Here is a 56324-nt window from a genome sequence, read left to right as displayed (position 1 = left end):
TGCCGTGGTGGTCGCGAGGAGTCGCAAGGCGCGGATCGGGGCGCGCCGCCGCAAGCGGATGGCCGCGGTCACCCACGACCTGACCGACGAGCAGTGGGCGGCCCTGCGCGCGGCCTGGGGCGGGTGCGCGTACTGCGGCGCCGAGGACGGCTCGCCGCAGCGCGACTGCGTCCTGCCCGTCTCGCGCGGGGGCCGCTACACCGTGGACAACGTGGTGCCGGCGTGCCGGTCGTGCAACGCCAGCAAGTGCAATGCCGAGGTCACCGGGTGGCTGCGGCGCAAGCGGCTCGACGAGCGGGCGTTCCTGGAGCGCCACGGGCAGATCCTGGCCGGGTTCGCCGAGCGGTAGCGGCGGTCAGTCGTCGGGGTCGTCCATGTCCCGGAGCTGCGCCTTGAGGGCTTCCAGGTCCCAGCGCATGTGCCCGGAGGGCAGTCGCAGCGTCGGCCTCAGCTTGCCGTCGCTGACGTACTTGCTGAGGGTCTTCGGGTGGATCCCCAGCGCGCGTGCCGCCTCCGAGGTCGTCATCAACGGGGTCGGGCGCGGCATGTCGATCACGTTAGTACCTGGTCACACCCGCAATGACCTGCAACAAGGTGCTCATTGCTAACCCCTGCGAACTACGTATGTACGCTGCGAATCACCCAAATCCGCTCAGATTGACTACCGTCTGTCCGTTTTCTCGGCTACGCTAGGTACCCGCAGGAACACGGCGGGCTCGACCGGTGCGGGAACACCGGCCGAGCCCTTGATCCCGCCCTGAACTGGAGGGCAAGACCCATGACCGAACCTACCGAACCGTCCCGGCCGGACTCCGGAGCGATCTTCCGAGCGTTCGCGGCGCTGCTCTCCGGGGACCCGCCGACCTGGCGCAGGCTCATCCAGGAGCACGTCCCGACCGAGTCCGGCCACTGCGCCGCACCGCTGTGCGGGCGCCCCGGCTACGGAACCCCCGACTACGTCCCGCACCCGTGCGGGGCCCGGGCCGTCGCCGACGCGGCCCGCGAGCTGCACCGGTGACGCCGGACTGACGGGGCGGCGTGCGCCCTCAGTCGGTGGACCGGCCCGGCTGGAACACCGGCATCGTCGGCACGGGTGGCACCGCGCGCCGCTGCACCGCGGGCTCGGGGTCGGCGAAGCGGAGCGCCTCCGGCAGCGCGGGCACCGCGGGCGCCTGCTGGTCGGGGGAGGGCGTGGGGGCCGGGATCACGGCAGTCGGCAGCGGCGCCGCGGCCGGCACGGCGACCGGTGGAGTCGCAGCCGGGGGAGCGGCCGGGGGTACGGCGGGCGGGGCGACCGCGCGTGCGCCGGGGATGCGGCACTGGTCGGTGAGGTCGTAGAGCCGGCCGGTGGCCAGGACCTCGAACCTCATCGCGTGCAGGCGGGCGGCGATGTGCGGCGGGGCCTCGACGACCAGGCCGTCGTGCTCACCCCCGCTGAAGCGCACGATCTCGACACGGTCGTTCACGGTCACCCCCCGACCGTAGGACGTCGGAGCGCCGAGCGGGACGGACATACGGCAGCCGTCGGCGAACCGGGCATGAGTGCCTCGTCACATCGGAGGCACCGGGGGAAACGCCGGCGCCCTCAGCCGCGACGCAGCACGCGCAGCGAGCCGGTCACCGAGGTCTCGGTGAAGCCGCCCTCGTCGAGGGCGGCGCGGTAGATGCGGTAGGGGGCCTGGCCGCCGTCGGCCGGGTCGGGGAACACGTCGTGGATGACCAGCGTGCCGCCGGCGCGGACCAGCGGCGCCCACCCGCGGTAGTCGGCCTGGGCGGCCTCGTCGGTGTGGCCGCCGTCGACGAACAGGAAGTCGATCGGGTGGCGCCACCACCGGGCGACCGTGGCCGACCGGCCCACCACCGGGGTCACGACGTCCTCCAGCTCCGCGTCGGCCAGCGTCCGGCGCAGCACGGGCAGCGTGTCCAGCCGACCGGTGCCGTCGACCAGCTCGGGGTCGTGGTACTCCCAGCCGACCTGGTGCTCCTCGGAGCCGCGGTGGTGGTCGACGGTGATCACGTGGCCGCCGGTGGCCGCGGCGGCGTGGCCCAGGTAGACCGTCGACTTGCCGCAGTAGGTCCCGATCTCGACGGCCAGCCCGCCACCGGCCGCGGCCAGCGCGTCGACGGCGGCCGCGTGCAGGGCCAGGCCCTCCTCGACCGGCATGAAGCCGCGCACGCCCTCGGCGACGGCGGCGAGCCGCGCCGGGAACTCGCGGGTCAGCGGGATGTCGGGCACCGGCACGTCCCTTCCAGCGTCGGGCTCATCGTGCCCGGTGGCAGCCCCTCGCCGCGGAACAGGCCGTTGCCCGCGGTGGTGCGCGACAGCGCGTCCGCCGCGAGCACGACCGTGGCCGCGGTCCAGGTGCTGCGCTCCACCGGCCAGCGGGCGCGGTCGGGGTAGACCAGGCCGGTCCAGTAGGAGCCGTCCGGGTCGCGCAGGTGCTGCATCGCGGCGAACTGCGCGTGCGCCTCGGCGGTGAGCCCGGCGGCGTCGAGGGCGAGCACGTACTCGCAGGTCTCCGCGCCGGTCACCCAGGGCCGGTCGGCGACGCAGCGGATGCCCAGCCCGTCGACGACGAACTCGGCGCGGTGCGCGGCCAGCCGGGCCCGGGCGACCGGGACGGGCAGCGCCCCGCCGAGGACCGGGTAGTACCAGTCCATGGAGTAGCGCGACTTGTCGGCGTAGCGCTCGGGGTGCCCGTCGAGGGAGTGGCGGACCCCGTCGGCGGCCAGCTCCAGCTCCGGCACGGCCTCGCCGACGACCTCGGCGAGCCCGATCGCGCAGCGCAGGCTGAGGTGGATGCTGGCGTTGCCGGTGAGCAGGGCCTCGCGGCGGATGCTGCCGTCGACGTCGCGGGCCCACCAGACCTGCCCGCCCGGGGCCCGCAGGCCGAGCACGACGTCGATGCCGCGGCGCACGGTCGGCCACATCCGCTCCACGAAGCCGCGGTCGCCGAAGACCCGCCAGTGGTGCCAGACGCCGGTGGCCGGGTAGGCGCAGAAGTTGGCGTCGGTGTACTCGTCGACGACCGCGTCGCCGCGGTACTCGGCCGCCCACGAGCCGTCCGGGCGCTGCGCGGTGCGCGTCCACTCGAACGCCGCGTCGGCCTGCTCGCGCAGCCCCGTCGCGCTGAGGGCCATGGCGGCCTGCACGTGGTCCCACGGGTCGGTGCGCCCGCCGGTGAACCACGGCAGCGCCCCCGACGGCTGCTGGACCGCCGCGATCGCGGCCGCGGTCCGCCGGCACCGCTGCTCGCTGAACACCCCGCCGACGCTGGGCAACCGGCTCACGGGGCCGCCGCCGGGAGGACCGGCTTGACGAAGTACAGCGCCACGCTCTTGCCGATCACCGGGTCGAGCGCGCGTTCCAGGCCACGGGTGAGCGCCGGGGCCTTCATCATGTCCCAGACCAGCAGCTTGTGGTACGCCTCGACGAGCGGGTGCGACTCCCGCTCGGTGCCCACCGCGCACTTGAGCCACCAGTACGGGGAGTGCAGGGCGTGCGCGTGGTGGCGGTGGGTCAGCCGCACGCCCGCCGCCTGCACCTTCCCGACGAGCTCGCGTGCCCGGTAGATGCGGACGTGGCCGCCCTCGTTGGCGTGGTAGGAGTCCGACAGCGCCCAGCAGATCCGCTCGGGCAGCCAGCGCGGCACCGTGACGCCGAGGGTGCCGCCCGGGGCGAGCACCCGCACCAGCTCCGCGATGGCCCGCTCGTCCTGCGGGACGTGCTCGAGGATCTCCGAGGCCAGCACGCAGTCGAACCAGTCGTCGGGGTAGGGCAGGGCGAGGGCGTCGCCGACCTGCACGCGGCCCTCGCCGCCGGGCGGGACCTCGCCCGCGGCCTCCAGCGCGGCGAACCACTCGGCGACCTGGTCGAGCTCGGCGGCGTCCTGGTCGAACGCCACGACATCGGCGCCGCGGCGCAGCGCCTCGAACGAGTGCCGCCCGGCGCCGGCGCCGACGTCGATGAAGCGGGTGCGCCGTCCGACGCGCAGGCGGTCGAAGTCGACGGTCAGCACGGACGCCGCCCCGTCGCGGCGATGGCCTCGCGGTAGGCGGCCTCGGTGGCCCGGGCCACGGCGGTCCAGCTGAAGCGCTCGGTCGCCCGGGCCCGCCCGGCCGCGCCGAGGCGCTCGCGCTCGGCGGTCGAGCCGAGCACCCGCGACAGCGCCGCGGTCAGCGCCTCGATGTCGCCCGGGGGCACGAGCAGCCCGGCGCCGCCGTCGGGGCCGACGACCTCGGGCAGCGCCCCGGTCCGGCTGGCGACCACCGGCGTGCCGCAGGCCATCGCCTCCACCGTGGGCAGCGAGAACCCCTCGTACCGCGAGGGCACGCACATGACCTCGGCCGAGGCCAGCAGGGCGGCCAGCTCGGCGTCGGTGACGCCGCTGCGCACGTGCACGCAGTCGCCCAGGCCGAGCGCGGCGATCCGGCGCTCGGTCGGGCCGTCCGGGGTCAGGGTGCTGACCAGCTGCAGCTCGACGTCGCGGTCGGCGCGCAGCTTGGCCACCGCGTCGAGCAGGTGGTCGACGCCCTTGAGCGGGTGGTCGGCGCTGGCCACCGCCACGATCCGGCCCGGGACCCGCGGCCCGGCCGGGCGGAACAGCTCGACGTCCACGCCCAGCGGGACGACCCGGATCCGGGCGGGGTCGACCCGGAAGTCGTGGACGGTGTCGGCGGCCGCGGCCTCGGACACGCCGACGATCACCGGCAGCCTGCGGGCCACGCGCGCCTGCATCGGCACGAACCCGTACCACCGCCGCAGCGGCAGCTTCTTGCGCCGGGGCGCGGCGGCCACCGCGATCCGGCGGTCGCGGCTGATCGGGTGGTGGATGGTGGCCGCGACCGGGATGCCGCGCCGGTGCAGGGCCAGCAGCCCGTAGCCGAGGGACTGGTTGTCGTGCACGACGTCGAAGTCGCCCGCCCGCTCGCGCATCAGCCGGGCCATGCGCGCGCTGAAGGCCAGCGGCTCGGCGAAGCAGCCCGTCGCCGTGGTGAGGTACTCCAGCACGTCGGCCGCCGAGCCCAGCTCGCGCAGCGGGGGCAGGCGGGGGGCGTCGGGCCGGCCGAAGACGTCCAGGCTCGGCACGCGCGTCAACCGGACGCGGGGATCGAGGCCGTCGGGGTAGGGCGGGCCGGAGAACACCTCGACCTCGTGGCCGAGCTCGGCCAGGCCGCGGCTGAGCTGCCGCACGTACACGCCTTGGCCGCCGGAGTGGTTCTTGCTGCGGTAGGACAGCAACGCGATGCGCACGAAGGTCGGACTCCCGCCAGCGGCCGTGATACTGAAATTCAGTTCTAGTACCACCGCAGAACCTACCAGCAGGTAATCGGCTGTCAAGATCCTCGGCGGTGACGTGCGACCCTGGTCCGGCGGATCCGGTGCACGCGCGGTGACCGTGGCGCGAGCCGTGCCGACTACGTCGCCGCGGCGGCGCGGACGGCGTCGTCGAGCCGCGTCCACGCCTCGCCGAGCGCGCCGTCGGGCAGGTGGGAGTGCTCCCGCTCGTGGAGCAGGCCGAAGGTGAAGCCGTTGGCGCCCTCGCCGTGGGCCTGGGCGCCCAGCTCGCGCAGCACCGGCAGCGCGACGATCGCGTCCTGGTGGTCGCCGAGCAGCTCCTGGACGTCCTTGGTGCGGCTGATCAGGGTGCGGGCCCGCTTGCCGAGGACGGGTTCGGCGGCCTCGGTGGCGTAGCGCAGGCGCTTGGCGGCCTTGCGGGCCTCGTGCAGCTCGACGTCGCGCTCCGGGCCGAGGGGGAGCCCCTCCGCGGTCCGGACGTGGTCGGCGACGCGGCGGTGGTTGCGCCGGATGAGCCTGCCGAGGTGCTCACGCGCGGGCTCGGCCGCGGCGCGGGTCAGCGGTGGGTCGGCCAGCAGGGTGTCGACGGCCGCGAGCAGGGCCAGGTAGCGCTCGCCGTCCAGGGCGGCGACCAGCTCGTCGTGGGCGGCGGCGCGGCGGCCGGTGAAGTAGCGCGTCAGGTGGGCGCGCACCGGGCCGAGGACGAGCTCGTCGGGCACCCCGTCGAGCGCGTCGGTGATCCGCGCCTCGAGGACCTCCAGGTCGCGGGCCGCACCGAGCACGGCGGCCAGCCACTTGAGCTCCCCGGCCAGCTCGCGCGTCCGGTCGCGGTCGACGACCCGGCCGTAGGCATGCAGGACGCTGCGCATGCGCCGGGTGGCCACGCGCATCTGGTGCACGGCGTCGGGCAGCTCGCGGCGCACGGCCGGGTCGCGGGTGCGGATCGCGGTGCCCTGCTCGTGCAGGTAGGCCAGGGCGACCTCGCCCAGGGTCGACCGGCCGCGCAGGCGGGGCGGGCGCGCGGCGGCCGGGATGCGCCCGCCCAGCACGCGGGCGAGCTTGGACGGGGCCTTCGAGCGGCGCACCCCCGCCTCGCGCAGCCGCCGTTCGAGCTGGTCGAGCAGCGCCGCGTCGCCGTGCTCGGCCAGCTCGACCTCGGCCTCGCGCCACGTGGACGACTCGATGGTGTCGCCGAGCGCGCGGGCGGTGACCCGGTCGTCGACGACCTCGACCAGGTCGCGGCCCTCGTCGTCGGTGAGCCGCCACTGCCGGCGGACCGTGGTGAGCTCGGCGACGGCCAGCAGCTCCCGGCCGCGGGTGAAGGCCCGGGCCAGCGCGACGAGCTGGGCGGGGGGGGTCGGGTTGGTCCGGCGGGCCTCGCCGCGGGTGAAGCCGACCCGGATCTCGTCGCGGCTGTCGGGGCCGGCGGGGAGCTTGAGGTGCCAGCCGCGGTCGGCGCCCCCGCGGCGGCGGCGCAGCGTGATCCCGGCGGCGGCCAGGTCGAGCCCGGCGGTGTCGAAGTAGACCGCCTCCAGGAGGTGTTCCTCAGGCTCGGTGGTGCGGTGCACGCCGGGGACGTCGGACCAGTCGGGGAGCTGGGCGCCCTCGTCGAGCTCGTACTTCCGTTCGGTCTCGCGCATAGTGGTCACCACCGGTCCTGCGTACCCGATCCCGCCCGGTGTCCGCCAGGTCGACGGCGGACGAACACGCCCGCCGCGCGCGGGTGGGCGCCGGCCCGCCAGGTGGGACGGCCCGTTGCCGGGGCCGCCCGCGGCGGGCACGGTGCGCTCACGGGATCGGGCGGGCCGGCGGCGTCGCCGGGGCGGGGGTGGTCGGGTGGGCGACGAGCTGCGGCACCTGGTCGACGAGGCGGCGATCAAGCGGGTGCACGTCCGGTACTGCCGGGCCGTCGACCGGATGGACTGGGACCTGCTGCGGTCCTGCTACCACCCCGGCGCCGTGGACGACCACGGCTCGTTCCGGGGCGGGGTGGAGGAGTTCGTCGGCCGGCTCGCCGAGCTGCTGCCCCTGCTCGCCTCGACCACGCACTTCATCGGCAACCAACTGGTGGAGATCGACGGCGACCGGGCCTGGATGGAGTCCTACACCCGCGCCTACCACCGGATCCCGGCCTCGGCGGGCGCACCGGCCGGCGACTACGTCCTCAACCTGCGCTACGTCGACCGGCTGGAGAGGCGCGGGGGCGAGTGGCGCATCGTCGACCGGGTCGTGGTGCACGACTCCGAGCGGACCGACCCGGTGGCGGGCGGGCGGGACGGCGTCGCCGAGGGCTGGCAGGTGGGGGCCCGGGACCGCACCGACCCGTCGTACCGGCGGGCGTCGCCGTGAGCTGACCCGCCGCGGCCGTCGACACCGGCCGGGTCGCCGCGTACGCTCGTTATTGGGCGGGTGCCCAAGGCGAACGACCAGGAGTGTGGGATGGCGACGACGGCGGAGAAGGGCGAGCAGGTGCGCCACCGGTTGCGCCGCGCGGCGGTCGAGTTGATCGCCGAACGCGGCTGGCGGGCGGTGACGACCCGCGCGGTGGCCGAGCGGGCGGGCGTGGGGCAGGGTCTGGTGCACTACCACTTCACCTCCGTCGAGGCGCTGCTGCGGGAGGCGGCGCTGGGCCTGATGCGCGCCGTCGTCGAGCAGGCCGCCGAGCCGATGGACCGGGCCGCCGGCGCCGACGAGGGGATGCGGCTGCTGCTCGGGGCGCTGGACGCGCACACCGGCACCGACCCGGCGTCGCTGGTGTTCCTGGAGACCTACCTCGCCGCCGGGCGGGACGCCGCGCTCGGCGGCGAGGTCAGGGGCATCGTCGTCGCGTTCCGGGAGCGGACGACCCGGTGGCTCGAGCGGTGCGGCACGGCCGAGCCCGAGCGCACGGCGGCCGTGCTGGCCGCCGCGGTCGACGGGCTGCTGCTGCACCGGGGGCTGGACCCGTCGCTGACCGGCGGGTCCGCCCGCCCCGTGCTGGAGCGCCTGCTGGGAGGACGGCGATGAAGGTCGTGGTGTGCGGGGCCGGGATCGCGGGGTTGGCCGCCGCCGGTCGGTTCGCCGCCCGCGGCGACGAGGTGGTCGTGCTGGAGCGTGCCCCCGGCCCGCGGCCGCAGGGATATATGATCGACTTCTTCGGGCCGGGCCACCAGGCCGCCGCGGCGACGGGCCTGCTGCCGCTGCTGCGGGAGCGCGGCTACCAGGTCCGGGAGGTGGCCTACCTCGACGCCGCGGGACGGCGTCGCGCCGGGCTGCCGTTCGCCCGGTTCGCCGCCTCCCGGGGCGGCGACCTGATCAGCATCATGCGCCCCGACCTGGAGGCCGCCCTCGCCGAGCACCTGCCCGACCGGGTCGACCTGCGCTACGGCGCCACCGTCGTCACCGTCGACGACGACGAGGACGGCGCCCGCGTCGTGCTCGACGACGGCGCGGCCGTCGAGGCCGACCTGGTCGTCGGCGCCGACGGCACCCGCTCGGTCGTGCGCCGTCAGGTCGTCGGACCCGACCGGGGGGTCGTGCGCCGCCTCGGGTTCCACACCGCGGCCTTCACCGTCGACGAGCCGCGGGTCCACGCCGCGCTGCGCGGGCGGTTCTGCGTCACCGACACCGCGAACCGCATGGTGGGGGCCTACGGCCTGCGCGACGGCCGGGTGGCGGTCTTCACCGTGCACCGCAGCACCGACGGGCAACCGGCCGACCCGCGCGCCGCGCTCCGCGCCGAGTACGGCGGGCTGGGCTGGGTCGTCCCGCGGGTGCTCGAGCTCTGCCCGCCGGGGGAGCGGGTGTACTACGACGAGGTCGTCCAGGTCGAGGCGGCGCGCTGGCGGGGTCGGCGGGTCGTCCTGGTCGGCGACGCGGCGCACGCCGTCTCGCTGCTGGCCGGCCAGGGCGCCTCGCTGGCCGTGGCCGGCGCCTCCGTGCTGGCGGACCGGCTCGACGCGACGCGGTCGGTGGCCGACGGGCTGGCCGAGTACGAGGCCAGGTGGCGCCCGGTGGTGACCGCGGTCCAGCGGTCCGCGCGGCGCGGGATGCGCTGGTTCCTGCCGGAGACTCCCGGGCAGCTGCTGGTCCGGCGGATGGCGCTGCGACTGGCCGTGCTGCCCGTGGTGAACCGCGTGGTGGTCGGCGTCGCCGCGGGCTCCCCGGTCGACCTCGACGCGGTACTGGCCGATCGGACGGCGAGCGCGACGGGGGTCCGCACGTAGGCTCGGGCGGTGATGCGGCGCCGCACCCGCCCCGAGGTCGTGCTCGAGTCCACCGCGGCGTGGGTCAGCGTCGGCGCCGCCTTCGTCTCCATGGCCGCGGTGTTCGGGGTGGCCTACAGCTTCGGGGCGTTCTTCGCGCCGATGGCCGAGGAGTTCGGCACCGGCAGCGGGGCCACCTCGCTCGTCTTCTCGATCACCGCCTGCTGCTGGTTCCTGCTCGGCTCGGTCAGCGGCCGGGCGGTCGACCGGTTCGGGCCGCGTCCGGTGCTGCTCGTCGGGGCCGCCGCCATGGCGGTCGGGCTGCTGGTGACCTCCGCGGCCCAGCAGCTGTGGGTCGGCTACCTGGCCTACGGCCTCGGCGTCGGGATCGCCGTCGCCTGCGGCTACGTGCCGATGGTCGCGGTCGTCAGCGCGTGGTTCGACCGGCGCAGGGCGCTGGCCGTCGGCATCGCCGTGGCCGGCATCGGGGTGGGCACGCTGGCCGGGGCGCCGCTCGCGGCCGCCCTGATCGCCGAGCACGGGTGGCGGTGGGCCCACGTCGTGCTCGGCGTCGGTGGGGCGTCGCTGCTGGTGGTCGTGGCGTTCGTGGTGCGCAGGCCGCCGGAGCCGGTGGGGGAGCAGCCGCGGGCGCTGCGCGAGGTGGTGCGCACCGCGGAGTTCCGCTCGATGTACGCCGCCACGCTGCTGGGCTCGGTCGCGCTGTTCATCGCCCTGGTCTTCCTGCCGGCGTCGGCGATGGCGGCCGGGATCGCGCCGGTCGCGGCGGCCGCGCTGATCGGCGTGGTCGGGGTGGCGAGCGTGGTGGGGCGCCTGGTCATCGGGGCGCTGGCCGACCGGGCCGGGCGCGTGCGCACCTTCCAGGCCTGCTTCGCCGTCCTGGGGGCCAGCTTCGCGATCTGGCTGGCCGGCGCGTCCTGGCCGGGACTGCTGGCGTTCGCGATCGTGCTGGGCTCGGGCTACGGCGGCTGGATCGCGCTGCAGCCGACGGTGCTCGCGGAGCTGTTCGGCGTGCGGGGCCTGGGCGGGCTGGTGGGCCTGGTCTACACCGGCGCCGGGATCGGCGCGTTCATCGGACCGCCGCTGGCCGGCGTGCTGGTGGACGCCACCGGCGGGTACCGGTGGGCGATCGCGGCCGCGGGCGCGTGCGGGCTGGCCGCGTTCCTGGCGCTGCTGCCGCTGCCGTCCCCGCGGAAGGGCATGACGCCCCCGACGGGCTGACGACCGCCACGCGTGCGGGATCCTGGTGGCGTGGAGGGGGACGAGCGGGAGATCGCGGCACGCTCCGCCGAGGTCCGGGCCGACGTGGGGTCGTGGCCGACCGGTCGGCTCCTGTCGGTGGCGGCGCGGGTCCTGGAGCGCCGGTTCGACGAGGCGCTGGCCGGGCACGGGCTGACCCACGCAGGCCTGATCGCCCTGCACCACCTCGTGGCGGGCCCGCTGGCCCAGCGCCCGCTGGCCGCGCAGTGCCGGGTCGCCGAGCAGACGATGAGCCGCACGATCGACCGCCTGGCCCGCGCAGGCTACGTCAGCAGGCGACCCGACGAGCTGGACCGCAGGCGGGTCGTCATCGAGCTCACCGAGCCCGGTGCGGGCGTGCTCGCCGCGCTGCGGCGCGCGGAGCGCGAGTCCGAGGCGCTGCTGGGGTCGCTGGCCGACTACGAGCACTTCCGCGAGCAGCTGATCGGGCTGGTCGTCGCGCTGGAGCGGGCGGAACCGGAGCAAATTGCTCAGCAGGCTGAGTAAAAGTACCCTGCGCGCGTGCCGAACCGACGTGCCGCGCCCCCCGTCCTCGTGTGGGGCGTGCTGCTCTGCGCCCTGCTGACCGGGGCGGTGTGGTGGGCGGGCCAGGCGCTGTCCGTGGCGCTGCTCCCCGACCAGGGCGCGTCCTGGTACTACTGGCAGCTGCCCGAGCCGACCGCGTGGACGCGGGCCTCGGCGTGGCTGGGCTACGCCGCCCACCAGGTGGTGTCCTGGGGTCTCATCCACTACGCCCAGACCCGCGTGCGCCGCTACACCGACGGCCTGCACCCGGTGAACGTGGTCGCGCTGGCCGCCAACGCCGGCTTCGTGCTCCTGCACGGGGTGCAGACCCAGGTGTTCTACGACGGCCTCGCCCAGGACGTGTCGATCTTCAGCTCGCAGGGCTCGGTGGTGCTGCTGCTGGTGGTCGTGCTGCTGATGGAGAACCGCAGGCGGGGCCTGATCCTGGGGCGCCCGGCCCCGCTGGGGGCGCAGGTCGTGTCCTTCGCCCGGCGCTACCACGGGTACCTGTTCAGCTGGGCGGTCGTCTACACGTTCTGGTACCACCCCATGGAGGCCACCTCCGGGCACCTCATCGGCTTCTTCTACACGTTCCTGCTGCTCCTGCAGGGCAGCCTGTTCATGACCCGCGCGCACACGAACCGCTGGTGGACGGTGAGCCTGGAGCTGCTGGTCGCCGTGCACGGCACGCTGGTGGCGGTGATGAACTCCGGCCCGGGCGGGCAGTGGCCGATGTTCCTGTTCGGCTTCCTCGGCGTCTTCGCGCTCTCCCAGATGCACGGCCTCGGGCTCGGCCGCCCGACCCGCTGGATCTTCGCGGCGGTCTACCTCGGCGCGGTGCTGGCGGTGTACTCCGTCCGCGGGCTCACCCGCCTCGACGAGGTGGTCCGCATCCCGGCGATCGAGTACTTGCTGGTGGGCGTGGTGGCGCTGCTGATCTGGCTCGGGCTGCACCTCGCCCGCCTGCGCCGGACGACGGCGGCCCCGTCCGCCGCGGCGCCGCGAACCGGCCCGCTCGAGCCGGACGAGAGCCCCTCCCGTCCGTCGTAGCGGGACCCGGGGACCGCGCGCACCGCGTGGCCACCGCGCACACGTCAGGGCGTGTGCGCGGTGGGGGCTGGGTGTGCGCGGTCGTCGGCCGGGCAGCCGGCGCGGGCGTGCCGCGCGGTGTCGCCGACAAGCGTTACTTGCCAAAGCTAATACTGATACTTGACGATCGGTGGTCGAGGGCGCACACTCGGTGAGTACGCATCAGACGTACGAGCGGGGGATCGGTCATCCGATCCCAGGCCATCGCCGCGCGACGAATCCCGTCGGCGGCCCGCCCGCCGAATCGACACACCGCGCGTCCCGCGAAACCCGAGCTGGAGTCACCCCGGTTCGCCTTGACGTGTCGCGGTGTGCGCGGCGCCCCGCTACGCGGGGTGACCGGTCCGCAGGGCTCGCACCGACACCCGATCGGCTCCCCGCCTCTGCTCTCCGCCACGACACGGCAATGCCACGTGCTGACACGGGTCAGCGAAGAAGGAACCCCATGTATGGAAGAACGGCGACCACTGCTGCAGTGGCCAGCCTGATCTTCGGCTACGTCAGCACCGCGGCGTGGTCGTCCGAACCCCCACCCGAGGCGTCGGCCCCCTCGGCCGTGTCGGTGCACGCCGAGCCCGCCACCGAGCGAGGAACCGATCCGTTCGCCCTGATGGTCGCGGTCGCGCCCATCGAGGTATCGACGGCGCAGACCGGTGGCCCGGTCTCCGGAGACGCCCTGGGCCTCTACGGCGGCACGAACCAGGACACCTGCGACCGGGCGGCGATGGTGGCGTTCCTGCAGGGGAACGCCGAACTCGCCACCGCGTTCGCCGGCGTCGAGGGCATCGCGACGGCCGACATCGCGACCTACGTCGCCGACCTGACCCCGGTCACGCTCCGCACCGACACCGCGGTGACCAACCACGGTTTCGCCGGCGGACGCGCCACGTCGTTCCAGGCCGTGCTGCAGGCGGGCACCGCCGTGATGGTGGACCGGTTCGGTGTGCCCCAGGTGCGCTGCTACTGCGGCAACCCGCTGGCATCACCGGCCGACCCGGGTGCGGCGATCACCTACTCGGGCAAGGTGTGGTCAGGCCTCTCGGCCGACCACGTCACCGTCATCACCCCGGCGCACGCGCCGGTCGACGAGTTCACCATCGTGACCCCGACGGACGACGCGCTGGACCGGCCGGCCGGTTCCGGCGGCGAGAAGGACACGGACTCCGACAGCGGCTACGACGGCAGCGGCCACGGCGATGGCGATGGCGATGGCGACGGCGGCCACGGCGACGGCAACGGCGGCGGCGGCGGCACTGGCGGCGGCGGAGACGGCGGCGGCGGTGACGGCACTGGCGGCGGCGGAGACGGCGGCGGCGATGGCGGCACTGGCGGCGGCGGAGACGGCGGCGGCGATGGCGGCACTGGCGGTGACGGCGGCGGCGATGGCGGCACTGGCGGCGGCGGAGACGGCGGCGGCGATGGCGGCACTGGCGGCGGCGGAGACGGCGGCGGCGATGGCGGCACTGGCGGCGGCGGCGATGGCGGCACTGGTGGCGGCGGAGACGGCGGCACCGATCCCGACGACGGCACCGACCCGGGCGACGGCACCGATCCCGGTGACGGCACCGACCCGGGCGACGGCACCGATCCCGGTGACGGCACCGACCCGGGCGACGGCACCGATCCCGGTGACGGCACCGACCCGGGCGACGGCACCGATCCCGGTGACGGTGATGGCACCGATCCTGGTGATGGCACTGACCCCGGTGACGGCACCGATCCCGGTGATGGCACTGACCCCGGTGATGGCACCGATCCCGGTGATGGCACCGATCCCGGTGATGGCACCGATCCCGGTGATGGCACCGATCCCGGTGATGGCACCGATCCCGGTGATGGCACCGATCCCGGTGATGGCACCGATCCCGGTGATGGCACTGACCCCGGTGATGGCACCGATCCCGGTGATGGCACCGATCCCGGTGATGGCACCGATCCCGGTGATGGCACCGATCCCGGTGACGGCACCGATCCCGGTGAGCCTGCATATGTCGCCTGCGTGGTGAGTGTGGGAGTCACCCAGACCGCCACGACGGTCACGGGTACGTCCGCCAACGACACCATCGACTGCACCAACGCGACCGGTGGCAAGACGATCACCGGCGGCGACGGCAACGACACCATCACCGGCACGGTCTACGACGACGACATCAGCGGGGGCGCCGGCAACGACACCCTCACCGGTGGCCCGGGAGAGGACACCATCGACCCCGGCGAGGGCGAGGACACCGTGACGCTGTCCGACCAGGCCCCGAACCCGTACTCGCCGCCGCCTGCCGCCGCGGCTCGCGTCGCGGCTCCGGTCGAGGCACCTGCTCTGGTCGAGGCTCCGGTCGAGGTTCCGGCTTCGGATGAGGTTCCGGCTTCGGATGAGGTTCCGGCTTCGGATGAGGTTCCGGCTTCGGATGAGGTTCCGGCTTCGGATGAGGTTCCGGCTTCGGATGAGGTTCCGGCTTCGGATGAGGTTCCGGCTTCGGATGAGGTTCCGGTCTCGGATGAGGTTCCGGCTTCGGATGAGGCTCCGGTCTCGGATGAGGCTCCGGTCTCGGATGAGGCTCCGGTCTCGGATGAGGCTCCGGTCTCGGATGAGGCTCCGGTCTCGGATGAGGCTCCGGTCTCGGATGAGGCTCCGGTCTCGGATGAGGCTCCGGCTTCGGATGAGGCTCCGGCTTCGGATGAGGCTCCGGCCGAATCACCGGAGTCGGCCGAGACGGTCGTCGAGATCGAGGACGACACGGCTCTCCCGATCGAGGACGAGGCGACGGTCCCGACCGAGGACGGGACGACCCCGTCCACCGAGGACCAGGAGCCCGTCTCCGCCGAGGAACTCTGACACGACTCCGGAGACACGATTCCGGACGATGACGAGGACACGGCATCGACGGAGGAGGAGACGACCGCCTCCACCGACGACGACCGGTAGGAATCGCGAACGGGTCCGCCGACCTCGACCTCGAGACGGCGGCTCCGCACGAAGCGACCCGAGCGCGGCGGCGCGGGAGCACATGCCCGCAGTGGCCCCGCCCTCCGCACCGGAGGTCGGGGCCACTGCGCTGTGCACCCGACCGGCGCGCCGACCACGCCCGGCGCGGTCGGCCGCGGCGCGATCCCGGCATCGGGGCCGGGGCGCCTCCCGGCGGCCGGTAAGCTGCCGGCGATTCGCGGGTCGGCGACATCCGGTCGGGGTGCGCCACCCCCGACCACGGACAGCGAGGCGTGGGGTGTGACGGGTCCGAGCGGCGGGGGTGGCTCCGGCCCGACACTGCGGCAGCTCATCCGCTCGCGCATGACCGAGCGCGGATGGTCCTACGCCGACCTGGAACGGGAGTCCGGGCGGGCGTTGACCCGTGGCCGGTGGCAGCAGCTGGGGTCCGCGGACGTGCAGCACAAGTTCCCGAACCCGGAGTCGTTGACGGTCATCGCGCAGGTGCTGCAGATCGACGTCACCTCGGTCGTCCTCGCCGCGGCCCGGGCGGTCGGCCTGCCCGTGACCGCGCAGGCGGGCGATTTCGCGAACCAGCTTCCCGCGGGCACGGAGCGGCTGTCCGACCCGATGCGCGAGGCCATCCTGGGGCTGATCCGCGCCGCGGTCGCCGGGACGGCCGCGGGTCCCGTTCACGAGGAGGTCGGCGGCGTGACCCTGGAATGGCCGAAGGAATCCGCGCCGTCCCGGCAGGACCCGGACGGCCCAGCCGCCCGCCGAGAAGCTGACGTGTAGTCACCTTCCCGCCGTGCGCCCGACTCGATCAGGCGGTGTTCGACCGGGAGTGGAACATCCGCGACGCGTGGAGCGGTACAGATCGTGTACCGCTTCGCCCCGGTCACCGGCTCTCGGTGACCGGTCCTGTCGCAGAGTGCTGCACGTCGCGCGGACCTCGGCGGCCCCGGTTCCGCGCGCATCCCGACCGGAAGGAAGCGCGCGGTGCCATCGCGGAACCCGATCGCCGCTCTCCCCGGCGCGGCCGTCACCGGTGCGACGACCAGCGCCGACGTGCGGGCGCTCATCGCCGGCCTGGGGAGCGCGATCCACGTCGTGTTCACCCCGATGCCGGACGTGGTCGCCCGACTGGACACCACCGGGCCGGTGAAGGTGCTCTACCTGGACCGCGACAGCCCGCCCGAGGACCACCGCTGGGCGCTGTGGGAGGTGCTCCGGTTCCTCGCGCTGGGCCTCGCCGCGACGGACGCCGCCGTTCCGGCGCCGCGGCTACGCCTGGTCCGCGACTGACCCCGCGGCCCACGACGTGCTCGACCACCGCGAGCCTGATCACCCGCCGGGCACGTCATCCGCGGGCTGATCGTGCACGAGGGGGACCGGGCGCGCGGGCGGCGCCGATGGCCGCGAGCAGGCCGGGGGTGACGAAGGTGCGGAAGTGCTCGACGACGCGCTCGCGCGGGACGTCGGGACTGCGCAGCCACCACCGGGCGAGCTCCTCGGCGGCGCCGACGACGACCCGGGCCGCGGCGGCGCGCACCGCCGGGTCGGTGAGCTCGGGCGCGTGCACGGCGATCAGCGCCGCGACCCGGTCGACCGTGCCGTCGCGCAGGTCGGCCAGCCGCTCGCCCAGCGGTCCCGAGCCCGTGGTCAGCAGCAGCGCGCAGCGGCGGGGATCTCGCTGCAGGCGGGCGAAGAACAGCTCGGCGCCCTGCCCGAGCAGGGCGGGTACGTCGGCGTCCGCCGCCCCGGCCGTCGCGGTGGCCAGCGCCTGCTCGAACTCCCGGCGGGCGCGCCGCACGCAGGCGACGAACAGGCCGTCCTTGTCGCCGTGGTGCTCGTAGACGACGGGCCGGGTGACGCCGGCGGCGCGGGCGACGTCCTCGATGGAGGTGCCATCGTAGCCGTGGCGGACGAAGAGCTTCTCGGCGATGTCGAGGAGCTGCCGCTCGCGCACGGCGCGCGGCACCCGCCCGCTGAGGCGGCCGTCCAGCCGGGCCGGCTCCGCGCTGCTCACCCCGCCGTCCTCGGGCGGGCGGGCGGTGGCTGGGCCCCGCGGCTCAGCGGGTGCCGTACTCGAGCACCTCGACCGTCGTCGCCTGGGCCTCCGGCGCCTGGCCTGCCACCGCGGCCACGGTGAACACCCCGGCCACCCCGATGGCGACGCCGAGGGCGACCGCGGTGACGGCACTGATCAGCAGACTGCCCCGGGCGGGCGCGGCGTTCATGGCGGTGCTCCATCTCGTCGGGTGGCGGCAGGGCGGCGGTACGCGGCGCGCGACGAATGCCGGTGGTTTCCGAAAGCCATTCTACAACGGATTCCCTGGAAGCGGAACGGAAGCGAGGAGAACGAGGTTCCGAATGTCGGAGCCCGATTGCGCTGCCGCGTTCCGGTGAGTGGGATGAGGGCTATTGGCGGCCACTTACGATCTGTAACGTGACCCGCCGGTAGGCTCGGCGAAAGCGGCTGATCATTTCATCGGAAAGGTCGGGAGCATGCGCGCACGGATAGCGGCACTGGCGCTGCTGGTGGTCGGGGCCCTGGCGCTGACGGTCGCCATCGCGCTGCCGGCGTTCCTCGCGCCCGCGCTGGTCAAGCTCCCGCTCGACCAGAAGGTCCGGTCCACGGCCATCGGCCACGGCCTGACCGTCTTCTACCCCGGCGACCTGGAGCAGCGCAGCGGCGTCACCGCCACCTCGGTCCGCAAACTCGCGGGCGACCCGGCCGCGCCGGAGGCCGGCCCGGACACCGCCGTCTGGACCGTCGGCAACGTGGTGACCGACAGCGAGGGGGTGCTGATCGGGGTGACCGAGATGACGTCCTGCCTCGACCGGCGCACCGGGCTCGCGGTGTCCCCGTGCGCGTCCGCGCGGCTCAACGGCGACAACCGGGTCACGTACGCGGGCCAGGTGTTCAGCTTCCCCTTCGGCACCGAGCAGCGCGACTACGAATTCTTCGACCCCAACGCGAAGGCCGCGTTCCCGGCGCGTTTCGTCGGCGTCGAGGAGATCGAGGGCCTGGAGGTCTACCGCTTCGAGGAGACGATCCCGGAGACGGTCACCATGACCCGGGAGCTGCCCGGCGAGCTCGCCGGCGGCGAGGAGGGCACGACCGTCGAGGCCGATGCGGTCTACAGCAACACCCGCACGCTCTGGATCGAGCCGACGGTCGGCAGCATCGTCAACGGCCAGGAGGACATCCGGCAGGTGTTCCGCGGCCCGGACGGCGAGGAGGGCGTCACCCTGCTCGCCGGCACGCTCAGCTTCACCCCGGAGGCCGTCGCCTCCAACGCCGCGCTCGCCCGCGACGGCCGCGCCCTGATCATCCTGCTCACCACGACCCTCCCGATCGTGCTCGGCGTCGTGGGGCTGGTCCTGCTGGCGGGCGGGGTGTTCCTGCTGGTGCGGCGCACCGGCCGGCCCGACCCGGCGACGGTGCGGTTCCCCCGGGTCGACGCCGAGCCGCGGGCCGCGCAGCGCGGCTGACCGGAGCCCGACCGCGGGCGACCCCGCGACACGACAGGAGCGCGCGTGATCCTCGACCGGTTCTCCGTCCGCGACCGCGTCGCGATCGTCACCGGCGCCGGCCGCGGCATCGGCGCCGCGACCGCGCTCGCGCTGGCCGAAGCGGGCGCCGACGTCGTCCTGTCGGCCCGCACCGCGTCGGAGCTGGCGCAGGTGGCGGCGCGGGTCGAGGCGCTGGGCAGGCGGGCGGTGGTGGTGCCCGCCGACCTGCGCGACCTCGACGCGGTGGCCGCGCTGGCCACGACCGCGACCACGCGCCTGGGCCGGCTCGACATCGTGGTCAACAACGTCGGGGGCACCTTCCCGAAGGCGCTGCTCGACACCGACGCCGGCTACCTCGAGAAGGCGTTCCACTTCAACGTCACCACCGCCCACGAGCTGGTGCGGGCCGCGGTGCCGGCCATGCTCGATGCCGGCGGCGGGGCCGTGGTCTCCATCAGCTCGGTGATGGGGCGGGTCGCCGGGCGCGGCTACCTCGCCTACGGCACGGCCAAGGCCGCGCTCGCGCACTACACCCGCCTCGCCGCCCGCGACCTGTGCCCGGCGATCCGGGTCAACGCCGTCGCGGTCGGTTCGGTGCGCACATCGGCGCTGGAGCTCGTGCTGTCCGACGAGGCCACCCGGGCCCGGATGGAGGCGGGCACCCCGCTCGGCGTCATCGGCGACGCCGAGGACGTCGCCGCCGCCGTGCTCTACCTCGCCTCGCCGGCCGGCCGGTACGTGACCGGCAAGGTGCTGGAGGTCGACGGCGGCCTCGACCAGCCCAACCTCGACCTCGGCCTCCCCGACCTGACCGGGGCGCCGTGAACCGGGAGGCCCCCCGTGCCCGGCCGTGGCGCTGACCAGGGGCCCGGCCGCGGGCGCCCGGCCCGACCCCGGCGCCGCGCCGAGGTCGGCCCATGGGACGGCGAGGCCGACGTGGTGGTCGTCGGGTACGGGGTGGCCGGGGCGAGCGCGGCCGCCGAGGCCGCCGCGCACGGCGCCGACGTGCTGGTGCTCGAGCACACCGGGGGCTGGGGCGGCGCGGCCGCGATGGCCGGCGGGTTCATCTACCTCGGCGGCGGCACCGCGCTGCAGCGGGCCTGCGGGTTCACCGACACCCCGGAGGCCATGCACGCGTACCTGAGCGCCGCGATGGGCGCCGGGGCGGACGCCGACAAGCTCGCGCTCTACGCCGAGCGCAGCGTCGAGCACTTCGACTGGCTGGTCGACTGCGGGGTGCCCTTCCGCGCCGCCTTCTTCGACCGGCCCGGCTGGGAGCCCGACGCCGACCAGGGCCTGATGTACTCCGGCGGGGAGAACGCCCACCCGTTCGCCGAGCTGGTCCCGCCCGCCCCGCGCGGGCACCTGCCGCGGATGGCCGACAAGCGCACCGGCGAGCGCGGCGGCGGCTGGATGCTGATGCGCCCGCTGGTCGCCACGGCCGAGGCCCGGGGGGTGCGGGTGCGCTACGACACCCGGTTCGAGGCGCTCGTCGTGGAGCCCGACGGGCGGGTGGGCGGCGTGGTGGCCCGCCACTACGGCGCGGAGATCGCCGTTCGCGCCCGGCGGGCGGTGGTGCTGGCCACCGGTAGCTTCGCCTACGACCCCGCGATGGTGGCCCGGCACGTGCCGCTGCTGGTCGGGCGCCCGGGCGCGGCCGTCGAGCAGCACGACGGCCAGGGCCTGCGCGCCGCCCAGGCCGTCGGCGCCGACGTCGCGCACCTGCACGCCTGCGAGGCCGCGCTGCTCGCCGATCCCGGCCTGATGGCGCGCGGCATCGTCGTCGACGCCCTGGGCCGCCGGGTGATCAACGAGGACACCTACCCCGGGCGGATCGGGCACGCGCTGCTGTCCCACCACGGCAGCCAGGGCTTCGTGCTCGCCGACGAGGAGGCGGTGGACGCGGCCCGGGCCGACGCCGGCCCGCTGGCGTTCCTGATCCCGCCGCGACCGACGTGGGTCGGCGACGACGTCGACCAGCTGGAGCGCGAGTCCGGCATCCCGTGCGGCGCGCTGGCCGCCACCCTGGCGCTCTACAACCGCCACGCCGAGCGCGGCGAGGACCCGGTGCACCACAAGGCCGCCCGCTGGGTCCGCCCGCTGCGCGCCCCGTGGGGCCTGTTCGACGTGCGGGGCCACACCGCGGGCTTCCCGCTCGGCGGGCTGCGCACCGACGTCGACGGCGCGGTGCTCGACGTCGACTCCGCGCCGATCCCGGGGCTGCGTGCCGCGGGCCGGGTCGCCGCGGGCCTCTCGGCGGGCGGCTACGCCAGCGGGATCTCCCTGGGCGAGGGCGGTTTCTTCGGCCGTCGGGCCGGGCGGGCCGCGGCCCGCGACGGGGCCGGCTGAGCTCCGCGCAGGCGCGAGTCAGGCGTGCGTGCCGCCGTCGATGCGGATGCCGGTGCCGGTGATGAAGCGGCCGTCGTCGGAGACGAGCATGGCCACCACCGAGGCGACCACGCCCGGGTCGGCCATGCCCCGCCCGAGCAGCGGCATCAGCCGGCCGAACAGGGCCCAGTCGACGTCGGCGGGCAGGTCGCCCGCCGTGGCGCGGGTGATGCCGCTGTCGATGCTGCCCGGCTGCAGGGCGACCGCCCGCAGCCCCTGCTTGGCGTACTCGACGGCGAGCGCGTGGGTGAAGGCGTCGATCCCGCCCTTGCTCGCCGCGTAGGCCGCCATGTACGGGTGCCCGAAAGCGGCCGACGTCGAGCTGAAGTTGACCACCACACCGCGGGCGTCGAGCAGGGCGGGCAGCGCGGCCCGGGTGGTGAGGAACGTCCCGGTCAGGTTGACCGCGATGATCCGCTCCCAGCTGTCGAGCCCGAACTCGTGGGTGTGCCCGGTGCGCAGGATGCCGGCTGCGTTGACCAGCGCGTCGAGCCCGCCCGACCGGGTGAGCACCGCCGCGGTCGTGGCCGCCACCGCCGCCTCGTCGGACACGTCGAGCTGCTCGGTGCTCAGCCGGTCGCCGGCCCCGGCCGCCGCGGCGAGCTCGGCGGTCTCCTTCAGCCCGGCCTCGGCGACGTCGGCACCGCAGACGGTGGCGCCCTCGTCGAGCAGGCGCAGCACGCAGGCCCGCCCGATCCCGGACGCGGCGCCGGTGACCAGGACCCGGCGCCCGTCGAGCCTGCCGCTCACACCTGCCTGCCCGCGAAGTCCCAGCGGTGCCCCCAGTAGCTGTCGGCGGTGATCTCCTCGGCCGAGTAGTGCTCGTCGTCGACGAGGGCGCCGTCGCAGCCGACCTCCAGGTCCCAGCCGCCGGGGGTGCGCACGTAGAACGACACCATCTTGTCGTTGGTGTGGCGCCCCAGCGACGACGACAGGTGGTAGCGCTTGGCCGTCAGCCGGTCGAGCGCCCGGCCGACCTCGTCGAGCGTCTCGCACTCGACCATGATGTGGACCAGCGCCGGCGGCTTCAGCCCGGGCGAGGGCATGATCGCCAGGCTGTGGTGGCGGGGGTTGACGCCCATGAACCGCAGCCGGATCGGCCCGTACTCCGGCGGGGCGGGCAGCCGGAACGCGCCGCGGCTGCGGAAGCCGAGGGTGTCGGTGTAGAAGTCGAACGCGCCGTCGATGTCGTCGACCGGGACGACGACGTGGCCCAGGCCGAGCTCCCCTGCGACGAACCGGTTGCCGAACGGTGTGGCCAGCGGGGAGTGGTCCAGCGCGGCGCCGTGGAAGACCTCGGTCGGGGTGGCGCCGGGCGCCTCGAACGCGAACCCGGCCTCGATGCGCCGGACGCCGGTCTCCTCGGTGGTCAGCGCCTTGGCCGCGAGCCCGGCGCCCTCGACCGCGGCGTGCACCCGGGCCAGCGCGGCCCGGTCGCCGACCTCCCAGCCGACGGCCTCGACCCGGTCCTCGTCGCCGGGCAGGATCACCAGCCGCGCCGGCCGCTCGTCGATCCGGAGGTAGAGCGCCCCCTCCTCGGGGCCCTCGCCGAGCGCGAAGCCGATGACCTCGCCGGCGAACTCCTTCCAGGCGGTCATGTCGGTGGCGCGCACCCGGACGTACCCGAGTGCCCGGACGTCGCCGCTCATCGCTCGACCTCGCAGAGCTCGGTCGGCGCTTCGCGCGGGCGTGGTGTTGATGATTCGCGCGCAAGCTCGCTCATCGCATCTCCTCCGTGGGGGCCTCGCGGCCGAGGAACTCCAGCACCACCCGCTCGAACTCGACCTGGCGCTCCAGCATGGCCCAGTGCCCGCAGCCGCCGAAGACGTGCAGCTCCGCGTCGCGGATGGCGCGCAGCGGGTGCAGCGCGGTCTCCAGCGGGGTCACCCGGTCGTCGCGGCCGTAGGTGAGCAGCGTCGGCTGCCGGATCTCGCCCAGCCGCGCCCAGACCGGCACCCCGCGCACCCGGCCGGACCGCATCGCGGCCATCGCCGCGCGGTAGAAGTCGCGGACGAAGTCGGTGCCCCCGGGCGCCGACGCGGCGCGCCAGCGCTCATCGATGCGCTCCTCGGTGAGGAAGCGCTGGTCGCCGACCATCGCCCGCATCCAGTCGACCAACCGCTCGCGGGTCGGGTCCTCGCAGAACCGGACCAGCAGCCGGATGCCCTCGGTGGGCTGGGGGGCCAGCAGCGGCGGGGCGATGCCGCCCGGCCCCATCAGCACGAGCCTGCGGACCCGGTCGGGGTGCTCCAGCACCAGCTCGACGGCCACCGATCCGCCCAGCGAGTTGCCCACCACGTCGACGCGGTCGAGCCCCTCGGCGTCGAGCACCCGCAGCGCCGCCTCCGCGGCGGTGCGCAGGTACGGGGTGGACAGGTCGGGTCGGTGGCTCGCGCCGAAACCGGGCTGGTCGGGGACGACGACGGTGAAGTCGCGGGAGAAGGCGGGCAGGTTGGCCCCGAAGTTCGCCCAGCCGCTGACCCCGGGGCCGGAACCGTGCAGCAGCAGCAGGCCGGGCCCCTCGCCCGCCCGGTGGTAGTGCAGGTGCTCGGGCCCCTCCAGGGTGCGGCCGGTGGCGTCGCGGTCGAGCCCCGACCCGGTGGTGGTGGTCATCGCGCCTCCGGCGTCAGGTCATCATGCGCTGGTGCGGGGCGAGCTCCACGCCCATCCCGACCAGCGCCGCGGTGTGGTAGGGCGCGCCGGGGACGTGGATCGCGTGGTGCAGCCCGGCGTGCGAGTCGCGCCAGAAGCGCTGCATCGGCTTGTCCAGGCGCAGCGCGTTGCCCCCGGAGCGGGCGAAGACTTGGTCGCCTGCCTGCACCGCCCGCCAGGCGCAGCGGGTCTGGTTGCGCCGGATGACCGCGCGCTGCTCGAAGCCGACCGGCTTGCCCGCCTCGGCCAGGTCGTAGGCCTGGGAGATGCCGTCGAGCAGCTGGGTGCGCGCTGCGGCGATCTCGGCCGCCGCCTCGCCGATCGCGTAGAGCGTGTACGGGTCCTCCTTGACCCGGGTGCCGGTGGCCATCACGCGGTCGCGCTGGTAGTCGTAGTGCTCGCGCAGCAGGCCCTCGGTGATGCCGATGACCGCGGCGGTGATCCCCAGCGGGAACATCGACCAGAACGGCAGCCGGTAGACCGTGTCGGTGCGCCCGGCGCGCTCCGCGGCCAGCTCGCCCTCGGCGACCTCGTCGGCGCTGATGGTCCGGTAGTCGGGGACGAAGGCGCCGCCGACGACGACGTCCTTGCTGCCGGTGCCGGACAGGCCCACGACGTTCCAGGAGTCGTCGACGATCGTGTAGTCGCTGCGGGGGAGCACGACGTGCAGCACGCGCGGCGGGCGCAGCGGCCTGCCCCGCTCGTCGCCGACCGCGGCCCCGAGGAAGATCCAGTCGCAGTGGTCGGTGCCCGAGGAGAACTGCCAGTGCCCGGTCAGGACGTAGCCGCCTTCAGTGGGGACGGCGACCCCGCTGGGCATGTACGGCGAGGCGATCCAGGTGTCCGGGTCGACGCCCCAGACCTCCTCCTGCAGCCGCCGGTCGCACAGCGCCATCTCCCACGGGTGCAGCCCGCCGACCCCGCACACCCAGCCCGTCGACCCGCAGTGCGCGGCGACGGCCATGACCGCCTCGGCGAAGTCGCGCGGGTGCGCGGCGAACCCGCCGAAGTCCTTGGGTTGCAGCAGGCGCATGACGCCCGCCTCCTTGACCACGGCAACCGACTCGGCCGACAGCTTGCCCAGGCGCTCGGTCTCGGCGGCGGCCGCGGCCAGGCGGGGGGCCAGGGCCTCCACCTGGTGCACGACTTCGTGCGTCATCGGTGCCTCCCGGGCGACCCGCGGTCCGATGGTGCGCCCCCGCGAGATCCCTGCCGTCGCGGGCGGCGCGACCGACGTTAGGGATCCGCCGACGGCCAACCCACCGGCGCTCCCACTGACCGGGAGGCCGGATGGCCCGGCCCGATGGCGGCTCCCTAGCGTCGACCCGTGACCACCACCCCCGAGGAGGCCGGCGTCACCGCGGCCCACGGGGGCTACCGGCTGCGGGTGCGCGAGGTCGTCGTCGAGACCGCGGACGCGCGCTCGGTCGTGCTGGAGGTCCCCGCCGAGCACGCCGAGCGCTTCGGCTACGCCCCCGGCCAGTTCCTCACCGTCCGCGTGCCCGGCAGCAGCGGGCGCGCCGCGGCCCGCTGCTACTCGCTGGCCGGTGTCCCCGGCCTGGACGAGCACCTCACCGTCACCGTCAAGCGGGTGGTGGGCGGGGCGGTGTCGAACTGGATCTGCGACCACCTCGAACCCGGCCACGAGCTGGAGGCGCTGCCGCCCGCGGGCCGGTTCACCCCCCGCTCCCTGGACGCCGACCTGCTGCTGTTCGCCGCGGGCAGCGGCATCACCCCGATCATGTCGATCGCCCGCTCGGTGCTGGAGCGCGGCACCGGGTCGGTGGTGCTGGTCTACGCCAACCGCGACGAGCGATCGGTGATCTTCGCGGCCCGGCTGCGCGAGCTGGCCGACCGGTACCCCGACCGGTTCGACGTGCGGCACCTGCTGGAGAGCCTGGAAGGGCTGCCCACCGCCGCCCGGCTACGCGCGCTCGCCGCGCCGCACGCCGGCCGGGAGGCGTTCCTGTGCGGCCCGGCACCGTTCATGGACGCCGTGTCCGCCGCCCTCGCCGAGGTGGGTGTGCCGCGGGAGCGGGTGGTCGTCGAGCGGTACCTGTCGCTGTCCGGCGACCCGTTCAGCGCCGAGCCCGCGACCGCCGACCCCGGCCCCGCCCCTGACTCGGTGCGGTTGACGGTCACCCTGGACGGGGAGCGCCACGAGCTGGCCTGGCCGCGCACCACCCCCCTGCTCGACCTGCTGCGCGGGGCGGGGTTGGCCGCGCCGTTCTCCTGCCGGGAGGGCAGGTGCAGCTCCTGCTCCTGCCGGGTCGGCTCCGGCGAGGTCGCCATGACCCGCAACGAGGTCCTGGAGCAGGAGGACCTCGACGAGGGCTGGGTGCTGGCCTGCCAGTCGCTCCCGGTGACCGACGAGGTCGAGATCACCTACGACGAGTGATCCGGTGCAGCCAGTAGCTGCCGAAGCGCTTGCGCACGTCCCACACGCGCACGGTCTCGTCCGCACCGCTGGAGACGATGGCTTCGTGTCCCCGGACGACGACGAACGCGACGTTCTGCACCGTTCCCGTGTGGCCCGTCAGAGGACTGCCGAGGGCGTCTCCGGTCCGGAGGTCCCAGACCCGGACGGCGTTGTCCTCTCCGCCGGAGATGATCACCTGCTGGTCGGCGAGCTCGCCGATCGCGAGGGTGTGGACCGGGCCGGACCCGCGAAGGCCGGCCGGGAACCGCGGCTCGCCGGTGTCCAGGTCCCAGGCTCGGATCACCCCGTCACTCCCGCCCGACACGACGGTGACCCGCCCCCCCGATCCGTGCGGTCGCCAGCGCGAGCACGCGGCCGTCGTGGGCGTGCAGCGGTTGCCGGGCGACCTCGCCGTCGGTGCCCCAGAACCTGATGAAGCCCCCCGAGTCGCCGGTCAGGATGGCCGTCCGACCATCGAGGTCCGCCGTGGCCAGCGCGTAGACCGCCGCCGCGCCGGTGTCGATCACCGGTCCGGCTGGTTCGCCGCCGGGCACCCCGCGCATGCGGACAGCGCTGTCTGACCCGCCCGAAATGACCACGGGTCGACCATCGATGCGTGCGGTGGCCACGGCCCGGACGTAGCTCGGGTGCACGGTGATGGGATCCCCGACTTGAGCGCCGGTCGCCACGTTCCAGGTGCGTACGCTCCGGTCGCTGCCCCCGGTCACCACGATCGGCCCCTGGTCGCCGTGGGCGGCAGCGGCGCAGTAGATACCACCGATGTCGTTCGTCAACGGCCCGCCGATCCGCTCACCGGTCCACAGGTCCCAGGTACTGACCGCATCGGTCTCGCTGCGGGGGACCGACGCCGCGGCGAGGACGACCGATCTTCCGTCGACCGTGGCAGCGGCGATCGTCTGGCCGGGTAGGACGTGTTCGACCAGGCCACCGTCGTCCAATGCGGAGACGGTGGTCAGCGCGACTCCGACGAGCACGGTGATCACAACGAACCGGCGGCGTGTCACCCTGGTGAGGAGGCCCGTCGGTACGCGCGCGACCGCGATCGCCGGCGATGGGACGGGCTCGGGCTCGTCCCGCGCCGAGAGGCCGCCGGATAGGGGTCGCTCGGCCGGTGGGGGTCGGCTCCGAGGGGAACGGTCGGGGCGGGCGGGCAGGTCGAGCTTCCTGATGATGAGGTCGCCGAACTGCTCCGGTGTCTGGGTGCGCAGATCTTGCCAGGCGACGGTCGGCAGGACTCCGGGAACGCTGGTGTCGTCGAATCTGGCCGGAAGGACGTACTCCTGGCTAGCGGCTAGAGCCCTGCTCTGCGCGCTCTTGCGCTCGTGGTTCGGCCAGACCTTCTCGGCGTAGTGCTCGGAGATAAACATGACGCAGAACCGCGCTGAGTGTTCGTAGACCTCCGACAGGTGCTCGTAGAGGTCTTTGCCCCACAGGGAAGCCGGTTCGTACCCGTCGTAGAAGACGCGGACGTCGTGCTCCCGCAGGTGCGCCGCCACGGCCTCGACGTATTCACGATCTTCTCCGGCGTACGACAGCGCTACGTCGTATTGCCGGCTTTCCGGCGACCCGCCCGACACCGCGGAAGTGTAGCCAGTGACCGGGATGCGGTTGACGAGTCCCCGTGTGCGGTGCCGCGTCCATTCGTCGATCGTGAATACCGGGCCTCGCGGTTCGATCTGGGGTTGTGCGGGTGGGCGCGGAAGGTGGTCGGGCTCAGCCAACCGGTCGGGCGGCAGCGTGCGCCGCTTCGCTCATCGCGACCGCCGCCCGGTAGGCGAACACCATCCCGGACCCGAGCGGGACGCCCGGCCCGGGGTAGACGTGCCCGGCGACCGAGGCCGCGGAGTTGCCCGCCGCGTACAGGCCGGGGATCGCCCGGCCGTCGGTGGCGAGCACCCGGCCGCAGGGGTCGATGCGGGCGCCGCCCTTGGTGCCGAGGTCGCCGAGCACGATCCGCACGGCGTGCAGCGGGCCCTGCTCCAGGGCGACCAGCGCGGGGTTGGGACCGGTGCCGGTGGCGAAGAAGCGGTCGTAGTCGTCCTCGCCGCGGTGGAAGTCGGCGTCGGTGCCGGAGGCGGCGAAACCGTTGAACCGCTCGACGGTCTCGTGCAGGGCCGTGGGTGGCACGCCGATCGCCGCGGCCAGCTCCCGCGCGGTGCCCGCGCTGCGCCACAGGCCCGCGGCCCGGAACTCGTCGGGGTCGGGCAGCGGCTGGCAGATGCCGGGCACGCTCGGCGTGCGGGAGTCGAACACCCACCAGAACGCGGTGCCCGGCCCGTGCCGGCGGATCCGGTCGTGCAGGAGGTGCCCCATCCGGTCGTAGGGCAGCGACTCGTTGCCGAAGCGCCTGCCGTCGGGGTCGACGAAGATCCCGCCGTGCAGGCCGAGGGTGAACGCGGCGCGGCCGTTCGGGAACAGCGTCGCCGGGCACCACCAGGCCTCGTCGAGCAGGTCGACCTCCGCCCCGACGGCCTGCAGCGCGGCCAGCGCGTCGCCGGTGTTCGAGCCGGGGGCGGCGGAGGTCCAGTCGGCCCCGGGCAGCCCGTGCAGCTCGCGGCGCCGCGCCGGGTCGCCCTCGTACCCGCCCGCCGCCACCAGCACCCCGACCCGGGCGTCCACCCGCGCGGAGCCGTCCGGGCCGACCCGCACGCCGCGCACCCGCCCGTCGGTCACGGCCAGCGAGTGCAGCGCGGTGCCGGTGCGGATCTCGGCGCCGCCGGTCCGGTCCAGGGCCAGCAGCAGCCGCCCGACCAGCGACTGGCCGCCGAACAGGGTGCTGCGCGTGACGCGCTTGCCGAACTGGTCGGCGGCGATCGTCGGGCGCAGCAGGCCGAGCCGGTCGCCGAGGCGGTCGCCGCGCAGGGGGAGCGGGCAGATCCCGCGCCCCGTCGGCAGGCCCCGGCCCGGGGCGTCGAAGTAGTCCGGGAAGGGCAGCACCTCGAACTCGACGTCGGGGTCGCGCTCCAGGAACTCGACGAGCTCCGGCCCGGTCCGCACGTAGGCCTCCTGCTGCGCGGCGGGCGTGCGGTCGCCGACGGTGTGGCGCAGGTAGCGCAGGCCGTCCTCGACGGTATCGGGCACCCCCGCCCGGCGCAGCACGCCGTTGCCCGGCAGCCAGATCGTCGCGCCCGAGTAGGCGCTGGTCCCGCCGAGGTGCCCGGTCTTCTCCAGCACCAGCACCCGCAGCCCCCGCGCCGCCGCGGTGTAGGCCCCGGTCAGGGCGGCGGCGCCGGACCCGACGACCACCACATCGACGACATCGACGGCCTCGGTGTCCGGCATGGCAGGGACGCTAACCAGCTGCGAGCGCCCCGGGTACGGCCCGTTCCGCTGAGCAGGACGGGCCGCTACTCCGGGTCGAACGCGGCGTAGCCGTCGAGGAAGATCGACGCGCAGTCGGCGGCGAGCCGCTCGACGGTGTACGGGCCCTCAGGCCGGTACCAGCGCACCGACAGCCACACCGCGTCGCGGACGAAGCGGTAGAACACCCGCGGGTCGATGTCGTCGCGGAACGAGCCGTCCGCGCGGCCGTCCTCGATCACCGACAGCCAGGTCTGCTGCACCTCGGCCGCGGCCGCCTTGACCGCCTCGTACTGCGGCAGCTCGCGGATGTAGCTCATCTCGTTCTGGTAGACGACCGTGGCGCTCGGCTCGCTCTCCGCCACCCGCAGCGACGCGGCGATGAGCTGCTCGAGGCGCTCGCGGGGGGTGCGGTCGACGGCCATGACCTCGCGGTAGCGGCTCAGCAGCAGGTCGAGGTAGGCGGTCACGACCTCGTTGACGATCGCGTCCTTGGACGGGAAGTGGTGGTAGAGGCTGCCCGAGAGCACGCCCACCTCGTCGGCGATCTGGCGCACCGTCGTGGAGGCCACGCCCTGGCGGGCGAACAGGTCGGCCGAGCACCGCAGGATCGCGGTGCGGCGGTCCCCCTGCACGGCCACGGACGCTCCCGGTCGACGGTGTTGCCAAGCGCTTGCTCGTCGCCGAGGCTACACGGGCCGGGAACGGGCGGGGTCGCGAGGCTGCCGACCAAGCGCTTGCTCATGTACAGTCCGTCGCGGCGTCGTCGCGGGGGACGGGTGGTGGCATGGCCGACAAGCTCATGACCGAGGCGGACGTCGTCGCGCGGCTGGAGTCCGGCATGACGATCGGCATCGGCGGCTGGGGCTCGCGGCGCAAGCCGATGTCGCTGGTCCGCGCGCTGCTGCGGTCCGAGGTCCGCGATCTCACCCTGGTCAGCTACGGCGGCCCGGACGCGGGGCTGCTGCTGGCCGCCGGTCGGGTCCGCCACCTCGTCTACGGCTTCGTCTCGCTGGACTCGATCCCCCTCGAACCGCACTTCCGCGCCGCCCGCGAGCGCGGCGGGGTGCGCTTCACCGAGTACGACGAGGGCATGCTGCAGTGGGGGCTGCGGGCCGCGGCCAACCGGCTGCCCTTCCTGCCCACCCGCGCCGGGCTGGGCTCCGACGTGCGCCGGTCCAACCCCGACCTGCGCACCGTGCGCTCGCCCTACGGCGAGGAGGAGCTGCTGGCCATGCCGGCGTTGCGGCTCGACGCCGCGCTGGTGCACATGAACCGCGCCGACCGCGCGGGCAACGCCCAGTACCTGGGCGCTGACCCGTACTTCGACGACCTGTTCTGCCAGGCGGCCGAGCGCGCCTACGTCTCGGCCGAGCGGATCGTGCCGACGGCCGAGCTGCTGGCCGGGGGCCCGCCGCAGAGCGTGCTGATCCAGCGCTGGCACACCCACGGGGTGGTGCACGCCCCGCGCGGCGCGCACTTCACCTCCTGCGAGCCCGACTACGGCCGCGACGAGGAGTTCCAGCGGGCCTACGCCGACGCCGCGGGCGACCCGGCGGCCTGGGCGGCGTTCGCCCGGCGCCACCTGGCCGGCGACGAGCGGCACTACCAGCAGAGCGTGGGCGCCCGGCTGACCGCGGGGACCGGGGCATGACCGACGTGGCCGCGGTCGACGCGGCGGCGGGCACCGCGACCCTCGCCGAGGTCTGCGCGGTCGCCTGCGCGCGGGCGTGGCGGGGCGACGGCGAGATCCTGGCCAGCCCGATCACCCTGATCCCGTCGATCGGGGCCCGGCTCGCCCGCGCCACCACCGACCCCGACCTGCTGCTCACCGACGGCGAGGCGTCGCTGGCCGCGGGCGTGTGGGCCGTCGACGCCGCCCCGGCGCGGCTGGAGGGCTGGCTGCCCTACCGGGCGGTCTTCGACATCTGCTGGGCCGGGCGGCGCCACGTCATGATGGGCCCGGTGCAGCTCGACCGGTTCGGCAACGCCAACCTGTCCGCGATCGGCGACTTCGACCGGCCGCAGCGCGCGCTGCTGGGCATGCGCGGCGCGCCGGGCAACACCGTCAACCACGCCACCAGCTACTGGGTGCGCCGGCACAGCCCGCGGGTGTTCGTCGAGCGGGTCGACGTCGTGTGCGGCGTCGGGTACGACCGGGCCGCGACCGCCGGGCCGACCGCGGCGGAGTTCCTCGACCTGCGCCGGGTCGTCAGCGACCTCGCCGTGCTCGACTTCGCCGGCCCGGACGGGGCGATGCGGCTGGTCTCCACGCACCCGGGCGTGGGCGTCGAGCAGGTCGTCGCGGCGACCGGGTTCGACCTCGCCCTGGCCGACCAGGTCCCCACCACCCCGCAGCCGACGCCCGCGGAGCTGCGGCTCATCCGCGAGGTCATCGACCCCCGGGGGCTGCGCGAGCGCGAGGTGCGCGGCCGATGACCACCCCGAGCGCCCTGCGCACCCGGGTCACCGAGCTGGTCGGCGTCCGGTACCCGATCGTGCAGACCGGGATGGGCTGGGTCTCCGGCCCGGAGCTGACCGCGGCGACCGCGAACGCGGGCGGGCTGGGCGTCCTGGCCGGGGCCACGCTCTCGCCCGCGGAGATGGTCGCCGCGATCCGCGCGGTCAGGGAGCGCACCGGCGCGCCGTTCGGGGTGAACCTGGTCGGCACGGCGGCCGACGTCGCGGAGCGGGCCAGGGCGTTGATCGAGCACGGCGTGCCGGTCGCCTCGTTCGCGATGGCCCCGCCGCAGCGCGTGGTCGGCCTGCTCAAGGACGCCGGGATCGTCGTCATCCCGTCCGTCGGGGCGCGCAGGCACGCGGAGAAGGTCGCCGCGTGGGGCGCCGACGCCGTGCTCGTGCAGGGCGGCGAGGGCGGCGGGCACACCGGTCCGGTGCCGACCAGCCTGCTGCTCCCGCAGGTCGTCGACGCCGTCGCCATCCCGGTGATCGCGGCAGGCGGGTTCTTCGACGGCCGCGGGCTGGTCGCCGCGCTGGCCTACGGCGCGGAGGCGGTCGCGATGGGCACCCGCTTCCTGCTCACCTCCGACAGCACCGTGCCGCCGCGGGTCAAGCAGGCGTACCTGGACGCCGGGGTCGACGGCACCGTCGTCACCGACCGGATCGACGGGGTGCCCCAGCGGGTGCTGCGCACGCCGATGGTGCAGCGGCTCACCGCGGGCGGGCGGGCGGGCCCGCGGACGCTGGTCCGGTCGGTGCGCAGCGCCGCCGCGCTCAAGCGCGCGGTCGGTTCGAGCTGGCCCGACGTGCTGCGCCACGGCCTGGCGGTGCGCCGCCAGCGCGAGCTGAGCTGGTCGACCCTGCTGCTGGCGGCCAACACCCCGATGATGATCCGCACCGGGATGGTCGAGGGCCGGGTCGACGTCGGCAGCCTGGCCAGCGGCCAGGTCGCCGGCCTGATCGAGGACCTGCCCTCCTGCGCGGAGCTGGTCGAGCGCATCGTGGCCGAGGCGCGCGCGATCCTGGCCCGCCTCGGCGCCCCGGGCGGCCCGGCGTGAGCGCCCCGCCCGCCGGCCACGGCCTGCTCGCGGGCAAGGCCGTGCTGGTCACCGCGGCCGCGGGCACCGGCATCGGGTCCGCGACCGCGCGGCGCTGCCTGCAGGAGGGCGCCCGGGTCGCGATCAGCGACCGGCACGAGCGCAGGCTCGCCGAGACCGCCGAGGCGCTCGCCGAGGTCACCGGGGAGAAGCCCTTCGCGATCCCGTGCGACGTCACCGTCGAGGAGCAGGTCCAGCGGATGGTCGCGGCGACCGTGCAGACCTACGGCCGGCTCGACGTGCTGGTCAACAACGCCGGGCTGGGCGGCAGCGCGAGCGTGCTGGAGATGACCGACGAGCAGTGGACGCGGGTCCTGGACGTCACGCTGACCGGCACGTTCCGCTGCACGCGGGCCGCGCTGCTGGTGATGGCCGGGCAGCGGTCCGGGGTGATCGTCAACAACGCCTCGGTCGTCGGCTGGCGGGCCCAGAAGGACCAGGCCCACTACGCCGCGGCCAAGGCCGGGGTGATGGCGCTGACCCGCTGCTCCGCGCTCGACGTCGCCCACCTCGGCATCCGGGTCAACGCGGTCTCGCCGAGCATCGCCGCGCACCCCCACCTGTCCCGGACGTCGTCCCCGGAGCTGCTCGACGAGCTCGCGGGCCGGGAGGCGTTCGGCCGCGCCGCCGAGCCGTGGGAGGTGGCCACCGTGATCGCGTTCCTGGCCAGCGACTACTCCACGTACCTCACCGGTGAGGTCGTCTCGGTCTCCAGCCAGCACCCCTGAGAGGAACCGCCATGCCAGCCGTGCCGCCCACCCACGGCATCACCACCTCGGCAGGCGACGACGGCGTCGTCGAGGTCGTGATGGACGCGCCGCCGGTCAACGCCCTGACCGCGGCCGGCTGGTCCGCCCTCGCCGCGGCGCTCACCGCGGCGGGCGCCGACCCCGCGACGCGGGTCGTCGTGCTGCGCGCGGAGGGCCGCGGCTTCAACGCCGGCGTCGACATCAAGGAGCTGCAGGCCTGCCCGGACTCCTCGGCGCTGATCGGGGTCAACCGCGGCTGCGCCGCGGCCTTCGCCGCCGTCTACGACTGCCCGGTGCCGGTGATCGCCGCCGTGCACGGCTACTGCCTGGGCGGCGGGATCGGCCTGGTCGGCAACGCGGACGTGATCGTGGCCAGCACCGACGCCACGTTCGGGCTGCCCGAGGTCGACCGCGGGGCGCTCGGCGCCGCGACGCACCTGTCGCGGTTGGTGCCCCAGCACCTGGTGCGGGCGATGGTCTACACGGCGAAGCCCGCCACCGCGGCGCAGCTGCGCGCGTTCGGCTCGGTGCACAGCGTCGTCGAGCGCGCGGACCTGCGCGCCACCGCGCTCGGGCTGGCCGGGCAGATCGCGGCGAAGTCGCCGGTGATCATCCGGGCGGCCAAGGAGTCGCTCAACGGCATCGACCCGTGGGACGTCAAGCGCAGCTACCGCTACGAGCAGGGCTTCACCTTCGAGCTGACCCTCTCCGGCGTGGCCGACGAGGTCCGCGCGACGTTCGGGCGGTGAGGCGAGGGTGGACCCGAACGCCGACCCACTGGTCGGGCAGGACGCGCGCAGCGTGCGCGACGCGCGGCGCGGCGCGGAGGCCGGTTCCTGATGGGGCGGGTCGTGGTGGTCACCGGGGCCGGGCAGGGCTTGGGGCGCGCGCACGCGCACGCCTTCGCCGCCGAGGGCTACGACGTCGTGGTCAACGACGTCGCGGCGGCGGCCGACGCGGTGGCGGCCGAGATCACCGCGGCCGGCGGCTCGGCGATCGCGTCGGCCGGCGACGTCGCGGACTGGGACTACGCGGCCGCGCTCGTCGCGACCGCCGTCGAGCGCTTCGGCGACCTGCACGTGCTGGTCAACAACGCCGGGATCGTCCGCGACCGGATGCTCGTCGGGATGGGCGAGCGGGAGTGGGACGAGGTCCTGCGGGTCGACCTCAAGGGCCACTTCTGCCCGCTGCGCCACGCCGCGGCGCACTGGCGCGCGCAGGCCAAGGCGGGCCGTCCGGTCAGCGGGCGGATCGTCAACACCAGCTCGGGCGCCGGCCTGCTGGGCAGCGTCGGGCAGGGCAACTACTCGGCGGCAAAGGCCGGGGTGCTCGGGCTGACCATCGTCGCGGCCGCCGAGCTGGGCCGCTACGGCGTCACCGTCAACGCACTCGCCCCGGCGGCGCGCACCCCGATGACCGAGGCCGTGTTCGCCCACATGAGGGCCGTCGAGGGCGCGGAGTTCGACGCGATGGCGCCGGAGAACGTCTCGCCGCTGGTGGTCTGGTTGGGCTCGGCGGAGGCGGGCGGGGTCACCGGTCGGGTCTTCGAGGTCGAGGGCGGGCGGATCGGGCTGGCCGACGGCTGGCGCTCCGGCCCGCGCCGCGAGCGGGGCAGGCGCTGGAAGGTCGCCGAGGCCGGGAAGGCGGTGATCGACCTGGTCGCCGAGGCCGAGCCGCCGCCCCCGGTGTACGGGGCCGGTTGAGGTGGACCTGCGCTTCGACGAGGCCGACGAGGCCTTCCGCCGGGAGGTGGCCTGCTGGCTCGCCACCGCCCTCACCGGCGAGTTCGCCGAGCTGGTCGACGCGGGCGGGCCCGGCCGCGAGCACGAGCACCTCCAGGCCCGCAAGGCCTGGGAGCGCAGGCTGGGCCGCGACGGCTGGATCGGGCTCGGCTGGCCGGAGGCCGACGGCGGCCGCGGGCTGTCCTGGGAACGGCAGGTCATCTTCCACGAGGAGTGCGCCCGCGCGGGCGCGCCCGGCCGGGTCGGGCACATCGGCGAGCAGCTGCTCGGGCCCACGCTGCTGATGTTCGGCACGGCGGAGCAGAAGGCCCGATTCCTGCCCGGGATCCTCGACGGCACCCGGCTGTGGTGCCAGGGCTACTCCGAGCCGGGGGCGGGCTCGGACCTCGCGGCCGTGCGCACCCGGGCCGAGCTCCGCGGCGGCGAGTGGCACGTCGACGGGCAGAAGGTCTGGACCTCGCTGGCCACCGAGGCGGACTGGTGCTTCGTGCTGGCCCGCACCGAGCCCGGCTCCCTCCGGCACCGGGGGCTGTCCTGCCTGCTGGTGCCCATGGACCAACCCGGCGTCGACGTCCGGCCGATCGTGCAGCTCACCGGGACCTCGGAGTTCAACGAGGTCTTCTTCGACGACGCCCGCGCCGCGCGCGACGACGTCGTCGGGGCGCCGGGGGAGGGCTGGAAGGTCGCCATGGGCACGCTCGCCGTCGAACGCGGGGTGTCGACGTTCGGCCAGCAGATGGGCTTCGCCCGGGAGTTCGAGCGGGTACTCGCGGCCGCGCGGGCCACGGGCGCCGCCGACGACCCGGTGCTGGCCGAGCGGCTGCTGGACTCCTGGATGCAGCTGCAGGTGCTGCGGTACACGGCGGTCATGACGCTCGGCGCGCCCGCCGGCAGCACCCCGGGCACCGAGGCGAACGTGGCCAAGCTGATGTGGGCGCCGTGGCACCGGCGCCTCGGCGAGCTGGCCGTCGACGTCCTCGGGGCCGCGGGCACGGTGGCCGCCGGCCCGGGGGTCGACGAGCTGACCCCGGCCCAGCGGCTGCACCTGTTCACCCGCGCCGACACCATCTACGGCGGCTCCGACGAGGTGCAGCGCACCGTGATCGCCCAGCGGATGCTGGGCCTGCCGCGCGGACCGGCCTGATGGACGTCGGGTTCGACGCCGCGCAGCGCGACCTGCGGCGCACGGTGCGCGACCTGCTCGACCGGGAGGGCGGCGCCGGTCGCGGCTCGCCGGTGTGGCGGCGGATCCGCGAGCTCGGCCTGCTCGGGATCACGGTCGGGGAGCGGCACGGCGGGGCCGGCGCGTCGAGCGTCGAGCTGGGGATCGTGCTGGCCGAGCTGGGCCGCGCCCTGACCGCCGTGCCGTTCCTGCAGACGACCGTCGCGGCCACGGTGCTCGACCGGTCCGCGGCGCCGGTGGCGGCGCAGGTGCTGCCGGGGCTCGTCGCCGGTGACCTCGTCGCCGGTCTCGCGACGCCGGGACCGGCGAGCTCGCTCCCGGTCGGGACGCGCTCCGCGCTCACCGGTGTGCTGGACAACGTCGTCGACGGGCCGCACCTCGACCTGCTGCTCACCCCCGCCCTCGTCGACGGCGACACCGTGCTGGCGGCGGTCCGCACCGACGTCGCGGGGGTCGCGCGCACCACCCTGCCGACCGTCGACCGCAGCCGCCCGCAGGCCCGGTTCGTGCTGGACGGCGCGCCCGCGGTCGTCGTGGGCGACGCGGCGGCGGCCGCCCGCGCGGTCGACCTCCTGCTCGCCGCCGTCGCCGTGGAGAGCGCCGGCGCGGCGCGGCACTGCCTGGACGCCACCGTCGCCCACCTGCGCACCCGCGAGCAGTTCGGCCGCCCCCTGGGCACCTTCCAGGCCCTGCAGCACCGCTGCGCCGACCTCGCCGTGCTCGTCGAGTCGGCGTGGTCCACGGCCTGGTACGCGACCTGGGCCGTGGACGGCGACCCGGCCACCGCGGCGGTGTCGGCCCCGCTGGCCAAGGCGTACTGCGCCGACGCGTTCCGCGCGGTCGCCGGGGAGATGATCCAGCTGCACGGCGGGATCGGCTTCACCTGGGAGCACCCGGCCCACCGCTACTTCAAGCGCGCCACCTCCACCGACCTGCTGTTCGGCGGCCGGGCGTGGGTGCGCTCGCTGGTGGCGCGGCGCGCCGGCCTGCGCCCGTGACCTGCGCTGCCCGCCGGTCAGGCCGGGGGGAGGGTGGCCAGGAAGCGGGCTGGGAACTCGCCGCCGCCGGTGACGGCGAGGTCGGCGCCGCTGACGTAGCCGGCCAGCGGTGAGGCCAGGTACAGGCAGGCGGCGGCGACGTCGTCGGGGGAGGCCATGCGGCCGGCGGGGACGGTGCGGTCCAGGCGGGCCAGCACCGCCTCGCCGGGCTCGGCGTCCGAGGCGTACCAGTCGACCATGCCGGGGGTCGCGACCTGGCCGACGGTGACGTGGTTGACCCGGACCGCGGGCGCCCACTCCAGCGCCAGCGCCCGGGTGAGCATCAGCAGCCCGGCCTTGGCCACTGAGTAGGCGGCGGTACCCGGGCTCGGGTCGTGCGCGCTGATCGTGCCGATGTTGACGATGCTGCCGCCGCGCTCGCGCAGCACCGCGTGGGCGGCCTGGGCGGTGTAGAAGGCGCCGTGCAGGTTGAGGGCCAGCACGCGGTCGAAGAACCGCGGCGACATGGTCGCCGCGGGCGCGGCCGGGGCGCCGCCGGCGTTGTTGACCAGCACGTCGAGCCCGCCGAGCGCGTCGGCGGCGGCGCGCACCGCGGCGGCGGCCCGGTCGGCCTCGCGGACGTCGGCGGCGACGAAGGTGGCGGTGCGCCCACCGGCCTCGGGCAACACCGCGGGCTCGGTCCGCCCGCACACCACGACGTCGGCCCCGGCGCCCAGGAACCGGGTGGCGATGGTCCGGCCGATGCCGCGCCCGCCGCCGGTGACCAGCACCGCGCGGCCCTCGAGGCCCCAGGGGGGCGGCGGGGCGGTCACAGCCGCTCGATGATCGTCACGTTGGCCTGGCCGCCGCCCTCGCACATGGTCTGCAGGCCGAACCGGCCCCCGGTGCGCTCCAGCTCGTGCAGCAGGGTGGTCATCAGCCGGGCACCGGTGGCGCCCAGCGGGTGGCCCAGCGCGATCGCGCCGCCGTTGACGTTGACCTTCCCCGGGTCGGCCCCGGTCTCCCGCAGCCAGGCCTGCACGACCGGGGCGAACGCCTCGTTGACCTCCACGAGGTCGATGTCGGCCAGCGTGAGGCCGGTCCGGTCCAGCGCGTGCGCGGTGGCGGGGATCGGCGCGGTGAGCATCCACACCGGGTCGGCGCCGCGGGCGGAGAGGTGGTGCACACGGGCGCGCGGGGTGAGGCCGAAGCGGCGCACGGCGGCGGCGGAGGCGACCAGCAGTGCGGCGGCCCCGTCGGAGATCTGGCTGGACACGGCCGCGGTGACGGTGCCGCCCTGGCGGACCGGCCGCAGCGAGCGGATCTTCTCCGGGTTCGGCTCGCGGGGACCCTCGTCGTGCTCGACGCCGGCGACGGGCACGATCTCGCGGTCGAAGCGGCCCTCGGCGCGCGCCCGCAGGGCCCGCTCGTGCGAGGTGATGGCGAAGGCCTCCATGTCGGCCCGCGAGAGGCCCCACTTCTCGGCGATCATCTCGGCCGACCGGATCTGGTCGAGCTCCTGGTCGCCGTAGCGCTCGCGCCACCCGAGCGACCCGGAGAACGGGTCGGGGAAGCCGAGCGGGCGGGCCAGCGTCATCGCCGAGCTGATCGGGATGGCGCTCATGTTCTGCACGCCGCCTGCGACGACGAGGTCGGCGGTGCCGCTCATCACCGCCTGGGCGGCGAAGTGGACGGCCTGCTGGGAGGAGCCGCACTGGCGGTCCACCGTGACGCCGGGTACGTGCTCGGGCAGGCCCGCGGCCAGCCAGCAGGTGCGGGCGATGTCGCCCGCCTGCGGGCCGACGGTGTCGACGCAGCCCAGGACCACGTCGTCGACGGCGGCCGGGTCGATCCGGCAGCGCTCGACCAGCGCGGTGAGCACGGCGGCCCCGAGGTCGGCCGGGTGCACGCCGGCCAGCCCGCCGCCCCGCCGCCCGACGGGCGAGCGGACCGCCTCCACCAGGTACGCCTGCTCCACTGGTCCTCCTCCGGTCGAGCGGTCGGGGTCAGGGCGCCGGGGCGCGCAGCGCGGCCTTGGCGACCTTGCCGGTGGCCCCCTTGGGCAGCTCGGGCAGCACCACGACCGAGCGCGGGACCTTGAAGCCGGCCAGCCGCTCCCGGCACCAGGCGATGAGCTCGGCTTCGGCGGCCGGCGCCGCCCCGCGCCGCAGCACCACGAACGCCCGGCCGACCTCGCCCAGCCGCTCGTCGGGCACCCCGACCACGGCGGCCTCGGACACGGCGGGGTGGCGGCACAGCAGCTGCTCGACCTCGGCCGGGGAGACGTTGAACCCGCCGACGATGAACACGTCGCCCAGCCGGCCGGTGATGTGCAGGTTGCCCGCCCCGTCGAGGTGGCCGACGTCGCCGGTGCGCAGCCAGCCGTCGGCGTCGATCGCGGCGGCCGTGGCCCCGGGGTCGTCGACGTAGCCGGCCATCACGTTGTAGCCGCGGACCAGGATCTCCCCGGTGCCGCCTCCGCCGTCCCCGCCGTGGAGGGCGGCGATGGCGACCTCGACGCCCTCCACGGCGCGCCCGCTGGTCGACTCGATGACCTCGTCCGGGTCGCCGATCCGGCACATGGTGACGACGCCGGTCGACTCGGTCAGCCCGTAGGCGGTGAGGATCTCGCGGAAGCCCAGGTCGGTGCGCATGCGGCGGATCAGCTCGGTGGGGATCACCGTCGCCCCGGTGATGGCCAGGCGCAGTGCGGACAGGTCGCGGCCCGGGCGGGTCGGGTCGTTCAGCAGGGTGGCGTAGAGCGTGGGCGGGCCGGGGATGCCGGTCACCCGCTCGCGCTCCACCAGCTCCAGCACGGCCGGCGGGTCCAGGCGCCGCACGGGCAGCGCGGTCGCGCCCCGCAGCAGGCACGACAGCAGCCCCGCCAGCAGCCCGAAGCTGTGGAAGAAGGGGTTCACCAGCAGGTACCGGTCGCCTGCGCGCAGGCCGAGGTGCTCGGTGTAGGTGGTGTAGAGCCGCACGACCTGGCCGTGGGTGTGCGGCACGGCCTTCGGGCGGCCGGTGGTGCCGGAGGTGAACATGACCTGCATGGCGGTGCCGGGGGTGACCGCGTCGCGGGCCGCGGCCACCTGGGCCGGGTCCGCCGCGCGGGCGCGGAACGCGTCCCAGCCGATCGGGCCGCTCGGACGGGGCTCGCCGAGGGTGACGACCGTGCGCAGGCACGGCAGGGGACCCGCGGCGCGCAGCATCGCGGTGTGGTCGCGGTCGAGGAAGCCGTCCTCGACGAACAGGGCGACCGCGCGGCTGCGGGCCAGCACGTGGTGGGCCTCCTCGCCCCGGTAGCGGGTGTTGACCGGCACCAGGGTGAGCCCGACGTGCAGGCAGCCCAGGGCGGCCAGCGCCCAGCGCGCCGAGTTGGGCGCCCACACCGCGACGGCGTCGCCCGCGCGCAGGCCGTGCCTTAGCAGGCCCGCCGCCACCCGCTCGACCTCGGCGAGCAGGTCGGCGAAGCTCAGCCGCAGCTCGCCGTCGACGATCGCCTCGCGGTCGCCGTGGCGCTCGGCCGCCCGCACCAGCACGTCGGGGACCGTCCCGGTCGCGGTCATCGCCCGTTCCCCCGTCGCCGGTCGTGGGCGCCGAGCCCGTCGAGCACCAGCGCGCTGACGGTCTCGGCGAGTTCCGCGGCAGGGTCGAGCGCGCCCGGCCGGGCCGGTGGGCAGCAGTGGAGCAGCCCGTCGCGGATGAGGCGGTAGGCCACCCAGGTCGGCACGTCGGTGCGGAAGCTGCCGTCGGCGCGCCCGCGGTCGAGCACGGTGAGCCAGCTGCGGGTGACCTCCGCGGCGGCCGCGTCGAGCCGGTCGGCGGCGCCGGGCCGGTGCGGGCGGCGGCGCTCGCGGCGGTAGACGTCGGCGGCGTGCGGGTGGCGACCGGTCGCCCGCACGGACGCGGCGACGAGCTCGCGGACCAGCTCGCGCGGTGGCCGGTCGCGGCGCAGCACGTCGCGGTAGGCGGCCAGCAGGTCGCGCAGGTAGCTGTCGACGACCTCGTCGACGATGGCGCTCTTGGACGGGAAGTGGTGGTAGAGGCTGCCGGAGAGCACGCCGACGCTGTCGGCGATCTCGCGGACGGTGGTGGCCGCGATGCCCTTGCCGGCGAACAGCCGCGCCGCGCTGTCCAGGATGACCGCGCGGCGCTCGGGCGGCTCGCTCACGCCGCGGCACCCCGTCGGCGGGGTCGTCGGCGCCGCATTCAGGCGCCGATCGGCTGGCGGGGCGCGGGCGCCCCGTGCAGGCTGCTCGGCGGGGCGGTGCGGCCCGCGCCGACGGACGCCCAGACGGCCTGGGCGCTGGCCCGCACCGGGCCGACCAGGTGCTCCAGGTTGACCCGGGCGATCGGGCCGCACACCGACAGGGCGGCCTCGGGGGAGCCGGGCGGGCCGATCGGGGCCGCGACGCAGCCGAGCCCCCACGCGGACTCCTCGCGGTCGAAGGCGATCCCGCGGTCGCGGACGTGCGCCAGCTCGGCGCGCAGCCTGCGCTCGGTGCCGATGCTGGCCGGTGTCGGGCGCGGCAGCGGGCGGCCCAGCACCGCCTCGAGCCCCGCCTCCTCGGCGTAGGCCAGCAGCACCTTGCCGACCCCGGTGCAGGTGGCCGGCGCGCGCCCGCCGATGCGGGACGGGACGCGCAGCGACGACCGGCCGCCGAGCTTGTCCAGGTAGACGATCTCGGGGCCGTCGAGCACGGCGAGGTGCACGGTCATCCCGGTGCTGTGCGCGAGCTCGTAGAGGTGCGGCGACGCCGCGCCGCGCAGCTGGTGCTGGTAGCAGGCCAGCGTGCCCAGCTCCAGGATCCGCAGGCCGAGGTGGTAGTGCAGCTGGTCGCGGCGCAGCCAGCCGACCTTGACCAGGTGTTCGAGGATCCGGTGGGCCGAGGACCGGGGCAGCCCCGTCCGCGCGACGACCTGGGCCAGCGTGAAGCCGTGCGGCCCGTCGAACGAGTCCAGGATCGTGACGATCCGGTCGATCATCGATGCCGGTGCGGGTGACGCCGTCGTCATGAGCCGGCCCTTTCGTCGGGGCGGGGTGGTCCGAGGTTACGGTCGGGTCCGCACTTGGTCAAGCGCTTGGTCAAGAGCTCCACGGGGGTCGGGACGGGGTCGGTCGAGCCACCGGTTCACGGCCTCGACGACGCAGGCGGGCTTGTCACCGCCCTCCACCTCGGCGGCGATCAGGATGGTGACCTCCACCCCGCTGGTCGACCCGCAGCCACCCGGTGGGGCCAGCGCGGCGCCGACGGCGGCCCGCAGCCCGGCCGACCCGCGCACGACCAGTGGGTCGGCGGGCCCCGCCGGGCGCGGGCGGTTGGTCACCGGTCCCGCGCGGACAGCAGCAGGCGCACCGTGAGCGCCAGGCGGTTCTCGACGTCCTCGGCCGAGGCGCGGCGGGTCACCCAGGCCACCAGGTTGGACAGCCACACGTCGCCGATCACCCGGGCGATGTCCTTGTCCTCGTCGGACGCCTCCTCGACGCCCATCGCGTGGGTGAGCATCCGCTCGGTCAGCCTGCTCACCTGGCGGACCTCCTCGGCGACCGAGGTGTCGGCGAACATGAAGGCGCGGGTCATCGCCTCGGTGAGGTGCGGGTCGCGCTGCAGGGCGACGGTGTTGCGGTGCAGCACGAGCAGCACGCGCTCGGCGGCGGTGGCCCCGGGCACCGGCGCCCGCTCGATCCGCTCCAGCACCCGGCTCAGCTCGTGGGCCAGCCCGGCGACCAGCAGGTGCACCTTGGAGGGGAAGTAGCGGTACAGCGTGCCGAGCGCGACGCCCGCCCGCTCGGCGACCGCGCGCATCTGGACCGCGTCGAACCCGCCCTTGGTGGCCAGGGCCAGGGTGGCCTCCAGGATGCGCCTGCGGCGCTCGCGCTGGGCCGGTGAGCCCTCCTCGACCTCGGAGAGCGGGACGACGGGGCGCGGGGTGGCGGGGGATCGGTGGGCGCGCTCTGCCATGTGGGGTCCTCTGTCCGTGCTGTCCCCCGATCGGAGACGAGACCACGTCGTGACGCCCTGACCGGAACCTGTTCTGCTGTCCATCGGAACGGTACCTCCCCCCTGCGCGACCCGGCGAAGCGACGCTTGCGGGCGATCAGTCCCGAGCCAATACTAGAACACGTTGCAATTCCGGCGTGAGGGGTGCTCGTGGACTTCGGTCTGGACGACGGCGGGCGGGAGGTCGCCGGGCTCGCCCGCGAGGTGCTCGCACCCGGCACCGATCCGGCGGCGCTGTGGAAGGCGCTGGGGCGCGCGGGGCTGCTCACCCTGTCGGTGCCCGAGGAGCTGGGCGGCGCCGGGCTCGGGGTGCTGGAGAGCGCGCTGGTGCTGACCGAGGTGGGCAGGCGGGCGGCGCCGGTCGCCGCGCTGTCCACCGTCGCGCTGGGCGTGCTGCCGGTGGTCCGGGCCGGGACACCGGCGCAGCGCGCGGCGCTGCTCGGGGCGGTGGTCGAGCAGGACGCGGTGCTGTCCGCCGCGCTGCACGAGCCCTCCACCCCGCTGACCCGCTCGCCGCGTACCCGGGCCGAGCGCGACGGCCCGGACTGGGTCGTCACCGGCACCAAGACCGGCGTGCCGGACGCGGCGGACGCCCACCGGCTCCTGGTGCCGGTCGACCTGGCCGGGACCGGGACCGGGGTGCTGGTCGTCGACCCGACCGCGCCCGGGGTCGAGGTCCGGCCCACCCCGACCTCCAGCGGGCGGCCCGAGTGCACGGTCGTGCTGCGCGGGGCGCGGTCGGCCCAGCTGCTCGGCGACGACGACACCGGCCGCGCCCTGGCCGAGCTGCACCGCTGCGCCCTCGCCGGCGCCACCGCCGTGGGCGACGGGGTGCTGGCCGGTGCCCTGGAGCTCACCGCGGCCCACGTCGGGTCCCGGGTGCAGTTCGGCCGGCCGCTGGCCACCTTCCAGGCCGTGGCCCAGCAGGTCGCCGACGTCTACATCGCGGCGCGGACCCTGCACCTGGCCGCGCGGGCGGCGGCCTGGCGGCTGTCGGTCGGCCCGGCCTTCGACCCCGCCCCGGACGCCGACCTGGACGTGGCCGCGCACTGGCTCGCCGAGCAGGCCCCGCCCGCCCTGCACACCTGCCAGCACCTGCACGGCGGGCTGGGCGTGGACGCCGGCTACCCGCTGCACCACCACTTCGGGCTTGGCCGCGACCTGGCCCGCGCCGTCGGCGGCGTCGAGCACACCCTGGACCGGCTCGCGGCCCGGGCCGCGACGGACTGAGGAGCACCGTGGAGATCGCTCTGACCGAGGCGCAGCTGTCCCTGCGCGACGAGCTGCGCGGCTACTTCGCCGGGCTGCTCAGCCCCCAGGAGCGCCGGGTGCTGCTCACCGAGCGGTTCGGCCCGGTGTACCGCGAGGTCGTGCGCCGGATGGGCGCCGACGGGTGGCTGGGCGTGGGCTGGCCGGTCGAGCACGGCGGGCGCGGCTTCGGCCCGATCGAGCAGCAGGTCTTCGTCGACGAGGCGCTGCGGGCCGACGTCCCGCTGCCCTCGGTCACGCTGCAGACCGTCGGCCCCACGCTGCAGGCCCACGGCACCGCCGAGCAGAAGGCCCGGTTCCTGCCCGCCATCCTGGCCGGCGAGGTGCACTTCGCCATCGGCTACACCGAGCCCGACGCGGGCACCGACCTTGCAGCCCTGCGCACCACGGCAGTGCTCGACGGCGACACCTACGTGGTCAACGGGCAGAAGGTCTACACCACCGGCGGGCACGACGCCGACTTCATCTGGCTGGCCTGCCGCACCGGCCCGCCACGCCACCGCGGCATCACCATCCTGATCGTCGACACCGCCGACCCCGGCTTCTCCTGGACGCCCATCCGCACCTGCGACGGCGCGCACCACACCAACGCCACCTACTACTCCGACGTGCGGGTGCCGGTCGGGATGCGGGTGGGCGAGCAGGACGGGGGGTGGCGGCTGATCACCACCCAGCTCAACCACGAGCGGGTCATGCTGGGCCCGGCCGGGCGCATCGCCGCCCCGCACGACCGGGTGCGCGACTGGGCGGCCGCGCGCCGCGCGCCCGACGGCTCGCCGCTGCTGGACGCGCCGGACGTGCGCCGGGCGCTGGGGCGCAGCTTCGCCGTCCGGCGGGTCAACGAGCTGCTCAACTGGCAGGTCGCGGCGTCCGCGGCCGACGGTCCGGTCACGGTGGCCGACGCGTCGGCCACCAAGGTGTTCGGCTCGGAGGCGACCCAGCGGGTCGGGCGGGAGCTGGGCGAGGTCGTGGGGCGGCACGGCGACCCGGCCGATCCGGACACCGCCGAGCTGGCGCGCTGGCTGGAGGTGCACGCCCGGCGGAACCTGGTGATCACCTTCGGCGGCGGGGTCAACGAGGTCATGCGCGAGATGGTCGCGACCGCGGGGCTCGGGCTGCCCCGGGTGCCGCGGTGAGCGCGGGGGTGGCGCCGGCTCCGGTCGACGCGCCGGACGCGGCGCGGCGGATCGAGGAGACGGCCCGACGGCTGGTCGAGGCGGGCGACTGCGCGCCCCGACCCGCCCGCGACCCGGTGAACGAGCCGATGATCAACAACTGGACCGAGGCGCTCGGCGACGCCAACCCGGCCTACCCGGGGCAGGCGCCGCCGGCGATGGTCCAGGTCTGGACGATGGGAGGGCTGCACGGCCGGCGCGCGGCCGACGACCCGCTCGGCGCGATGAGCGCCGTGCTCGACGAGGCCGGTTTCACCTCGGTGGTGGCCACCGACTGCGCCCAGACCTACGCGCGGGTGCTGCGGCCCGGCGAGCGGCTCGCGATCCGCTCGCGGCTCACCGGCGTCGCCGGGCCCAAGCGCACCGCGCTGGGCGAGGGCTGGTTCGTGACGACGGTGAGCACCTGGACCGTCGACGACGAGCCGGTCGCCGAGATGATGTTCCGCATCCTCAAGTTCCGCCCGCCCCCTCCGCCGGAGCCGCCGCGGGAGGTGCCCCGGCCGCAGGTCAACCGGGACACCGCCTACTTCTGGGAGGGTACGGCGGTCGGCGAGCTGCGCATCCAGCGCTGCGGCGGGTGCGGGGCGCTGCGGCACCCGCCCGGGCCGATGTGCCCGCGCTGCGGGGCCACCCGACCCGGCTACGTGGTCGCCTCGGGCCGCGGCGAGGTCTACAGCTTCGTCGTGCACCACCACCCGCCGCTGCCGGGCAGGCGGGCGCCGTTCGTGGTCGCGCTGGTCGAGCTGGAGGAGGGCGTGCGGGTGCTGGGGGAGCTGCGCGGGGTCGAGCCGGGCGCGGTCCGGGTCGGGCTGCCCGTCGAGGTCGGCCTCGACCGGATCGACGACGAGCTGGTGCTGCCGGCGTGGCGGCCGCGGTGAGCCGGGCGCCCGCGGCCCCGCCCGCGGTCGGCACCGAGCTGCCCGCGCTGCGCCTGGACGTCACCACCACGTTCGTCGTGTCGACCGCGCTGGCCACCCGCGACTTCCAGGACGTGCACCACGACCGGGCCGCCGCGGTCGCGCGCGGCTCGCAGGACATCTTCCTCAACATCCTCACCACCACCGGGCTGGTCCAGCGCTGCGTCACCGACTGGGCGGGCCCGGGGGCGGTGGTCCGGGCGGTGTCGATCCGGCTCGGGGTGCCCTGCTACGCCGGTGATGAGCTGGTGCTGGGCGGCCGGGTGGCCGAGGTCGCCGCGGGCCCGGACGGTGACGAGGTGGTGGTCGGGGTGGTCGGCCGGTGCTCCCTGGGTGACCACGTCACCGGAACCGTCCGGGTGGTGCTGCCGTGATCGGGCTGTCCGGGGCGGCGTCGGTGGTCGGGATCGGGGCCACCGAGTTCTCCAAGGACTCCGGGCGCAGCGAGCTGCGGCTGGCCGCCGAGGCCGTGCGGGCCGCGCTCGCCGACGCCGGGCTGGGCCCGTCCGACGTCGACGGGCTGGTGACCTTCTCGATGGACGCCAACGCCGAGATCGCCGTGGCCCGCGAGCTCGGCGTGCCGCGGCTGCGGTTCTTCGGCCAGATCGGCTACGGCGGCGGGGCCGCCTGCGCGACCGTCGGGCACGCGGCGATGGCCGTGGCCACCGGCCTCGCCGACGTCGTGGTCTGCTACCGGGCGTTCAACGAGCGCTCGGGGCACCGGTTCGGGCGGATGGCGGCCGGCGCCACGGCCGCGCCCACCTCCGGCGGCATCGACAACGGCTGGCAGTACCCGGTCGGCCTGGCCACGCCGGCGGCGACGGTGGCCATGTTCGCCCAGCGCTACCTGCACGAGTTCGGGGCCACCAGCGAGGACTTCGGCCGGGTCGCGGTCGCGATGCGCCGCCACGCCGCGACCAACCCGCGCGCCTGGTTCCACGGCCGCCCGATCACCCTCGCCGAGCACCAGGCGTCGCGGTGGATCGTCGAGCCGCTGCACCTGCTGGACTGCTGCCAGGAGAGCGACGGGGCGGTGGCCGTGGTCGTCACCGGCACCGAGCGGGCCCGCGACCTGCCGCACCCGCCCGCGGTGATCGCCGCGGCCGCCCAGGGCAGCGGGGCCGACCAGTTCACCATGACCAGCTACTACCGCGACGACCTCACCGGGCTGCCCGAGCTCGGGGTGGTGGCCGCCCAGCTGTGGGCGCAGGCCGGGATCGGGCCGGGCGACGTGCAGGTCGGCATGCTCTACGACCACTTCACCCCGTTCGTGCTGGTGCAGCTGGAGGAGCTGGGGTTCTGCGGGCGCGGGGAGGCGCGGCACCTCATCGCCGACGGCGGGATCGAGCTCGGCGGGGTGCTGCCGGTCAACCCGCACGGCGGGCAGCTGGGGGAGGCCTACATCCACGGGATGAACGGGCTGGCCGAAGGGGTGCGCCAGATCCGGGGCAGCTCGGTGAACCAGGTGGCCGATGTGCGCAACGTGGTGGTGACCGCGGGAACCGGGGTGCCCACCAGCGGGCTGGTGCTGACGGCGGGCTGAGCCAGCTCACCCCACCAGGAGGCGACCGGACTCGACCGCGTCCTCGATGCTCCGGCGCAGGGCGGGGCAGCCGGTGCGGAGGGCGAAGGCCTCGCAGCGGCGCTGGGCCGCGGTGCTCCACTGGATGCTGGTGTGCTCGGCGCTGGTCTTGCGGACGCGCACGCCGGCGCCGCAGCGGGCGCACGCGACGTCGACGAGGCCGGACCCCAGGAACTCGCGGCGGTCGGCTGCGGTGTCGCTCACGTGGCCGCGGCCTCGCGGCGGCGCAGGTTCTCGGCGACCTCCTGCTCCCACGCGGCCACCGCGCGGGTGGTGTCGACCTCGAACTCGAACCGGTCGGTCATCTGCGGGGTGACGTCCTCGACGTCGACGTAGAACTGCTCGTACCAGCGGCGCAGCTGGTAGACGGGGCCGTCGCCGTCGCAGAGCAGCGGGTTGTCGATGCGGGTCTTGTTCTTCCAGATGGCCACGTCCTGCTCGAAGCCGACGCCGGTGCCCTTGGCGAACTTCGCGGCCATCGCGTCGGCGTCGGAGACGGAGACGCCCGGTGGCTTCTTCACGATCGCGCCCCACTGCAGGACGAAGGCGTCCGGGCTCACCGGGTAGTGGCAGTTGATCAGCACCGTCTCGACGGTGTAGCCGTGGATCGTGTTCCACAGGTAGTCGATCATGTACGAGGGGCCGTAGTAGGACGCCTCGGACCGCAGCATCGTGTCCCGGCCGGCGTAGCCGGTGCCCGAGCCGACGTCGGGGCGGCCGCGGGAGTCGAGGTACTGGGTGGCGACGTGGCCCTCGAAGACGTTGCGGAACGCCATCGGGAACGCGAAGTGCACGTAGAAGAAGTGCGCCATGTCCACGACGTTGTCGACGATCTCGCGGCAGTGGGCCCCGTCGATGCGGATGGAGTCCCAGGTCCAGTTGCTCCACTCGTCCGAGAACGCGCCGGGGATGCGCGGGATCGTCACCTCGGCCGGCGGGGGGGCGCCCTGCGGGTCGTGCCACACGAACAGCTGGCGGTTCTCCTCCAGCACCGTCCACGCGCGCGTCCTGGCCCGCGGCGGCACGCGCTTCGCGTAGGGGATTGCGACGCAGCGGCCGGTGCCGGCCCAGCGCCAGTCGTGGAAGGGGCAGGCCAGCGCGTCGCCCTTGACGCTGCCCTGGCTGAGGTCGCCGCCCATGTGCCGGCAGTAGGCGTCCAGGACGTGCAGGGCGCCGTGGGAGTCGGCGAAGACCACCAGCTTGGTGCCGAAGGCCTCGACCGCGTGCGGCTTCCCGTCCCGGAACGGCTCGGCCAGGCCGAGGCAGTGCCAGCCCCGGGCGAACCGGGTGGGCGCTCGTCCGACGTCGATGGTGCGGACGCTGTCGCCGGCCGCCGTGTCGGGCCCTGCCGTGTCGGTCACTGCGTTCCTCCGTGGGCTACAGGCGTTCGAGGACGGTGCCGGTGGCCATGGCCCCGCCCGCGCACATCGAGACGAGCGCGGTGGTGGCGTCGCGCCGCTCCAGCTCGTGCAGGGCGGTGGTGATCAGCCGGGTGCCGGTGGCGCCGACCGGGTGGCCCAGGGCGATGGCCCCGCCGTTGACGTTGACGCGCTCCGGGTCGGGGTGGTGCACGCCGGCCCAGGACATCACGACGGCCGCGAAGGCCTCGTTGACCTCGCAGAGGTCGATGTCCTCGATCGCCATGCCTGCCCGCCGCAGCACCCGCTCGGTGGCCTGCACTGGCCCGTCGAGGTGGTAGTAGGGCTCGGCGCCGACCAGGCACTGGGCCCGGATCCGGGCCAGCGGGCGCAGGCCCAGCTCGGCGGCGCGGTCGGCGTCGACGACCAGCACGGCGGCGGCGCCGTCGGAGATCTGCGACGAGGTGCCCGCCGAGTGCAGGCCGTCGGGCAGGACCGGGCGCAGCCCGGCGAGGGCCTCGGTGCTGGTGGTGCGCAGGCCCTCGTCGCGGGTGACCGTGCCGGCGTCGGTCTCGATCGGCACGATCTCGCGGGCGAAGCGGTCCTCGGCCCAGGCCTTGGCCGCCTTCTCCTGCGAGGCCAGCCCGAAGGCCTCCAGGTCGGCGCGGGACAGGCCGCGCCGGGCGGCGATGCGGTCGGCGGCCTGGAACTGGTTGGGCAGGTCGATGTCCCAGGACTCGGGCTTGGGGCGGCCCACGTCCTGGCCGACGTTCGCGCCCAGCGGCACCCGGCTCATCGCCTCCACGCCGCAGGCGATCCCGACCTCGATCGCCCCGGCGCTGATCAGCCCGGCGACCAGGTGCGTGGCCTGCTGGGCCGAGCCGCACTGGGCGTCGATGGTGGTGGCGCCGGTGGTCTCGGGCAGGCCGGCGTGCAGCCAGGACGTGCGGGTGACGTTGCTCGACTGCTCGCCGGCCTGGGTGACGCACCCGCCGATCACCTGCTCGACCAGCGCGGGGTCGACGTCCGCGCGCGCGAGCAGGCCGCTCAGTGCGGCGCCGAGGATCCGCGTGGCGTGCAGCCCCGACAGCGCGCCGCGGCGCCGTCCGATCGGCGTGCGGACGGCGCTGATGATCACCGGTTCGCCCATGGGACCAAACTAGAACACGTTCTCTAGTGGGACAACCGCCCGCTTCTCGGCGGCGGTTCCGCTGGGTCCACCGCTGTGCTTGACTCCCGTAGAACACGTTCCACTTGGAGGTGCCTGTGACCGCTGCCCGCATCCCGGACGGGTTCGACCTCACCGACCCGGACATCTACACCCGCGGCGTGCCGCTCGCGGAGCTGGCCGAGCTGCGCCGCACCGCGCCGGTCTGGTGGAACGCCCAGCCGCGCGGCAGCGCCGGGTTCGACGACGACGGCTTCTGGGCGGTCACCCGCCACGCCGACGTCCGCACCGTCTCGCTGGACAGCAGGCTGTTCTCCAGCTGGGAGAAGTGCGCGCTGATCCGGGTGGGCGCCGGGGCGGCCGAGGAGCACCTGGAGACCCAGCGGCTGATCCTGCTCAACATCGACCCGCCCCAGCACACGGCCCTGCGCGGGATCGTCTCCCGCGGGTTCACCCCGCGCGCGATCAACGGGCTGCGCGACGCGCTCGCCGAGCGGGCCGAGCGCATCGTCGCCGCGGCCCTCGCCGAGGGCACCGGCGACTTCGTCTACGACGTGGCCAGCGAGCTGCCCCTGCAGGCCATCGCCGAGCTGCTCGGGATCCCGCAGGACGACCGGCGCAAGATCTTCGCCTGGTCCAACCAGATGATCTCCGGCGACGACCCGGAGAGCACCGACGACCCGCAGCTCGCGGCGGCGGAGCTGCTGGGCTACGCCATGGGCATGGCCGAGCAGCGCAAGGGCTGCCCGATGGACGACATCGCCACCTTGCTCGTGCAGGCCGACGTGGGCGGCTCGGCGCTCTCGTCCGACGAGTTCGGCTTCTTCGTGCTGCTGCTGGCCGTGGCCGGCAACGAGACCACCCGCAACGCGATCACCCACGGGATGCTGGCGTTCCTGGACAACCCCGAGCAGTGGGATCTCTACAAGGCCGAGCGCCCGAAGACGGCGGCCGACGAGATCGTGCGCTACTCGACCCCGGTGGTGGTGTTCCAGCGCACCGCGACGGCCGACACCGAGCTCGGCGGGCAGCGCATCCGCAAGGGCGACCGCGTCGGGTTGTTCTACAGCTCCGCGAACTTCGACGAAGAGGTCTTCACCGCCCCGGAGCGCTTCGACATCACCCGCGACCCGAACCCGCACCTGGGCTTCGGCGGGCGCGGCGCGCACTACTGCATCGGGGCCAACCTGGCCCGGCTGGAGATCGACCTCATCTTCACCGCCATCGCCGACCACATGCCCGACATCGCCCGCGCGGGCGACCCGGTGCGGCTGCGCTCGGGCTGGCTCAACGGCATCAAGAAGTTCCCGGTCCGCTACGCCCCCTAGATCTGCCTCGAGCCCCTGAGGAGCCGTGCCATGAGGACCCGCGCAGCAGCGTTGCTGGAGCAGCCCGGCACGTGGCAGGTGATCGAGGTCGACCTGGACGAGCCGGCCGAGCACGAGGTGCTCGTCCGGTTCGTCGCGGCCGGGCTCTGCCACTCCGACGACCACGCCGCCACCGGCGACATGCCGGTCGGGAAGCTCCCGCTGATCGGCGGCCACGAGGGCGCCGGGGTGGTGGAGGCGGTGGGGCCCGGCGTGCGGGCGCTGGCCGTCGGCGACCACGTCGTCGCCCAGTTCGTGCCGACCTGCGGGCGCTGCCCCGCGTGCGTCTGCGGCGGGGGCAACCTCTGCGACCTGGGGATGTCCGCCCTGGCCGGCGGCATGCCCGACGGCACCTACCGGGCCCACCGCGGCGGCGCCGACGTCGGGCAGATGACGATGGTCGGCACGTTCGCCGAGCACGCCGTCGTGCCCGAGTACTCGCTCACCAAGATCGGAGACGACATCCCGTTCCCGGTGGCCGCCCTGCTCAGCTGCGGGGTGCCGACCGGCTGGGGGTCGGCCGAGTACGGCGCTGGGGTCCGCGCGGGCGACACGGTGATCGTGATGGGCACCGGCGGGGTCGGGATCAACGCCGTGCAGGGCGCGGCCGCCCGCGGCGCGGCGCACGTCATCGCGGCCGACCCGGCGCCGTTCAAGCGGGAGAAGGCGCTCGAGCTGGGCGCCACCCACGCCTTCGCCGGCATCGACGAGGCGGCCGAGTTCGCCCGCTCGGTCACCGGCGGCCAGGGCGCGCACGCCGCGATCGTCGCCGTCGGCGTCACCACCGGCGAGCACGTCGCGCAGGCCGTCAACGCGATCGCGAAGATGGGCACGGTGGTCGTCACCGGCATCGGCGACATCGCCGACGAGGGCGCGCCGATCAACTTCTGGCTGCTGTCGATGATGCAGAAGCGCATCCAGGGCGTGCTCTTCGGGATGGGCACCCCGCCGCACGAGATCACCAAGCTGGCCCAGCTGTACCGGGCGGGCCGGCTCAAGCTCGACGAGCTGATCACCACGACCTACCGGCTCGACGAGGTCAACCAGGGCTACCAGGACATGCACGCCGGCCGCACCATCCGCGGCGTGGTCCTGCACGACACCTGACCCCCCACCCCCCTGCCGGGGGGGGGGGGGGGGGGGGGGGGGGGGGGGGGGGGGGGGGGCGGGCGGGGGCGGGGGGGGGCGGGGGGGGGGTCCGCCACTCCACCGGACCCCCCCCCCCCCCCCCGTCGAGAACGAACTTGTTGTCGTTTGGACCGGTCCAAAACGACGACAGCTTCGTTCTCGACGGGGGGTCACCAGGGGGAGATGACCTCGTCGGCGAAGCGGCGGATGCTGGCCTGCTTGGCCGGGAGGGGTGCGTGGAAGCCGGTGCCGTCCAGCGCCCACGGCATGACGATGGCGTCGGTCACCCCGATCTCCGCCTGGCTGCGGTAGCCGTCGAGGCCGAAGCGGTCGACGCACACGGCCTGGACCTCGAACGGCTCGTCGGCGCGACCCGCCTCGGCGCGCAGCGCGCGCAACTGCTCGATCGTCGCGCGCAGGTCGTCGAAGGTGATCATCGCCGAGCTCCAGCCGTCGTGCCGGGCGGCCCGGCGCAGGCCGGCGGGGCTGTGCCCGCCGACGTAGATCGGCACCCGCTCGGTCGGCGCCGGGCTCATCCGCAGCGCGTCGAAGTCGTAGAACTCGCCGTGGTGCTCCACCATCCCGCCGCCCAGGATCAGCCGTAGCACCTCGATCGCCTCGTCGCCGCGGCGGCCGCGGTGGGCGTAGGGGACCCCGCACCACTCGAACTCCTCCGGCGCCCAGCCCAGGCCCACGCCCAGCCCGAACCGGTCGCCGGTGATCACCGCCGTGGACCCCACCTGGCGGGCCAGCGGCACCGGGTGCCGCGAGCCCAGCTTGAGCACCGAGGTGTAGAAGCGGATCCGGCTGGTGACCGCGCCCATCGCGGCGGCCGCGACGAACGGGTCGATCCAGGGGGTGTCGGCGTCCCAGAACCGGCCGCCGTCGGGCGTGTAGGGGTAGCGGGCGGACACCTGCTCGGCGAAGAACACCGAGTCGGGCAGGGCCACCGAGGCGAACCCGCACTCCTCGGCCGTGCGGGCCAGCTCCAGCAGCTCGTCCAGCGGGCTCAGGGCGATGGTCAGGCTGAACCTCACCCGCGGGTCCCCGGCCCGTCCGCGCCCGGCTTGTGGCCGGCGACCACCCACATCGAGAAGAACTGCGACCCGCCGCCGTAGGCGTGCCCGAGCGCGGTGCGGGCCCCCTCCACCTGGTGCTCGCCCGCCCGGCCCATCACCTGCATCGCCGACTCCGCGAAGCGCAGCAGGCCCGACGCGCCGATCGGGTTGGACGACAGCACCCCACCCGACGGGTTCACCGGCAGCCGCCCGCCGATCGCCGTCTCGCCCGCCTCGACCAGGCGCCAGCCCTGGCCCTCCGCGACGAAGCCCAGGTTCTCCAGCCACATCGGCTCGAACCAGGAGAACGGCACGTAGATCTCGGCGACGTCGATCTCGGCCAGCGGGTCGACGATCCCGGCCTGCGCCCACAGCGCGGCCGCCGCCTCCCGGCCCGCGGCCGGGTTGACCTGGTCGCGGCCGGCGAAGGTGGTCGGCTCGGTGCGCATCGCGGTGGCGTGCACCCAGGCCGGGCGGTCGGCGGCGTCCCCAGCGGCCTCGTCGCCGATCACGACGGCGCAGGCGCCGTCGGAGGAGGGGCAGGTCTCGTCGTAGCGGATCGGGTCCCACAGCACGGCCGAGGCCCGCACCGACTCCAGCGTGATGTCGGGCTGGTGCAGGTGCGCGTAGGGGTTGCGGGCGCCGTTGCGGCGGTCCTTCACCGCGACCATGGCCCCGATGTGCTCCGGCGCGCCGGAGCGGCGGATGTAGGAGCGCACGTGCGGGGCGAAGTAGCCGCCCGCCCCCGCCCCGACCGGCATCGAGAACGGCGGCACGATCGACAGCGCCCACATCGCGTTGGACTCGGACTGCTTCTCGAACGCCACCGCGAGCACCCGCCGGTGCACGCCCGCCTGCACCAGGCTCGTGGCCACGACGGCGGTCGAGCCGCCGACCGAGCCCGCCGTGTGCACCCGCAGCAGCGGCTTGCCGATGGCGCCGATGGCGTCGGCCAGCATCAGCTCCGGCATCATGACGCCCTCGAACAGGTCCGGGGCCTTGCCCAGGACCACCGCGTCGATGTCGGTCATGGCCACGTCGGCGTCGGCCAGCGCCCGGTCGATCGCCTCCCGGCACAGCCCGGCCATCGACACGTCGGTGCGCCGGGTGACGTGCCGGGTCTGCCCGGTGCCCAGCACCGCGGCGAGCTGCCCCGTCGACCCGGCCATCAGGCCCGTCCTTCCATCACGCACACCAGGTTCTGCTGCAGCGCCGGCCCGTTGGTGGCGTGCGCCAGTACCCGGTCGGCGCTGCCGTCCATGACCCGGGTGGCCGCCTCGCCGATCCGGATCAGCCCGGCGGCGAACATCGGGTTGCCGCACAGCGCCCCGCCCGACGGGTTGACCCGCACCGAGCCGGGCAGCCCGAGCTCGCGGCGCAGCAGCAGCTCCTGCGAGCTGAACGGGGCGTGCAGCTCGGCCACCTGCACGCCGTCGAGGCCGGCACCGCCGGCCGCGGCCGCCGCGGCGGCCGCGGCCGCCCGGCGGCGGGGGGGCGGCCGGCCCCCCCCGGCGGG

At 75.1% G+C, this 56324-nt stretch carries 58 protein-coding genes and 1 pseudogene; 30 read left to right on the top strand and 29 right to left on the bottom strand.

Annotated elements, in window-relative coordinates:
- Positions 1 to 7 precede the first annotated feature (7 nt).
- Entirely contained in the window at positions 8 to 349 is a 342-nt protein-coding gene (locus KDL28_RS10915; RefSeq protein ID WP_252437406.1) for an HNH endonuclease, read from the top strand.
- Positions 350 to 355: 6 nt separating this feature from the next.
- Here the strand turns inward: KDL28_RS10915 and KDL28_RS10910 are convergent, their stop codons facing one another.
- Positions 356 to 547 carry a helix-turn-helix domain-containing protein gene (locus KDL28_RS10910; protein WP_252437404.1) on the bottom strand — a complete coding sequence of 64 codons (192 nt, stop codon included), beginning with the start codon at positions 545 to 547 and terminating at the stop codon, positions 356 to 358.
- Positions 548 to 778: 231 nt separating this feature from the next.
- Between KDL28_RS10910 and KDL28_RS10905 the strand changes: the two genes are divergently transcribed.
- Positions 779 to 1018, top strand: a complete 240-nt coding sequence (locus tag KDL28_RS10905) for a hypothetical protein (protein WP_252437402.1) — start codon at positions 779 to 781, stop codon at positions 1016 to 1018.
- A 28-nt stretch (positions 1019 to 1046) separates the two neighbouring features.
- On the opposite strand, the gene KDL28_RS10900 is transcribed toward KDL28_RS10905, so the two are convergent.
- The 6 genes from KDL28_RS10900 to KDL28_RS10875 all read right to left on the bottom strand — a co-directional run bounded on the left by KDL28_RS10900 (position 1047) and on the right by KDL28_RS10875 (position 6939).
- A complete protein-coding gene (locus KDL28_RS10900) occupies positions 1047 to 1472 on the bottom strand; it encodes a hypothetical protein (RefSeq protein ID WP_252437401.1) in 426 nt (141 codons plus the stop codon).
- Positions 1473 to 1585: 113 nt separating this feature from the next.
- Entirely contained in the window at positions 1586 to 2236 is a 651-nt protein-coding gene (locus KDL28_RS10895) for a class I SAM-dependent methyltransferase (protein WP_252437399.1), read from the bottom strand.
- Positions 2218 to 3291, bottom strand: coding sequence for a prenyltransferase/squalene oxidase repeat-containing protein (locus KDL28_RS10890; RefSeq protein ID WP_252437398.1), 1074 nt, complete (start codon positions 3289 to 3291; stop codon positions 2218 to 2220). Before KDL28_RS10890 ends, KDL28_RS10895 begins: the two co-directional genes overlap by 19 nt.
- On the bottom strand, positions 3288 to 4019 hold the full coding sequence (locus KDL28_RS10885; RefSeq protein WP_252437397.1) for a class I SAM-dependent methyltransferase: 732 nt from the start codon (positions 4017 to 4019) through the stop codon (positions 3288 to 3290). Before KDL28_RS10885 ends, KDL28_RS10890 begins: the two co-directional genes overlap by 4 nt.
- Positions 4013 to 5254, bottom strand: coding sequence for a glycosyltransferase family 4 protein (locus KDL28_RS10880; RefSeq protein ID WP_252437396.1), 1242 nt, complete (start codon positions 5252 to 5254; stop codon positions 4013 to 4015). The genes KDL28_RS10885 and KDL28_RS10880 overlap by 7 nt, the downstream gene beginning before the upstream one ends.
- Before the next feature lie 164 nt (positions 5255 to 5418).
- The gene (locus KDL28_RS10875; RefSeq protein ID WP_252437394.1) at positions 5419 to 6939 is read right to left on the bottom strand and encodes a CYTH and CHAD domain-containing protein; all 1521 of its coding nucleotides are present in this window, start codon (positions 6937 to 6939) and stop codon (positions 5419 to 5421) included.
- Positions 6940 to 7135: 196 nt separating this feature from the next.
- Here KDL28_RS10875 and KDL28_RS10870 point away from each other — a divergent pair, with 196 nt between their 5' ends.
- From KDL28_RS10870 to KDL28_RS10830, 9 genes are all read left to right on the top strand, one after another.
- Positions 7136 to 7648, top strand: a complete 513-nt coding sequence (locus KDL28_RS10870) for a nuclear transport factor 2 family protein (RefSeq protein WP_252437392.1) — start codon at positions 7136 to 7138, stop codon at positions 7646 to 7648.
- Positions 7649 to 7738: 90 nt separating this feature from the next.
- Positions 7739 to 8305, top strand: coding sequence for a TetR/AcrR family transcriptional regulator (locus tag KDL28_RS10865; RefSeq protein WP_252437391.1), 567 nt, complete (start codon positions 7739 to 7741; stop codon positions 8303 to 8305).
- Positions 8302 to 9504 (top strand): FAD-dependent monooxygenase, encoded by a 1203-nt coding sequence (locus KDL28_RS10860; protein WP_252437388.1) that lies wholly within the window; start codon positions 8302 to 8304, stop codon positions 9502 to 9504. Before KDL28_RS10865 ends, KDL28_RS10860 begins: the two co-directional genes overlap by 4 nt.
- A 12-nt stretch (positions 9505 to 9516) precedes the next feature.
- The gene (locus KDL28_RS10855; RefSeq protein ID WP_252437740.1) at positions 9517 to 10722 is read left to right on the top strand and encodes an MFS transporter; all 1206 of its coding nucleotides are present in this window, start codon (positions 9517 to 9519) and stop codon (positions 10720 to 10722) included.
- Between the two features lie 30 nt (positions 10723 to 10752).
- Entirely contained in the window at positions 10753 to 11247 is a 495-nt protein-coding gene (locus KDL28_RS10850) for a MarR family winged helix-turn-helix transcriptional regulator (protein ID WP_252437387.1), read from the top strand.
- Between the two features lie 15 nt (positions 11248 to 11262).
- Positions 11263 to 12315: a hypothetical protein gene (locus tag KDL28_RS10845; protein WP_252437383.1), complete on the top strand. Its 1053-nt coding sequence runs from the start codon at positions 11263 to 11265 to the stop codon at positions 12313 to 12315.
- 514 nt (positions 12316 to 12829) lie between these two features.
- Entirely contained in the window at positions 12830 to 15187 is a 2358-nt protein-coding gene (locus KDL28_RS41090; protein ID WP_305882196.1) for a DUF6777 domain-containing protein, read from the top strand.
- 453 nt (positions 15188 to 15640) lie between these two features.
- Positions 15641 to 16072 (top strand): hypothetical protein, encoded by a 432-nt coding sequence (locus tag KDL28_RS10835; protein ID WP_252437381.1) that lies wholly within the window; start codon positions 15641 to 15643, stop codon positions 16070 to 16072.
- Between the two features lie 204 nt (positions 16073 to 16276).
- The gene (locus tag KDL28_RS10830) at positions 16277 to 16582 is read left to right on the top strand and encodes a hypothetical protein (protein ID WP_252437379.1); all 306 of its coding nucleotides are present in this window, start codon (positions 16277 to 16279) and stop codon (positions 16580 to 16582) included.
- A 55-nt stretch (positions 16583 to 16637) separates the two neighbouring features.
- Here KDL28_RS10830 and KDL28_RS10825 read toward each other — a convergent pair whose 3' ends face one another.
- Both KDL28_RS10825 and KDL28_RS10820 read right to left on the bottom strand, forming a co-directional pair.
- Positions 16638 to 17306 (bottom strand): TetR/AcrR family transcriptional regulator, encoded by a 669-nt coding sequence (locus KDL28_RS10825; RefSeq protein ID WP_252437377.1) that lies wholly within the window; start codon positions 17304 to 17306, stop codon positions 16638 to 16640.
- Positions 17307 to 17349: 43 nt separating this feature from the next.
- Positions 17350 to 17517, bottom strand: coding sequence for a hypothetical protein (locus tag KDL28_RS10820; RefSeq protein WP_252437375.1), 168 nt, complete (start codon positions 17515 to 17517; stop codon positions 17350 to 17352).
- A 268-nt stretch (positions 17518 to 17785) separates the two neighbouring features.
- Between KDL28_RS10820 and pgfA the strand changes: the two genes are divergently transcribed.
- Genes pgfA through KDL28_RS10805 form a run of 3 tightly spaced genes read left to right on the top strand, consistent with a single transcriptional unit; the run spans position 17786 to position 21145 of the window.
- Positions 17786 to 18775 carry a cell envelope lipid trafficking protein PgfA gene (pgfA, locus tag KDL28_RS10815; RefSeq protein WP_252437374.1) on the top strand — a complete coding sequence of 330 codons (990 nt, stop codon included), beginning with the start codon at positions 17786 to 17788 and terminating at the stop codon, positions 18773 to 18775.
- 45 nt (positions 18776 to 18820) lie between these two features.
- The gene (locus KDL28_RS10810) at positions 18821 to 19621 is read left to right on the top strand and encodes an SDR family oxidoreductase (protein ID WP_252437373.1); all 801 of its coding nucleotides are present in this window, start codon (positions 18821 to 18823) and stop codon (positions 19619 to 19621) included.
- A gap of 15 nt (positions 19622 to 19636) precedes the next feature.
- Positions 19637 to 21145 carry an FAD-dependent oxidoreductase gene (locus KDL28_RS10805; RefSeq protein WP_252437371.1) on the top strand — a complete coding sequence of 503 codons (1509 nt, stop codon included), beginning with the start codon at positions 19637 to 19639 and terminating at the stop codon, positions 21143 to 21145.
- Positions 21146 to 21163: 18 nt separating this feature from the next.
- On the opposite strand, the gene KDL28_RS10800 is transcribed toward KDL28_RS10805, so the two are convergent.
- The 4 genes from KDL28_RS10800 to KDL28_RS10785 all read right to left on the bottom strand — a co-directional run bounded on the left by KDL28_RS10800 (position 21164) and on the right by KDL28_RS10785 (position 24995).
- Entirely contained in the window at positions 21164 to 21934 is a 771-nt protein-coding gene (locus KDL28_RS10800) for an SDR family NAD(P)-dependent oxidoreductase (protein ID WP_252437370.1), read from the bottom strand.
- A complete protein-coding gene (locus KDL28_RS10795) occupies positions 21931 to 22833 on the bottom strand; it encodes a VOC family protein (RefSeq protein ID WP_252437368.1) in 903 nt (300 codons plus the stop codon). The genes KDL28_RS10800 and KDL28_RS10795 overlap by 4 nt, the downstream gene beginning before the upstream one ends.
- A 70-nt stretch (positions 22834 to 22903) precedes the next feature.
- Positions 22904 to 23797 carry an alpha/beta fold hydrolase gene (locus KDL28_RS10790; RefSeq protein ID WP_252437366.1) on the bottom strand — a complete coding sequence of 298 codons (894 nt, stop codon included), beginning with the start codon at positions 23795 to 23797 and terminating at the stop codon, positions 22904 to 22906.
- Between the two features lie 13 nt (positions 23798 to 23810).
- Positions 23811 to 24995: an acyl-CoA dehydrogenase family protein gene (locus KDL28_RS10785; protein WP_252437365.1), complete on the bottom strand. Its 1185-nt coding sequence runs from the start codon at positions 24993 to 24995 to the stop codon at positions 23811 to 23813.
- Between the two features lie 168 nt (positions 24996 to 25163).
- Between KDL28_RS10785 and KDL28_RS10780 the strand changes: the two genes are divergently transcribed.
- Positions 25164 to 26234 carry a ferredoxin--NADP reductase gene (locus KDL28_RS10780; RefSeq protein ID WP_252437363.1) on the top strand — a complete coding sequence of 357 codons (1071 nt, stop codon included), beginning with the start codon at positions 25164 to 25166 and terminating at the stop codon, positions 26232 to 26234.
- On the opposite strand, the gene KDL28_RS41450 is transcribed toward KDL28_RS10780, so the two are convergent.
- The 4 genes from KDL28_RS41450 to KDL28_RS10760 all read right to left on the bottom strand — a co-directional run bounded on the left by KDL28_RS41450 (position 26218) and on the right by KDL28_RS10760 (position 30217).
- A complete protein-coding gene (locus KDL28_RS41450) occupies positions 26218 to 26559 on the bottom strand; it encodes a WD40 repeat domain-containing protein (protein WP_252437361.1) in 342 nt (113 codons plus the stop codon). The genes KDL28_RS10780 and KDL28_RS41450 overlap by 17 nt on opposite strands.
- Positions 26560 to 26563: 4 nt before the next feature.
- On the bottom strand, positions 26564 to 27853 hold the full coding sequence (locus KDL28_RS10770) for a TIR domain-containing protein (protein ID WP_252437360.1): 1290 nt from the start codon (positions 27851 to 27853) through the stop codon (positions 26564 to 26566).
- A gap of 136 nt (positions 27854 to 27989) precedes the next feature.
- On the bottom strand, positions 27990 to 29558 hold the full coding sequence (locus KDL28_RS10765) for an FAD-dependent oxidoreductase (RefSeq protein WP_252437358.1): 1569 nt from the start codon (positions 29556 to 29558) through the stop codon (positions 27990 to 27992).
- A gap of 65 nt (positions 29559 to 29623) precedes the next feature.
- The gene (locus KDL28_RS10760; protein WP_252437356.1) at positions 29624 to 30217 is read right to left on the bottom strand and encodes a TetR/AcrR family transcriptional regulator; all 594 of its coding nucleotides are present in this window, start codon (positions 30215 to 30217) and stop codon (positions 29624 to 29626) included.
- Positions 30218 to 30363: 146 nt separating this feature from the next.
- Between KDL28_RS10760 and KDL28_RS10755 the strand changes: the two genes are divergently transcribed.
- The 8 genes from KDL28_RS10755 to KDL28_RS10720 all read left to right on the top strand — a co-directional run bounded on the left by KDL28_RS10755 (position 30364) and on the right by KDL28_RS10720 (position 37805).
- Positions 30364 to 31230, top strand: coding sequence for a CoA transferase subunit A (locus KDL28_RS10755; protein WP_252437355.1), 867 nt, complete (start codon positions 30364 to 30366; stop codon positions 31228 to 31230).
- A complete protein-coding gene (locus KDL28_RS10750) occupies positions 31227 to 32015 on the top strand; it encodes a CoA-transferase subunit beta (protein WP_252437353.1) in 789 nt (262 codons plus the stop codon). Before KDL28_RS10755 ends, KDL28_RS10750 begins: the two co-directional genes overlap by 4 nt.
- Positions 32012 to 33094, top strand: a complete 1083-nt coding sequence (locus KDL28_RS10745; protein ID WP_252437352.1) for an NAD(P)H-dependent flavin oxidoreductase — start codon at positions 32012 to 32014, stop codon at positions 33092 to 33094. The genes KDL28_RS10750 and KDL28_RS10745 overlap by 4 nt, the downstream gene beginning before the upstream one ends.
- On the top strand, positions 33091 to 33861 hold the full coding sequence (locus KDL28_RS10740; RefSeq protein ID WP_252437350.1) for an SDR family oxidoreductase: 771 nt from the start codon (positions 33091 to 33093) through the stop codon (positions 33859 to 33861). The genes KDL28_RS10745 and KDL28_RS10740 overlap by 4 nt, the downstream gene beginning before the upstream one ends.
- 11 nt (positions 33862 to 33872) lie before the next feature.
- Positions 33873 to 34631 (top strand): enoyl-CoA hydratase family protein, encoded by a 759-nt coding sequence (locus KDL28_RS10735; protein WP_252437348.1) that lies wholly within the window; start codon positions 33873 to 33875, stop codon positions 34629 to 34631.
- Positions 34632 to 34721: 90 nt separating this feature from the next.
- Entirely contained in the window at positions 34722 to 35585 is an 864-nt protein-coding gene (locus KDL28_RS10730) for an SDR family oxidoreductase (RefSeq protein WP_252437347.1), read from the top strand.
- 1 nt (position 35586) lies between these two features.
- Positions 35587 to 36768, top strand: a complete 1182-nt coding sequence (locus tag KDL28_RS10725; protein WP_252437345.1) for an acyl-CoA dehydrogenase family protein — start codon at positions 35587 to 35589, stop codon at positions 36766 to 36768.
- The gene (locus KDL28_RS10720; RefSeq protein WP_252437338.1) at positions 36768 to 37805 is read left to right on the top strand and encodes an acyl-CoA dehydrogenase family protein; all 1038 of its coding nucleotides are present in this window, start codon (positions 36768 to 36770) and stop codon (positions 37803 to 37805) included. The genes KDL28_RS10725 and KDL28_RS10720 overlap by 1 nt, the downstream gene beginning before the upstream one ends.
- Positions 37806 to 37822: 17 nt before the next feature.
- Here the strand turns inward: KDL28_RS10720 and KDL28_RS10715 are convergent, their stop codons facing one another.
- The 6 genes from KDL28_RS10715 to kstR form a co-directional block, all read right to left on the bottom strand.
- Positions 37823 to 38617 (bottom strand): SDR family oxidoreductase, encoded by a 795-nt coding sequence (locus KDL28_RS10715; RefSeq protein WP_252437336.1) that lies wholly within the window; start codon positions 38615 to 38617, stop codon positions 37823 to 37825.
- Entirely contained in the window at positions 38614 to 39762 is a 1149-nt protein-coding gene (locus KDL28_RS10710) for an acetyl-CoA C-acetyltransferase (protein ID WP_252437335.1), read from the bottom strand. Before KDL28_RS10710 ends, KDL28_RS10715 begins: the two co-directional genes overlap by 4 nt.
- Positions 39763 to 39790: 28 nt before the next feature.
- Positions 39791 to 41350, bottom strand: coding sequence for a FadD3 family acyl-CoA ligase (locus KDL28_RS10705; protein WP_252437334.1), 1560 nt, complete (start codon positions 41348 to 41350; stop codon positions 39791 to 39793).
- A complete protein-coding gene (locus KDL28_RS10700) occupies positions 41347 to 41955 on the bottom strand; it encodes a TetR/AcrR family transcriptional regulator (protein WP_252437333.1) in 609 nt (202 codons plus the stop codon). The genes KDL28_RS10705 and KDL28_RS10700 overlap by 4 nt, the downstream gene beginning before the upstream one ends.
- 38 nt (positions 41956 to 41993) lie before the next feature.
- Positions 41994 to 42800, bottom strand: a complete 807-nt coding sequence (locus tag KDL28_RS10695; RefSeq protein ID WP_252437332.1) for an IclR family transcriptional regulator — start codon at positions 42798 to 42800, stop codon at positions 41994 to 41996.
- A gap of 308 nt (positions 42801 to 43108) precedes the next feature.
- Positions 43109 to 43747 (bottom strand): cholesterol catabolism transcriptional regulator KstR, encoded by a 639-nt coding sequence (gene kstR, locus KDL28_RS10690; protein ID WP_252437330.1) that lies wholly within the window; start codon positions 43745 to 43747, stop codon positions 43109 to 43111.
- Positions 43748 to 43936: 189 nt separating this feature from the next.
- Here kstR and KDL28_RS10685 point away from each other — a divergent pair, with 189 nt between their 5' ends.
- From KDL28_RS10685 to KDL28_RS10665, 5 genes are read left to right on the top strand one after another with little or no spacing between them, the layout of a single operon-like run.
- Positions 43937 to 45016 (top strand): acyl-CoA dehydrogenase family protein, encoded by a 1080-nt coding sequence (locus KDL28_RS10685; RefSeq protein WP_252437329.1) that lies wholly within the window; start codon positions 43937 to 43939, stop codon positions 45014 to 45016.
- Positions 45017 to 45024: 8 nt separating this feature from the next.
- On the top strand, positions 45025 to 46191 hold the full coding sequence (locus KDL28_RS10680; protein WP_252437327.1) for an acyl-CoA dehydrogenase family protein: 1167 nt from the start codon (positions 45025 to 45027) through the stop codon (positions 46189 to 46191).
- Entirely contained in the window at positions 46188 to 47108 is a 921-nt protein-coding gene (locus KDL28_RS10675) for a bifunctional MaoC family dehydratase N-terminal/OB-fold nucleic acid binding domain-containing protein (protein WP_372496943.1), read from the top strand. The genes KDL28_RS10680 and KDL28_RS10675 overlap by 4 nt, the downstream gene beginning before the upstream one ends.
- Positions 47093 to 47521: a hotdog family protein gene (locus KDL28_RS10670; RefSeq protein WP_308215986.1), complete on the top strand. Its 429-nt coding sequence runs from the start codon at positions 47093 to 47095 to the stop codon at positions 47519 to 47521. The genes KDL28_RS10675 and KDL28_RS10670 overlap by 16 nt, the downstream gene beginning before the upstream one ends.
- A complete protein-coding gene (locus KDL28_RS10665; RefSeq protein ID WP_252437734.1) occupies positions 47521 to 48690 on the top strand; it encodes a lipid-transfer protein in 1170 nt (389 codons plus the stop codon). The genes KDL28_RS10670 and KDL28_RS10665 overlap by 1 nt, the downstream gene beginning before the upstream one ends.
- A 6-nt stretch (positions 48691 to 48696) precedes the next feature.
- Here the strand turns inward: KDL28_RS10665 and KDL28_RS10660 are convergent, their stop codons facing one another.
- Genes KDL28_RS10660 through KDL28_RS10650 form a run of 3 tightly spaced genes read right to left on the bottom strand, consistent with a single transcriptional unit; the run spans position 48697 to position 51237 of the window.
- Positions 48697 to 48933, bottom strand: coding sequence for a hypothetical protein (locus KDL28_RS10660; RefSeq protein WP_252437325.1), 237 nt, complete (start codon positions 48931 to 48933; stop codon positions 48697 to 48699).
- Positions 48930 to 50090 (bottom strand): 3-ketosteroid-9-alpha-monooxygenase, oxygenase component, encoded by a 1161-nt coding sequence (locus KDL28_RS10655; RefSeq protein WP_252437324.1) that lies wholly within the window; start codon positions 50088 to 50090, stop codon positions 48930 to 48932. The genes KDL28_RS10660 and KDL28_RS10655 overlap by 4 nt, the downstream gene beginning before the upstream one ends.
- 16 nt (positions 50091 to 50106) lie before the next feature.
- The gene (locus KDL28_RS10650; protein ID WP_252437323.1) at positions 50107 to 51237 is read right to left on the bottom strand and encodes a steroid 3-ketoacyl-CoA thiolase; all 1131 of its coding nucleotides are present in this window, start codon (positions 51235 to 51237) and stop codon (positions 50107 to 50109) included.
- Positions 51238 to 51353: 116 nt separating this feature from the next.
- Here KDL28_RS10650 and KDL28_RS10645 point away from each other — a divergent pair, with 116 nt between their 5' ends.
- Entirely contained in the window at positions 51354 to 52583 is a 1230-nt protein-coding gene (locus KDL28_RS10645; protein WP_252437319.1) for a cytochrome P450, read from the top strand.
- Between the two features lie 30 nt (positions 52584 to 52613).
- Positions 52614 to 53729 (top strand): NDMA-dependent alcohol dehydrogenase, encoded by a 1116-nt coding sequence (locus tag KDL28_RS10640; protein ID WP_252437317.1) that lies wholly within the window; start codon positions 52614 to 52616, stop codon positions 53727 to 53729.
- Between the two features lie 191 nt (positions 53730 to 53920).
- Here KDL28_RS10640 and KDL28_RS10635 read toward each other — a convergent pair whose 3' ends face one another.
- From KDL28_RS10635 to KDL28_RS10625, 3 genes and pseudogenes are all read right to left on the bottom strand, one after another.
- Entirely contained in the window at positions 53921 to 54787 is an 867-nt protein-coding gene (locus KDL28_RS10635) for a TIGR03619 family F420-dependent LLM class oxidoreductase (RefSeq protein WP_252437315.1), read from the bottom strand.
- A complete protein-coding gene (locus tag KDL28_RS10630) occupies positions 54784 to 55977 on the bottom strand; it encodes a thiolase family protein (protein WP_252437314.1) in 1194 nt (397 codons plus the stop codon). The genes KDL28_RS10635 and KDL28_RS10630 overlap by 4 nt, the downstream gene beginning before the upstream one ends.
- Positions 55977 to 56324, bottom strand: a pseudogene (locus KDL28_RS10625) (lipid-transfer protein); the annotation flags it as partial. The pseudogene KDL28_RS10625 and the gene KDL28_RS10630, both read right to left, overlap by 1 nt.

It is taken from the genome of Pseudonocardia humida (genome assembly GCF_023898865.1).
In the GTDB taxonomy this organism is placed as follows: Bacteria; Actinomycetota; Actinomycetes; order Mycobacteriales; family Pseudonocardiaceae; genus Pseudonocardia; species Pseudonocardia humida.
Note: the sequence above shows the minus strand (reverse complement) of the source record. Positions and strands in the feature narration are given on the sequence as shown.

Coding starts and splice junctions, on each gene's coding strand:
- KDL28_RS10910 (WP_252437404.1), bottom strand. CDS start 547: ATGCCGCGCCCGACCCCGTTGATGACGACCTCGGAGGCGGCACGCGCG.
- KDL28_RS10905 (WP_252437402.1), top strand. CDS start 779: ATGACCGAACCTACCGAACCGTCCCGGCCGGACTCCGGAGCGATCTTC.
- KDL28_RS10875 (WP_252437394.1), bottom strand. CDS start 6,939: ATGCGCGAGACCGAACGGAAGTACGAGCTCGACGAGGGCGCCCAGCTC.
- KDL28_RS10865 (WP_252437391.1), top strand. CDS start 7,739: ATGGCGACGACGGCGGAGAAGGGCGAGCAGGTGCGCCACCGGTTGCGC.
- KDL28_RS10860 (WP_252437388.1), top strand. CDS start 8,302: ATGAAGGTCGTGGTGTGCGGGGCCGGGATCGCGGGGTTGGCCGCCGCC.
- KDL28_RS10855 (WP_252437740.1), top strand. CDS start 9,517: ATGCGGCGCCGCACCCGCCCCGAGGTCGTGCTCGAGTCCACCGCGGCG.
- KDL28_RS10835 (WP_252437381.1), top strand. CDS start 15,641: ATGACCGAGCGCGGATGGTCCTACGCCGACCTGGAACGGGAGTCCGGG.
- KDL28_RS10820 (WP_252437375.1), bottom strand. CDS start 17,517: ATGAACGCCGCGCCCGCCCGGGGCAGTCTGCTGATCAGTGCCGTCACC.
- pgfA (WP_252437374.1), top strand. CDS start 17,786: ATGCGCGCACGGATAGCGGCACTGGCGCTGCTGGTGGTCGGGGCCCTG.
- KDL28_RS10795 (WP_252437368.1), bottom strand. CDS start 22,833: ATGAGCGGCGACGTCCGGGCACTCGGGTACGTCCGGGTGCGCGCCACC.
- KDL28_RS10790 (WP_252437366.1), bottom strand. CDS start 23,797: ATGACCACCACCACCGGGTCGGGGCTCGACCGCGACGCCACCGGCCGC.
- KDL28_RS10785 (WP_252437365.1), bottom strand. CDS start 24,995: ATGACGCACGAAGTCGTGCACCAGGTGGAGGCCCTGGCCCCCCGCCTG.
- KDL28_RS10765 (WP_252437358.1), bottom strand. CDS start 29,558: ATGCCGGACACCGAGGCCGTCGATGTCGTCGATGTGGTGGTCGTCGGG.
- KDL28_RS10755 (WP_252437355.1), top strand. CDS start 30,364: ATGGCCGACAAGCTCATGACCGAGGCGGACGTCGTCGCGCGGCTGGAG.
- KDL28_RS10750 (WP_252437353.1), top strand. CDS start 31,227: ATGACCGACGTGGCCGCGGTCGACGCGGCGGCGGGCACCGCGACCCTC.
- KDL28_RS10745 (WP_252437352.1), top strand. CDS start 32,012: ATGACCACCCCGAGCGCCCTGCGCACCCGGGTCACCGAGCTGGTCGGC.
- KDL28_RS10735 (WP_252437348.1), top strand. CDS start 33,873: ATGCCAGCCGTGCCGCCCACCCACGGCATCACCACCTCGGCAGGCGAC.
- KDL28_RS10730 (WP_252437347.1), top strand. CDS start 34,722: ATGGGGCGGGTCGTGGTGGTCACCGGGGCCGGGCAGGGCTTGGGGCGC.
- KDL28_RS10720 (WP_252437338.1), top strand. CDS start 36,768: ATGGACGTCGGGTTCGACGCCGCGCAGCGCGACCTGCGGCGCACGGTG.
- KDL28_RS10705 (WP_252437334.1), bottom strand. CDS start 41,350: ATGACCGCGACCGGGACGGTCCCCGACGTGCTGGTGCGGGCGGCCGAG.
- KDL28_RS10695 (WP_252437332.1), bottom strand. CDS start 42,800: ATGACGACGGCGTCACCCGCACCGGCATCGATGATCGACCGGATCGTC.
- kstR (WP_252437330.1), bottom strand. CDS start 43,747: ATGGCAGAGCGCGCCCACCGATCCCCCGCCACCCCGCGCCCCGTCGTC.
- KDL28_RS10650 (WP_252437323.1), bottom strand. CDS start 51,237: ATGGGCGAACCGGTGATCATCAGCGCCGTCCGCACGCCGATCGGACGG.
- KDL28_RS10640 (WP_252437317.1), top strand. CDS start 52,614: ATGAGGACCCGCGCAGCAGCGTTGCTGGAGCAGCCCGGCACGTGGCAG.
- KDL28_RS10630 (WP_252437314.1), bottom strand. CDS start 55,977: ATGGCCGGGTCGACGGGGCAGCTCGCCGCGGTGCTGGGCACCGGGCAG.